Raw genomic sequence first — 56,504 nt, 5'->3', positions numbered from 1 at the left:
CAACGCGCCATTGTCGCGCCGGGGCCCGGCGCTGCCAAAGGAAAACGCCCCGGAGTTTCCCCCGGGGCGCTTCGTTCATCGCCTTTCGGCGAAGGCTTAGTGGTGCGAGCCGCTGTCGATGACCGGCAGCGTCTCGAACTGGTGGAACGGCGGCGGGCTCGACAGCGTCCATTCGAGCGTCGTTGCGCCTTCGCCCCACGGATTGGCCTCCGCGCGGCGCCCGGCCACCAGCGACCAGAGGATGTTGATGAAGAAGATCGCCACGCCGGCGGCCATGATCACATAGCCGAGGCTCGCGATGTGGTTCCAGTGCGCATATTGCTCGGTATAGTCCGGGATGCGGCGCGGCATGCCCTGCAGGCCGAGGAAGTGCATCGGGAAGAACAGCACGTTCACGCCGACGAAGAAGGTCCAGAAGTGCAGCTGGCCGAGCAACTCGCTGTACATCCGGCCCGACATCTTCGGGAACCAGTAATAGAAGCCGGCGAACAGGCCGAACACGGCGCCGAGCGACAGCACATAGTGGAAGTGCGCGACGACGTAATAGGTGTCGTGCATGTAATCGTCGACGCCGCCATTGGCGAGCACGACCCCGGTCACGCCGCCGACGGTGAACATGAAGATGAAGCCGATCGCCCAGACCATCGGGGTCTTGAAGCTGATCGAGCCGCCCCACATCGTAGCGATCCACGAGAAGATCTTCACGCCGGTGGGCACGGCGATCACCATCGTCGCCGCAGTGAAGTACATCTTCACGGTGACCGACAGGCCGGTGGTGAACATGTGGTGCGCCCACACGACGAAGCCGACGAAGCCGATCGCGACCATGGCGTAGGCCATGCCGAGATAGCCGAACACCGGCTTGCGGCTGAAGGTGGCGACGATCTGGCTGACGATGCCGAAGCCCGGCAGGATCATGATGTACACTTCGGGGTGACCGAAGAACCAGAACAGATGCTGGTAGAGCGTCGGATCGCCGCCGCCCGAGGCATCGTAGAACGCCGTGCCGAAGTTGCGATCGGTGAGCAGCATGGTGATCGCCGCGGCGAGCACCGGCAGCGCGAGCAGCAGCAGGAAGGCAGTGATCAGCACCGACCAGACGAACAGCGGCATCTTGTGCAGGGTCATGCCCGGCGCGCGCATGTTGAAGATGGTGGTGATGAAGTTGATCGCGCCGAGGATCGAGCTGGCGCCCGCGAGGTGGAGCGACAGGATCGCCATGTCGACCGAGGGTCCGGGCTCGCCATAGGTCGAGAGCGGAGCGTAGACGGTCCAGCCGGTGCCCGCGCCGACGCCGACGAAGGGCGAGGCGAGCAGCAGCGTGAAGGCCGGGATCAGCAGCCAGAACGAGATGTTGTTCATCCGCGGGAACGCCATGTCGGGCGCCCCGATCATGATCGGCACGAACCAGTTGCCGAAGCCGCCGATCATCGCCGGCATGACCATGAAGAACACCATGATCAGGCCGTGCGCGGTGATCAGCACGTTCCAGAAGTGGAGCGCGTCGTCGAGCTTGACGTCGCCGCCGTGCAGATAGCCCAGCCAGGTCGGCAGATGCTGGATGCCCGGCTCGGCGAGTTCCCAGCGCATCAGACCCGAGATGCCACCGCCGATGATGCCGGCGACGATCGCGAAGATCAGATAGAGGGTGCCGATGTCCTTGTGGTTGGTGGACATGAACCAGCGCTGGAAGAAGCCCGGCTTGTGATCGGCATCGTGATGGTCGTGCGCGTGCGCGTCATGCGTGTCATGCGCGGCGTAGGGAACGGCGGTGTCGGTCATGGTCTCAGTTGCCCGTCTGTCCGAGGCCCGCCGGGTTCTGCGTCGCGGGCTTGTTGGTGACCGCCGGAGCGGCAGTGGCGTTGACGACCGGGCCCGCCTCGGCGGCATTGCCCGGCTCGGCGGAGGCATCGTTCCCCGCGGCCGTGGTCGACTGCGGTGCGGCCGCGGCGCCCGGCATCTTGCCGCCCTTCGAGGCGACCCAGCGCGCGAACACTTCGGGCGACACCACTTCGACGGCGATCGGCATATAGCCGTGGCGCGCGCCGCAGAGCTCCGAGCACTGGCCGAAATAGACGCCGGGCTTCTTGTCGATGATGAAGCTGGTCTCGTTCAGACGGCCGGGAACCGCATCGAGCTTGACCCAGAAAGCGGGCATCGCCCAGCTGTGGATCACGTCCTGCGCGGTGGTGACGAGGCGGATCGGCACACCGTAAGGCAGCACGACGCGCTGATCGACCGCGAGCAGGCGCGGGCCGTCGGCGTCGGTGCGGTAGCGCTGACCGGGAGCGACCTCGCTCTGCTCCTTGAGCATGTTGGCGGTCAGCTTGATGTCGCCGTGATCGGGATATTCATAGGTCCAGAACCACTGGTTGCCGATCGCCTTGAGCGTCACCGCATTGTCGGGCGCGGGCTTGAACTGCGCGGCGAGCAGCTTGATCGACGGGACCGCGATCGCGATCAGAATCAGGACCGGCACCAGCGTCCAGACGATCTCGATCGCGGTGTTGTGGCTGGTCCGCGACGGCGTCGGGTTGGCGGCGCGGCGGTAGCGAACGACCACCCAGGCGAGCAGGATCAGCACGAAGATCGAGATCACGACGATCAGCGGCACGAGGATCACGTTATGGAACCAGTGCGCCTCGCGGCCATTGGGCGTGATCTGCTCCTGCAGGCCGAACAGCCCGTCCTGCGGCTGGCCGATGGTCGGCACCGGCTTGGTCAGCGGATGCCCCGACGCGTCGAGCGTCGGATCCGCGACCGCGGCCGGAGTCGGCGCGGCGGCGGGCGCCGCAGCCGGGGCAGCGGCAGCCGCCGGCGTGGCCGCGGCCTCCGGCGTCGGAGCAGCGGCAGGCGCTGCGCTATTCTGGGCGTGGACCGGCGCCCCCAGCGCCAACCCCGCAGCCAGGACAATCGAAGTCAACCCAAGCATGCGCATCGTTTATTTTCACCCTGTTCGCGTGGCTGCGTAGGCAAGGAAGGAAGGAACCGAACAAGCGGCCTATACGCGGCTATAGGCCATTCTCAACCCTTTTTGCATGGCCGTTGCGGCGGCGGGGTGCCGACCCTAAGAGAGCACGCAAGTGCAGCATGGGAGTGGGTGCGTTGACCCGAGACGAGGTTCTGGAGGAGTTCCGCGCCGCGGACGCGCTGCTCGAGGGACATTTCATTCTCTCTTCGGGACTCAGGAGCCCGCGCTATCTCCAGTGCGCGCGGGTGCTGATGGATCCGAAGCGCGGAAGCCGGCTGGCCGAGGCGCTGGCGGCGCAGATTCCCGCCGAGCTGCGAAGCCAGATCAGCGCGGTGGTCTCGCCGGCGATGGGCGGGGTGATCGCCGGGCACGAGATGGCGCGCGCGCTGGGCGTCGAGGCGATGTTCGTCGAACGCCCGACCGGCAGCTTCGAGCTGCGCCGCGGCTTCCGGCTCGCGCCCGGGCAGAAGGTGCTGATGATGGAAGACGTCGTCACCACCGGCCTCTCCTCGCGCGAGGCGATCAAGGCGATCGAGGCGGCGGGCGGCGAAGTGATCGCGATGGCATCGCTGGTCGATCGCTCGAACGGCACGGCCGCATTCGACATTCCCTTCTTCCCGCTGATCCAGCTCGACGTGCCGAGCTACGCTCCCGACGCGTTGCCGCCAGAGCTAGCGGCGATTCCCGCGATCAAACCGGGGAGCCGCGCGGAAGCATGACCGGCAAGCTGCGCCTGGGAGTCAACATCGATCACGTCGCGACGGTGCGGAACGCGCGCGGATCGGGCTATCCCGATCCGGTGCGCGCGGCGATGCTCGCCGCCGAGGCCGGCGCCGACGGCATCACCGCGCATCTGCGCGAGGACCGGCGCCACATCACCGACGACGACATCGCCCGGCTCTCGGCCGAGCTACCCGTGCCGCTCAATCTCGAAATGGCGGCAACCGAGGAGATGCTGGCGATCGCGCTCAGGCATCGCCCGCACGCAGTGTGCATCGTCCCCGAGAAGCGCGAGGAGCGCACCACCGAGGGCGGGCTCGATGCCGCCGGGCAGCACAATCATCTCGCGCCGATGGTGGCCAAACTCCGCGACGCGGGGTGCCGGGTGTCGCTGTTCATCGAGCCCGACGCGCGCCAGATCGACGCGGCGCTGCGGCTCGGCGCGCCGGTGGTCGAGCTCCATACCGGCCGCTATTGCGAGCTGGACGAAGGCGCGCGGGCCGGCGAGCTCAAGCGAATCGCCGACGCCGCTGCGTTCGCCGCCAAGGCGGGGATCGAGCCGCATGCCGGGCATGGCCTGACCTTCGACAATGTCGTGCCGATCGCCGCGATCCCGCAGGTGATGGAGCTCAATATCGGCCATTTCCTGATCGGCGAGGCGATCTTCGACGGGTTGGCGCCGGTGATCCGCCGCATGCGCGCGCTGATGGACGAGGCGCGTTGAACTCCCGCTCCCTTCGGGAGCGGGAAGGGGCCCGCTCGGCGCAGTCGAGCGGGAAGGGTGAGGGCAGCGCTCCCCGCCCGCCCTCACCCTTCCGCCGCTTCGCGGCTCCCTCCCTCTCCCCATGGGAGAGGGAATCATGATCCTCGGCCTCGGTTCGGACCTGTGTAACATCGAGCGGATCCAGTCCTCGCTCGACCGGTTCGGCGCCCGCTTCGAGGCGCGCGCCTTCACCGAGATCGAGCTGAAAAAGGCGGCGCGGCGCCCACACAATTATGCCGCGACACTCGCCAAGCGCTTCGCCGCCAAGGAGGCCTTTTCCAAGGCGGTCGGAACCGGGTTCAAACAGGGGGTGTTCCTCAAGGACATCGGTGTCGTCAACGCGCCCTCGGGTGCGCCGACGCTGGCGTTGACCGGAGGCGCGAAGGCGAGGCTTGACGCCCTCACTCCCGACGGCCACGTCGCGAAGGTGCATCTCACCCTGACCGACGATCATCCCTGGGCCTTCGCCATGGTGATGATCGAGGCGATCGCGGTCGGGAAGGACGATTGATGGCCATGGCCGCGGATGAGTTGGCGTTGAGCGACGAACAGGGTTTCGAGGAGAGCGCCGCCGAGGGCGGCCGCGGCACCGATTGGTGGGCCGAGCTGCGCGGCATATTGTGGCTGGTGCTGGCCGTGCTCGGCTTCCACAGCTTCGTCGCCAAGCCCTTCTACATCCCTTCCGAATCGATGATGCCGGGGCTGTTGGTCGGCGACCGGCTGGTCGTCACCAAATTTCCCTATGGATACAGTTTCGTCACCCCGACCTTCCATCTGTTGCCGCCGATCCGCGGCCGGCTGTTCGGGCGTCTGCCCGAGCGCGGCGACGTGGTGATCGTCACTCCGCCGGGGACGCGCACCGACTATATCAAACGCGTCATCGGCCTCCCCGGCGACACGATCGCGGTGCGCGAAGGCGTGGTCTGGCTCAACGGCAAGCCCGTCCCCCGCCGCGCGATGGGAACGCGCGACATTCCGGTCGACGCCAATACGCGCTGCGATGCCGATCATTATCCCGGACTGTTGACCACCCTGCCCGGCGGCAAGCAGGTCTGCCGGCTGCCGATCTTTCGCGAGACGCTCCCCAATGGCCGCTCGTACGACACCGTCGACAAGGGCTGGAGCCCGCGCGACAATTACGCCGAGATCCGCGTTCCGCAGGACCGCGTCTTCCTGATGGGCGACAATCGCGACAACAGCGCCGACAGCCGCTTCTCGCTCGCCGAGAACGGGCTCGGCGGACCGGTGCCGTGGGAGAATATCGGCGGGCGCGCCGAATTCATCACCTTCTCGCTCGACGGCAGCGCCAGCGCCAATCCGCTGAGCTGGCCCCAATCCTTCCGGCGGGGCCGCGCCGGCACGTCGCTCCATCCGACGCAGGACCCCCAATGACCGCCGATTCCCCCGAGAGCGAAGGCATCAACGTCGTGCAGGAGCCCGGCCCCAACGAGCTGCGCGATCCGATCGTGCGCGCCGAATTGAAGCGCGCCTCGGTGTGGTTCGGGCTGGCGATCGGCGTCGCGCTGATCGTGCTGCTGATCCAGCCGCTGCTGATCATCTTCGGCGGCCTCGTCGTCGCCTCGATGCTCGACGGCGGCACGCGGCTGCTCGGCCGGGTGCTGCCGATCCCGCGCGGGCTGCGGCTGATGATCGTCGTGCTGCTCGTCCTCGCCTTCATCGTCAGCGTCTTCTACCTGACCGGCGTGCAGATCGCGTTGCAGGCAGAGCAACTGCGTACGACGCTGGAGATCCAGGGCAATCGCGTCGTCGAATGGATCTCGAGCCTCGGACTGATGCCGGGCCGCTCCGACCTGACCGGCATCGCCCAGCAGGCACTCGGCTCGATCGGCCGGCTGACCTCGGCGGTGGGATCGGTGATCGGCGCCGCGGCGAGCCTGTTGATGGTGCTGTCGATTGGACTGTTCGTCGCGATCGAGCCGCGCATCTACGAGCGCGGGCTGCAATGGATGGTGCCGGTCGACGCGCGCGACGATTTCTCCGTGACGATCGGCCGGATGGCGCGGACGCTGCGCGTGCTGCTCGGCGGCCGCCTGCTCGGCATGGTGTTCGAAGGCATTTTGACGTGGATCCTGCTCAGCATCGCCGGCGTGCCGATGGCGATGCTGCTCGGGATCATCACCGGCATCCTCGCCTTCATCCCCAATATCGGTGCGTTCGTCAGCGGCGTGCTGATGATCTCGGTGGGGTTCAGCGCCGGGCAGGACCAGGGCCTGTGGGCGATCGCGGTCTATTTCGGGGTGCAGACCTTCGACGGCTATGTGCTGATTCCGCTGGTCGCCAAGAAGACCGTCGACCTGCCACCGGCGCTGACGCTCTCGGCGCAGATCCTCGCCAGCACCTTGTTCGGCTTCATGGGGCTGGCGCTCGCCGATCCGATCGTCGCGATGATCAAGGTCGCGCTCGAGAGCGAGGCCGAGCGCGCCGCGCGGGCCAGCGCGAAGGAGCCCCGCGGCTTTCACTGGCGCATCCGCCACCGCGACACGGTGGCCGGCGCGGCGACGATCGCGGAACCGCCGGGGCAGCCCCCCGTTACCTGAGCGACCGGGGAGGTTCGCATGCTGCTTCATGACTATTTCCGCTCGTCGGCGGCCTATCGCGTCCGCATCGCGCTCAACCTCAAGGGAATCGCCTACGAACGCCGCGAGGTGATGCTGCTCGAGAACCAGCAGCGCAGCCCCGCGCATCTCGCGCTCAATCCGCAGGGCCTGGTTCCCGCGCTCGAGGTGGAGGGCAAGGTGTTGACCCAGAGCCTCGCGATCATCGACTGGCTCGATGCGCGCCATCCGGAGCCGCGACTGATCCCCGCCGACCCCGACGCGCGCGCCGTCGCGCTCGCGAAAGCGCTGGTGGTCGCCGCCGATATCCACCCGCTCAACAACCTTCGGGTGATGCGCAAGCTCAAGGCCATGGGCATCGCGGACGAAGCGCGCGACGAATGGACGCGCCACTGGATCGCCGAGGGCTTCGCCGCGCTCGAGGCGATGGCCGGCGCCGACGACAATGCGGGGCCGTTCCTCGGTGGCGCGGCGCCCGATATAGCCGACGTGTTCCTCGTCCCCCAGATGTTCAACGCGCGCCGCTTCGCCACGCCGCTCGACGCTTTTCCCAGGCTGGTGCGCGCCGACGCCGCGGCGCAGGCGATCGAGCCGTTCGCCGCCGCGCATCCGGATCGCGTGGCGCCGAATGTCTAGCCGAACGCAAAGCCCCTCCCCCTCGGGGGAGGGGCTGGGGGTGGAGCTCGGCCATCTCGCAAAGACCGATCGCCCGGGGCACGGCCCCGCCCCAATCCCGTCCCTGAAGGGGAGCGGCTTGATGCTTGCGGCAGCGCTCATTGCCCTGCCCGTCCCCGTCCTTGCCCAGACCGCGCCCGACACGATCGTGATCACCGGCCGCGGGCTCGACGCGCCGCCGGGGGATGCGGCCTATGACGTGGTGACGCTCGACCGCGAGCGGCTGACCGCCACCGCCAGCAACCGCATCGAGGATGCGCTGCGCGACGCCGCGGGCGTGGCGCAGTTCCGCCGATCGGATTCGCGCTCGGCGCACCCGACCAGCCAGGGCGTGACCTTGCGCGGGCTCGGCGGCAATGCCTCTAGCCGCGCGCTGATCCTGCTCGACGGCGTGCCGCAGAGCGATCCGTTCGGCGGCTGGGTCGCCTTTCCCGCCTGGGCGCCCGAACGGCTCGCCGCGATCCGGGTCACCCGCGGCGGCGGCAGCGGTTATGCCGGGCCGGGGGCGCTGGCCGGGACGATCGCGCTGACCAGCGGATCGCCGGGCGACTTCGGACCGCTGCAGCTGCGCGCCGCCTGGGGCAACCGCGACAGCGTCGACGCGACCGCGCTCGCCTCGGCGCCGCTCGGCAGCGGCTTCTTCACCCTCGCCGGCCAATATGCCCGCGGCGACGGCTTCGTGCCGGTGGTCGCCGAAGATCGCGGCCCCGCCGATCGCGCCGCGCCATACGAGCAGGCGAGCATCGCGCTGCGCGGAGTCGCCGACATCGGAGGCGGCGCCGAGCTCCAGACCAACCTCACCGCCTTCACCGACCGGCGCGACCGCGGCGTCGCCTTCACCCGCGTCGCCAGCGACGGCGCCGATGCGAGCATCCGGCTGGTCAAGCGCGGCGGTTGGGAATGGTCGGCGCTGGCCTATGTCCAGGCCCGTCAGTTCGCGAGCGGATTTGCCAGCGTCGACGATGCGCGCACCGCCGCGTCGCCGACGCTCGACCAATATAACGTCCCCGCGACCGGGATCGGCGGGCGGATCGAGATCGCCCCGCCGATCGGCCGCGGTGTGACGCTGCGGCTGGGCAGCGACGTCCGCAATGTCTCCGGGCGCACGCAGGAACTGTACAGCTTCGTCGCCGGCGCCCCGACCCGCCGTCGTGTCGCCGGGGGCGAGACCACGACGCTGGGTGGCTTCGTCGACGCGAGCTACGAAGCCGGACCGCTGACGCTGAGCGCCGGCGGTCGGCTCGATCGCTGGACCATCGCCGACGGGTCCCTCGTCGAGCGGCCGCTCGCGGGGGGCGCGGCGCTCACCAACCTCGCTTTCGCGAATCGCCACGGCACCGAGGCAACCGGGCGCATCGGCGCGGCGTGGGCGATCGGCGCGATCACGCTGCGCGCCGCCGGCTATCGCGGCTGGCGACTGCCGACGCTCAACGAGCTCTACCGCCCGTTCCGCGTCGGCGCCGACGCCACCGCCGCCAATGCCGCGCTCGATCCCGAGCGGCTGACCGGCGCCGAGATCGGGCTCGACTGGCATGCGACACCGGGGCTGATCCTGCGCACCACCGGCTATTGGAACCGGCTCGACGACGCGATCGCCAACGTCACCCTCGCCAGCGGCCCGGGCAGCTTCCCGGGCGTCGGCTTTGTCTCGGCTGCGGGGGTCTATCGTCAGCGGCAGAATCTCGATGCGGTCGAAGCCCGCGGCATCGAGCTCGATGCGCGCTATGCGGCCGGCGCGATCAGCGTGGCGGCGTCCTATGCCTTCGCCGATTCGCGCGTGCATGCCGCCGGCGCCGCTGCCGCGCTCGACGGGCTGCGTCCGGCGCAGACCGCACGGCACCAGGCCTCGGCTACACTCGGCTGGCATCGCGACATGCTCGGCGGAGCGCTCACCGCGCGCTATGCTTCGCCGCAATTCGAGGACGACCAGAACAGCCGCGCGCTGGCCGACGCGCTGACCTTCGATGCGACCGCCGCGGTGCCGCTGACCCGCAGTCTGAGCGCCGAAGCACGCGCCGAGAACCTGACCGACACGCGTATAGAGGCCGGGATCAGTGGGCCCGGCGTGATCGAACGCGCAACGCCGCGGACGCTTTGGTTCGGGCTGCGGTATCGGATGCGATAGCTCCGTGCTCCGCGAAGGCTGGAGCGTTGGCGAATTCGATATCCGCCATCCCGCGCGCCGGCTTTCGCCGAAGCACGCGATTCAACGCCGGGCCGCAACCTGCCTGTCGAACAGCGCGAGATAGTCGGCGATCGAATCCCCCTGCGCCGCAACCGGCGCGGGTCGTCGCGCCGCGGGATCGAGCCACCGGTTCAGCGCGGCGACGAGCCCGTCGCCATCCGCGCGCGCAACGACATCACCGAGCTCGGGACCGGTGACGATCTCGCGCACCGCCACGCTCGATTCGGTCGAGATCACCGGCGTGCCGACCGACAGCGCCTCGCGCAGCACGCCGGGGACGCCTTCATAGTCCGAGGTCAGCACCGCCAGCGCGGCGCCCGCCAGCGCAGGGAGCGGATCGCCGGCATGGCCCGGCAGCGACACCCGGCCGGCGAGGCCGAGCCGCGCGACCTGCGCTTCGAGCGCGCCGCGCAGGCTGCCTTCGCCGAGGATCACGAGCCGCACCTGCGGGTCGGCGACTCGCGCCAGCGCATCGATCAGCCGGTCCCAGCGTTTCTGCGGCTCGAGCCGGCCGACGCCGAGAATGTAACGCCCCGCGGGGAGCGCCACGGGGGCGGCGTCCGGCCGCGGCATAGCCGGGGGGTTGGCGATCACACTGACGCGATCGGATGGCATTCGCATCTCCGCCTCTGCCTCGGCCGCCATCGCCGGGGTCATCGCGACGACATGATCGAGGAAGCGCGGATGGAGCCGTAGCCAGCGCCGATATCCCCATGCGGCGACCGCGCCCTGTTCGGGCCGGACCAGCGCGTTCGAGACCTTGGCGACGATCGGCGGACAGGCGCGGCCGAGGTCGAGCCGGGTCAGCGCGGCGACCGCGCTATAGTGGTTGCCCGGGCAGAAGATCAGATCGGGCGCGGCGGCGCGGACATGCGCGCCGAGCCGGAACAGCGCCGAATAGCGCGCGTCGCCGAGCCGGATCAGCTCAATGCCCTCGGGGATCTCCGCCGCCAACGGGCCTTCGTCGCTGCCGAGCACCAACGTGACCCGGCGGCCGCTGCGCAACCAGCCCTCGGCCATGCGCAACAGCGCGCGCTCGACTCCGCCGCCGCGCATCGTCTGGGCGCAGCTGAGGATGTGTTGCGCGGTTTCGGAATAGATGCGGTGCAACATATGCCCTTGCGGTTTGCCATCCTTAGGCCCAAATCGCCCCCGCAATAAACCGCATTCTGCTGTCAATCCGCCACTTCCGCACGGGCGCGCATATCGGGAGGGCGATGCAAGACGCGGAAACAAAGCGAAATTTGTTTAGGCGTGTCTGCAGCGGAAATGATCCAGTGAACGAACCAGCAGTGGAGGCTTCGGTGAACACCAGCGCTGTCGAAGCCCCCTTGGCGGGCGCGCCCGACCTCGCCGGGCTCGAGCCCGTCGAAAAGATCAAGCGCCGCTGGCCGATGCTGCTCGGCGGGGCGCTGACGCTGCTGATGATCGGCGCGCTGGCGCACGAGCTGTTCGATTCGGGCCTTGCCGGCCTGTCGCGGCGGCTGCCAGGCAACCCGCTCTTCTACATCGCGCTGCTGCTCTATTATCTCGGCCCGCCGACCTTCGACTATGTGATCTTCAAGCGGCTGTGGGACATCCCGCTCGCCGGCATGGCCGCGCTCCACAAGAAGCGCATCTCGAACGAAGTGCTCGTCGGCTATTCGGGCGAGGCCTATTTCTACGCCTGGGCGCGCCAGCGCACCCAGATGGTCGCCGCCCCCTTCGGCGCGGTCAAGGACGTCACGATCCTCTCGGCGATCGCGGGCAACGCGGTCACGCTGGCGATGATCCTGCTCGCCGCACCGTTCGGGATGGGACTGCTCACCCATGTCCAGCAGAACTGGGTATGGGGATCGATCGCGATCATCGTCGCGACCTCGCTTCCCTTCATGATCTTCTCGCGGCGGGTGTTCTCGCTGCCGCGGAGCAGCCTGTGGTGGATCTTCGCAGTGCACTGCACGCGCATCCTCACCGGGTCGTTCCTCATCGCCGTCGCATGGCATTTCGCGCTGCCCGAGGTCTCGATCGGCTTCTGGCTGCTGATGGCCGCGGGCCGGCTGCTCGTCTGGCGCCTGCCACTGGTCCCCAACAAGGAGGTCGCCTTCGCGACGATCGCCGGGGTGGTGATCGGCCAGGGCGAGGCGCTGTCCGAGCTGATGGCGCTGATCGCGGCGCTGACCCTGCTCGCGCACGTCGCGCTGATCGCGGGCTTCAGCGCGCACGCGCTGATCACGAGGAACAAGCAATGATTCGCCCCGCACTCTTCTCGCTCGCGCTGGCCGCACTGGCGCTTCCCGGCGCGGCGCGCGCGCAGGATCCGATCGACGGATCGTGCACCCATGGCGCGGGCCCCAAGCTCTACGTCAACGTCACCGGGCTCAAGGATCGCACCGGGCGGCTCAAGCTCGAGCTCTATCCGGCGAACGAGGACGACTTCCTCAAGGACGATCGCACGATCAAGGCCGAGGGCAAGCAGATGCGCCGGATCTGGTCGCCGATGCCGGCTTCGGGCCCGGTGACCTTGTGCATCCGCGCGCCGGGACCCGGGGTGTGGGCGCTGCTCTTCACGCACGATCGCGACGGCAAGAACAAGTTCAACTTCTGGCAGGACGGCGCCGGCTTCCCGAGCAACCAGCGGCTCGGCCGCAGCCGGCCCAAGGTGCGCCAGGCGATGGTCAACATCCCCGCCGCGGGCGGCCAGATCACCGTGCGCGCCCAATATCTGAAGGGCCTTGGCGGCTTCGGCCCGCTCGACTGAGGAACCGGCGCGATGCGCATCGTTGACGTCAACGAATTCTATTCGCCCACCGGCGGCGGTGTGCGCACCTATATCGATCGCAAGATCGGGATCATGGCCGATATGGGCCATGAGCTGACCGTGATCGCCCCCGCGCTCGAGGACGGCGTCGAGGATCGCCCCGGCGGCGGCCGCATCCTCTGGGTCAAGGCGCCGCCGCTGGTGCTCGACCGCAACTATTGCATCTTCGTCAAGGACGAGCCGGTGTGGAAGCTGCTCGACGAGCTCCAGCCCGACATCCTCGAATGCAGCTCGCCCTGGCTTCCGGCATGGACGGTGGCGAACTGGAAGGGGCCGTCGCTCAAGGTGTTCTTCGCGCATGGCGACCAGATCGGCGCCTATCCGCAGCGCTGGCTCGACAGCGTCGCGAGCCCGATCCAGGTCGAGAACGCCTTCGCCTGGTACACGCGCTACATGAACCGCTTCCTCGGCCATTACGACGCGTTCGTCACCAACGGCCCCGCGCTCGCCAAGCGCTTCCGCCGGCGCGGCATGCATGTCGACGCGTCGATGCCGCTGGGGATCGAGCGCAGCTGGTTCTCGCCCGATCTGCGCGACGAGAAGCTCCGCGTCGCGCTGCTCGAGCAATGCGGCCTGCCGCCCGAGGGGCATTTGCTGCTCGGGCTCGGCAGGCACCACAAGGAGAAGCGCTGGCCGCTGGTGATCGACGCGGTCGAGGCGGCGGCGACCGACTTGCCCGTCGGCCTGATCCTGATCGGCGACGGCCCGCAGCGCCGCCAGCTCGAGGACCGCATCGCCGGCAGCCCGCACATCCGCATCTTCCGCCCGGTCTATGACCGCGTCCGCCTGTCACGGATCATGGCGAGCTGCGACGCGCTGATCCACGGTTCCGACGCCGAGCCTTTCGGGCTGGTCGCCTCGGAGGCGCTGGCGTCGGGACTGCCGCTGATCGGACCCGACGAAGGCGGCTTCGCCGAACTCGCCGACCCGCTTTTCGCCGAGACCTATGCAGCGCGCGACGCGCTGTCGGCGGCCGACGCGATCCGCCGGATGTTCGCGCGCGAGCCCGCGATCCTGCGCGCCGCGGCGCGCGTCGCCGCGGGCAAGGTGCGCAGCGACCGCGACCACACGGTCGAGCTGATGGCCTATTATGAGGGACTGCTCGCGGCGCGGCGCGCGGGCACCAGCCCGGCGGCGCTCCCCGGCGCGGCATAGACCTCGACCATTGTGTCGCCGAGCGGGTAGCTGCCGCGTAGTCGGTAACCTCCGTCGCGCAGGCGGGCGAGCGTGAAGTCGCGCGCTTCGAGGCGCTCGCCGCGGTAGACGCGGCGCATCACCACCACCTCGGGCCGCTTCGTGAAGATCCGGCCGATCTCGGCGAGCTGGTCGACTCCCACCGCGCCGTTTTCGCGCTCGCGTGACAAATGGCTCGGATAGATCCAGGGCGTGACCGTGCAGCGCCCGGTCTGCGAATAGAGGCTCGAATTGCTCGAATAGACATAGAGGCAGCCCGGCCCATGGCCGATCGCCTCGACGAGGGTCTCCACCTCGCGCGCATCGCCGCGATGCCATCTGGCGCTCAACACGGTGAGTTCTCCGCCGAGCGCCGCGACGATCAGCAGCGCCGGCGCGACGATCCGGCGCCCGACCGGATTGCGCCCGAGATAGCCGGCGCAGCACAGGCACGCAGGTAGCATCACCGGCAACGCATAGTGGTTGAACCACGTGCCGAACACGATCAGCCCGAACACCGCGGCGATCAGCCAGCCGAACATCAGCGCGCGGATCGGCCGCTCGCTTTCGTCCTGCACTGGCACCCGGCGCGATAGCCCGCTGACGATCAGCAACGGCGCGAGCATCAGCGCGATCTTGAGGAAGGCGCGGATCAGCTCGTCCGCGGGATCGCTCTTACGATCGAGGATCGAGCCGAAATTCGCGTAGAACCACGCATCGCCATGGCCGAGCCACACATACACGCCCCAGGCGAGCAAGGTCGGCAGGATCGCCACCACCACCAGCTCGATGCCGAGGCGCGCGATCCGCACCGGCGACTGGCCGAGCCGATGTTCGCGCCAGAGCAGCCACATGCCGAGAAAGATGCCCTCGAACAGCACCGAATATTTGACCTGCAGCGCGAGGCCGATCAGCGCCATCGCCGCTACTGCCCGGCCGCGGCGGAGGATGCTGCAGGCTGCCGAGGCCGCGCAGGGGACCGCGAGCAACATCGCCGAGGCTGTGATCAGATTGTAGAAGACCGGCGCCTGCCCGCTCTGGCCGTCGCCGAAGCCGAGCATGAACAGATAGAGCAACGCCGCGGCGAGTCCGCCCTCGCGCCAGCCGGTGCGCTCGGCCAGCCGGATGATCATCAGCGCGGTGAGCACGACGCTGGCCAGCGCCATCAGCTGATAGACCCAGATCCCGAGCGGAACGCCGAAGGCCGCGGCGGGCAAATAGATCAGGAACAGCCCGATCGGCTTGCGATCCCAGATGTCGACATAGGGCAGCGCCCCATCGAGCATCCGCTGCGCGGTGACGAAGTAGAGTTCCTCGTCGACATGCACGACCGGATTGCCGAAGGCGATCGCGCGGACCGCAACCGCGGCGACGAGCAGAATCACCCAATGCGGCAGATTCGCGAGCGCGGCGGCAATCGATGGCAGAGCCGATACCCGCGCTTCCGCTACGGCAGTCTCGCTCGCCATCAGCGCGAATTGCCCCGCTTCTCGAATCCCGAAAGCGCGCTCATTCCGAATTCCGTCTTATTTGCGACCAACCTCCACCGTGCCTAGCCGAGCCTCGACGCACTGTCACGAACCGGTCAGGTTTAGGGCTCACCGTTTTGAGACGAAGGGGGAGTTTGACGCCATGAACATCGATCGCCGCCGCCTGCTGCTGACCGGCACCCTCGGCCTCGCCGCGCTCTCGGTTCCGGGCCTCGCGCTGGCCCAGATGGCGAGCGGCTTCACCCATTCGGTGGCGAGCGGCGAGCCGGGCCCCGACACGATGCTGCTATGGACGCGCTACGTGCCGGCCGATGGCGGCGCCGCGAAGCTGCGCGCCGAGATCTCGACCACTGCCGACTTCGCCAGCGTCGTGAGCGGCGGCGAGATGCTCACCGGGCCGTGGCGCGATCACACCGTCAAGATCACCGTCGACGGCCTCGCCCCGGGCACACGCTATTTCTACCGCTTCGTCGCGCCCGATGGCAGCTTCTCGCCCGTGGGCCGGACGCAGACCCTGCCCGACGACAATGTCCGCCGCTTCGGCATCGCGGTCTTCTCCTGCTCGAACCTGCCCTTCGGCTGGTTCAATGCCTATGGCCATGCCGCGGCACGCGACGATATCGACCTCTGGGTCCATCTCGGCGACTATCTGTACGAATATGAGAAGGGCGCCTATGCGCCCGACAGCGGCGCGGTCGACGGGCGCTGGCCCGAGCCGGTGGGGGAGATGATCCACCTCGCCGATTATCGCCTCCGCTATGCCAGCTATCGCAGCGACCCCGATCTGCAGGCGCTCCACGCCGCCAAGCCGATGCTCGTGCAGATGGACGATCACGAGAGCGCCAACAACAGCCGCGAGATGCGCGCACAGAACCATCAGCCGAAATTCGAAGGACTGTGGAGCATCCGCAAGGCGGCGGCGCTGCAGGCGTTCAAGGAGTGGATGCCGGTTTCCGAGACGCCGTGGGGCAGCTACGATATCGGCGGGCTCGCAACGCTGTTCCGCACCGAGAGCCGGCTGATCGCGCGCAGCGACGAGCTCGAATATGGCTCACTGTTCGATACGGCAAATCCCGCCGCCGCGCTCGCCGCGTTCCGCGACGGTCCGCTACAGGATAGGGCGCGGACCATGCTCGGCACCGAGCAGGAGATCTGGCTGGCGCGTACGATGCGGCAATCGGTGCGCAGCGGCCGCAAATGGCAAGTCGTCCAGTTCGGCACGATCATGGGCAAGCAACGCATGCCCGAACAGGCGATGGACTGGCTCAAGCCCGACGCTTCGGAGCGGACGAAGCGCTATGTCCGCAATGCGCTGACGGCGAGCCGGGCCGGCCTGCCCTCGGACCTCGACAATTGGGGCGGCTTCCCCGCCGCGCGGGCGCGCTTCCTCAAGACGGCGCAGGGCAGCGGCGCCAATCTGGTCGTGCTCTGCGGCGACAGCCACAATGCCTGGGCGTTCGATCTCGGCCAGGACGGCAAGCCCGCCGGAGTCGAGTTCGCCGGGCACAGCGTGACCTCACCGGGCTATGAGGGTTCGACCGCGACCGATCCGAAGACCGTCGCCGCGGGGCTGATCGCCGCCAATCCCGAGCTCAAATGGTGCGACACCAGCCGCCGCGGCTACATGGCGCTGACCCTCACCCCCGAACGCGCGTCGAACGACTGGGTGTTCATGGACACGATCCTGAAGCGCAGCACCGCGGCCAGCGTGGGGCACACCGCGGTGGTGCAGCGCGGACGCAATGTGATGGGATGAATCCTTCCCGGAACGAGGAGGATCCAGATCAGTCCAGCGACTTGCTCGCCTGCTCGAACATGTCCTTGCTCAGCCCCGGCGTGGCGACGATGCGCTCGAGCTCGGCACGCATCTTCGCGGCGCGGCCCTCGTCGAAGCGCTTCCACCGCCCGAGCGGCGGGATCAGCTTGGCCGCGGTCTGGGGGTTGAGCTTGTCGAGCGCGATCAACTGGTCCGCGACGAAGCGGTAACCGCGCCCCGAGACGTCGTGGAAGGCGCGCTGGTTGACGCTGAACGCCCCGACCAGCGAGCGCGCGCGATTGGGGTTAGACAAGGTGAAATCGGGATGCGCGACCAGCCGTTCGACCATTTCGGCGGTATCGTCGCGCGTCGACAGCGCCTGGGTCTGGAACCATTTGTCGAGCACCAGCCCATTGCCCTGATAGCGCCGGTAGAAGGTGTCGATCGCCTCGTCGCGGAGCGGCGAGCTGCCGTTGACGAGGGTGGTCAGCGCGCCCTGACGGTCGGTCATGTTGTCGGCATCGGCGAACTGGTCGAAGGCGAGGCGATCGGCGTCGGCCGCACCGCTCGCGGCGATATAGCCGAGCGCGACCGTCCTGAGCCGCCGCGCGCCCTTGGCCGCGGGCGAATATTCGAAGCGATTGGCGCGGCTGCCGTCATAGGCCGCGCGCCATTCGCCGGCGAGCGTCTTGCCGAGTTCGTTGCGCAGCGCCTCACGCGCGCGGAAGATCGCCTCGGGCTCGACCACCGCCATCTGATCGCCGATGAAGCTATCCGACGGCAACAGCACCGCCTCGGCGACAAAGGCGCGATCGAGCCGCGAATCGCCAAGCGTGTTGCGCACCGCCTCGATCACCGCGCCATGATCGGCCCCGCCATTGGCGGCCGACGCGACGAGCGTATCGAGCATCAGCTGCTGCATCGCCTCGTAGCGCGCGAACGGATCGTCGTCGTGCGCCGAGAGGAAGGCGAGATCCTGCGCGGTGCGGTTGGTCTCGACGATGATCGGCGCCGAGAAGCCACGATTGATCGACAGCGCCGGCGGCTCGGACAGATTGTCGAACAGCAGCTCGCGGCTATCGTCCTCGAGCAAAATCAGCTGCTCGTCGCCGAGCGGCGCCCCGCTGTTCGCCCCGAACAGCTTGAGCCTGAGCGGGACGACCATCGGCTCCTTGGACGGTTGCCCGGGCGTCGGCGGGACGAGCTGGCGCAGCTTGAGGCGGGCGCGGCCGCCCTCCTGCGCGAGCGTCGCCGAGACGCGGGGGGTGCCGGCTTGGCTGTACCAGCGGCGGAACCGGGTGAGATCGACGCCGCCCGCCTGCTCCATGCACTGGACAAAGTCCTCGCAGGTCGCGGCGGTGCCGTCGAAGCGGTCGAAATAGAGATCGGTGGCCGCGCGGAATTTGTCAGGGCCGAGGATCGTGGCCATCATCCGGATGACCTCGGCGCCCTTGTTGTAGATCGTCGCGGTGTAGAAATTCGAGATCTCGATATATTCGTCGGGGCGCACCGGATGCGCGAGCGGGCCCGAATCCTCCGGGAACTGGCTCGCGCGCAGCCCGCGGACATCCTCGATCCGCTTTACCGCGGCGCTGCCCTGGTCGGCCGAGAAGCTCTGGTCGCGGAAAACGGTGAAGCCTTCCTTGAGCGAGAGCTGGAACCAGTCGCGGCAGGTGACTCGGTTGCCCGACCAATTGTGGAAATATTCGTGCGCGACCACCGCGGCGATCGCGTCGTAATCGTAATCGGTGGCGGTGTCGGGGTCGGCGAGGATGTAGCGGCTGTTGAAAACGTTCAGCCCCTTGTTCTCCATCGCGCCGAAATTGAAATCGTCGACCGCGACGATGTTGAACACGTCGAGATCATATTCGCGGCCATAGACCTTCTCGTCCCAGGCCATCGACAGTTTGAGCGCGTGGAGCGCATGATCGGTCTTGGCGAGATCGGGTGAACGCACCCAGATGCCGAGCTGGACCTCGCGGCCGGATAAGGTGACAAAGGTTCCGCGATTGGCGACGAGATCGCCCGCGACCAGCGCGAAGAGATAGCTCGGCTTGGGGAACGGATCGTGCCACTCGGCCCAGTGCCGCCCACCCTCGAGATCGCCTTGGGCGATCGGATCGCCATTGGCGAGCAGCACCGGGAAGCGCGTCTTGTCGGCGGTCAGCTTGACCTTGTACCTCGACAGCACGTCGGGGCGATCGGGGAAGAAGGTGATCCGGCGGAAACCCTCGGCCTCGCACTGGGTGCACAGGATCCCGCCCGAGGCGTAGAGCCCCTGAAGCTGGGTGTTGCGCTCGGGCGCGATCTCGACCTCGGTCTCGACGACATGCGCGACGCCGGTGAGCGGCACGACGAGATCCGCGCCGTCCATGCGCCAGCCCTGCGCTTCGGCGCCGTCGACCCGCACCGCGAGCGCGGTCAGCCCGTCGCCGTTGAGGCGGAGCGGGCGATCATGCGTGCCGGCGCGTTCGACCTGCAGCGTCGCGCGCACCCGCGTCGCCGCAGGATCGAGCGCGAAATCGAGCGCGATCTCGGGAACGCGCCAATCGGGCTCGCGATAATCCTCGCGGCGCGTGATCTTCGGCGCCTGGGTTGCGATCTGAGCGTCTGCCATCATCGCCGCGATATAGGATCAACCCGGCGTGCCGCCACAACAAACTGCCGCTTGCCTCTGCGTCGCCCGGTGCTACCGATACGCCATTCCTGAGACACCGAGGTTCCTTCCCCTATGGTTCGATTCACCGCTGCGATCAGCCTGATCGCGCTCGCCGCCACTTCTGCCGCGGCCCAGAACGCGCCGGCTCCGGCACCCGCGCCGGCCCAGAACGCCGCGCAGAACAACGCGCTGATCAACGCCGAGTTGCCCGCCGACCAGGCGGCGCTCAAGAGCCACATCATGTTCCTTGCATCGGACCAGATGCGCGGGCGCGAGGCGGGCAGCGCCGAGTACGATATCGCCGCGCAATATGTGGCGTCGCAATTCTACGAGCAGGGGCTGCGCCCGGCGGGCGACGACGGCTCGTACCTCCAGAAGGTGCCGCTGCTCAGCTACAAGCCGGCCGACAAGGGCAGCATGGCGATCGCGGCGAAGGGCGGCCAGCCGGCGAGCCTGATCTTCGGCGAGGATTATGTGCCCGCCGCCAATCCCGCGAAGCTCGATTACAGCGTCACCGCGCCGGTGGTGTTCGTCGGGCAGGGCATCGTCGGGCTCGGCCGCGACGACTACAAGGGCATCAACGTCAAGGGCAAGATCGTCGCCTTTTTCGGCGGCGCGCCGTCGAGCTTCCCCGCCGAGGAGCGCGCGCATTTCTCGAGCCCGTCGACCAAGGCCGAGATCGCGATGAAGAAGGGCGCGGTCGGCTATGTCACGCTCGAGTCGCCGCTCGCCGGGCGCGGCAATTATCCGTTCAAGCTGGTCGCCGCCAATTACGACCGGGCGCGCGTGACCTGGGCCGAAGCCGATGGCAGCGGCCATATCCCGACGCCCGCGGCACCGGGGCTGGGCATGCTCAGCCTGGCAGGCGCCACCAAACTGTTCGCCGGCGCGAAGACGCCGTGGGCGACGATCGCCGAGGCGGCGAAGCAGGACGGCGCGACGTTCAAACCGATGGCGCTGCCCGCGACGCTGAGCGTCACGCTCAAGACCGCAACCAGCCCGATCACCAGCTACAATGTCGCGGGCATGCTGCCCGGCAGCGATCCGGCGCTGGGCAAGGAAGTCGTGGTGCTTTCGGCGCACCTCGATCACGTCGGCGTCGGCAAGGCGGACGCCAAGGGCGACACGATCTACAACGGCGCGATGGACAATGCCGTCGGCATCGCCTCGCTGATCGAGGAGGCGCGCCGCTTCAAGGCATCGGGCAAGCCGCCGCGGCGTTCGGTGTTGTTCCTCGCGGTGACCGCCGAGGAGAAGGGGCTCGTCGGTTCGGACTATTTCGCGCACAACCCGACCGTGGCGAAGCAGGACATCGTCGCCGACGTCAATCTCGACATGCCGATCATCAACTACAAGTTCGAGGACGTGACGCCGTTCGGCGCGGCGCATTCGACGCTCGGCGAGACGGTGGCGCGCGCCGCGGCGCAGATCGGCGTGGGCGTGGGCGGTGATCCGCGGCCCGACGAGGCGTTCTTCGTGCGCTCGGACCATTATCGCTTCGTCCAGCAGGGCATTCCCTCGGTCTTCCTGTGGCCGGGCGAGAAAGGCCCGGGCAAGGCGGCGACCGACGCGTTTCTGAGCAGCCATTATCACCAGCCCTCGGACGACCTCGTCCAGCAGCCGGCGATCGACTGGGAATCGGGCGCGCGCTTCGTTGATGTCAATTATCGCATCGCTCGTGAGATCGCCGATGCGGACCAGAAACCGATGTGGAAGAAGGGCGACTTCTTCGGCACCGCCTTTGGCGGGCCGATGGAGAAGTGACCCTTATGGCGAGGTGCGGACCCGCCCCTCGCCGTCCACCCCCAAGCCCCTTCCCGCAGGGAAGGGAACGAGGCAAATGATGCGCAAGTCCCTGATCCTTCTTCCGCTGCTCTTCGCAACCCCCGCGCTGGCGCAGGAGCTCACCCCCGCCGAGGCGGCGCTGAAGGCGCATGTCGCGTTCCTCGCCTCGGACGCGATGCGCGGGCGCGATACCGGCTCGAACGAGCTCGCCGTCGCCGAGCAATATGTCGCCGCGCAGATGCTCGCGGCGGGGCTCACGCCCGGCGCGGCGAACGGCGCATGGCTCCAGCCGGTGCCGCTGGTGTCGTTCAAGGGCGCCGATCACGGCAGCCTGGTGCTCCGGCGTGGCGGGGTCGCGACGCCGCTCGAATGGGGCAAGGACTATGTCGCCCGCTCGAACGCGCGCGAGCCCAAGGTCGCGTTGTCGGGCGATGTCGTCTTCGCCGGCTATGGCGTGACCGATCGCGCCACCGGCCATGACGATTACAAGGGCCTCGACGTGAAGGGGAAGATCGTCGCGATCCTGCGCGATGCCCCGCAATCGCTGCCCAGCGAGGTCCGCGCGCATCTCAGCCAGCCCGACGAGCAGGCGAAGAACGCCGCCGCGCACGGTGCGATCGGCGTGATCCTGATCGAGGGCAATACCCGCCACGCGATCTTCCCGTTCGAGGCGAGCGTCGGCTACTGGAACAGCCCCGCCATGACCTGGGCCGATCCCGACGGCCGCGCGCATGCCGATGGGGCGAGCGTGCCTGCCTTCGCCTATGTCGGCATGGTGGGCGCGGAGAAGCTGTTCGCCGGATCGAAGATCAAATGGGCCGACGTCCTCGCCGCCGACAAGGCCGGCAGGAAGCTGCCCACCGGCGCGCTGGGCGTGGCTGCGGAAGGCACCGCCAACACCGAGATCAAGACGCTGTCGGCCAACAATGTCGTCGGAATGCTCGAGGGCAGCGATCCGGCGCTCAAGGGCCAATATGTCGTGATCTCGGCGCATCTCGATCATGTCGGCGTCGGCAAGCCCGATGCGAAGGGCGACACGATCTACAACGGCGCGATGGACAATGCCGTCGGCACCGCCTCGATGCTCGAAGTGGCAAAGGCGTTCACCGCCTCTGGCAAGCGCCCGCGCCGCTCGATCCTGTTCGTCGCGGTCACCGCCGAGGAGAAGGGACTGGTCGGCTCGGACTATTTCGCCGCCAACCCGACCGTGCCCAAGGGCAGCATCGTCGCCAACGTCAATCTCGACATGCCGGTGCTGACCTACAAGTTCGAAGATCTCGTCGCGTACGGCGCGGATCGCACCAGCATCGGTCCCACGGTGGCGGCGGTTGCCAAGGCCGACGGGCTGGCGCTCACGCCCGATCCGGCACCAGAGCAGGCGAGCTTCGTGCGCTCGGATCACTACAGCTTCGTCCGCGCGGGCATCCCCGCGGTGTCGCTCGAGCCGGGGCCAGCGGGCCCGGGCAAGGCCGCGATCGAGGAATTCGGCGAGAAACATTATCATCAGCCCTCGGACGAAGTGACGCTGATCGACTTCGGCCAGGGCGTGCGCTTCGTGAAGCTCAACTATGCGATCGCCCGCGCGCTCGCCGATGCCGATCAACGCCCGTTGTGGAACAAGGGCGATTTCTTCGGAACGCTGTATGGAGGCCCCGGCGCGAAATAGCGCCGGATTTCCCTCGCTGCGGGGGAGAAGCTGAGGATCGTCGATGTTGCGTAGCCTGCTCCTGCTGTCTTTGACCGTGCTGGCGCCGCTGGCGCACGCGCAGCAACTCCCGCCCGAGCAGGCGGCGCTGAAGGCGCATGTCGCGTTCCTCGCTTCCGACGCGCTGCGCGGGCGCGAGGCGGGAACGCGCGACTACGACATCGCCGCCGAATATGTCGCGGCGCAGATGCTCGCGGCGGGGCTGAAGCCCGGCGCCGGCGGAAGCTGGCTCCAGCCGGTCGGGCTCGCCACCTATCGGCCGGCGGCGAAGGCGAAATGGACGCTCACCCGCGGCAGCGCCGCGATCCCGCTCCAGTTCGGCATCGACTTCCTTAATCAGGGCGTGCCGGCCACGCCCGACTTCGCCGTCGAAGGCCAGGTCGTCTTCGCCGGCTACGGCCTCGTCTATCCGGAGGCGCGGCGCGACGACTATCGCGGGCTCGACGTGCGCGGCAAGATCGTCGCGCTCTATGCGGGGACGCCGCCCGGCCTGCCCGACGACGTCTCCGCCCATCTCGGCGACGACGACCAGAAGGCGCGCTTTGCCGAGGCACGCGGCGCCAAGGCAGTGATCATTGTCGAATCGATCGAGCGCCGCGCCGAATTCCCGGTAGAGGCGATGGCGCCCTATTACGATTATGAGCGCACCACGTGGATCGCGCCCGACGGCAAGGCGCACATGATCGCTCCCGGCGCGCCGGTGGTCGGCACGATCGGGCAGGCGGGCGCCGAGAAGCTGTTCGCAGGATCGCGGATCCGCTGGCGCGACGTGCTGGCTGCCGAGCGCCGCGGCACGCGGATGCCGACCGGGCCGCTCACCGGCACGCTCAAGCTGGCCACCGCGACGAGCATCCGGGCCACGCGCAGCAGCAATGTCGTCGGGCTGATCGAAGGCTCGGATCCGGCGCTGCGCGACGAATATCTCGTGCTCTCGGCGCATCTCGACCATGTCGGCATCGGCGAGCCCGAAAAGGGTGACCGCATCTACAATGGCGCGATGGACAATGCGATCGGCATCGCCACGATGCTCGACATCGCCCACCGTTTCGCCGAATCGGGCAAGCGGCCGCGCCGCTCGATCCTGTTCGTCGCGCTCACCGCCGAAGAGAAGGGGCTCGTCGGGTCGAGCTATTTCGCCGCGCATCCCGGGCTCCCCGGCAAGGGCCGCCTCGTCGCCGACCTCAATCTCGACATGCCGATCCTGACCTATGCGATGCAGGATCTGGTCGTGCTCGGCGGCGAGCGCTCGAGCCTCGGCGCGACCTATGCCGCGGCGGCGGCGGCCGAAGGGCTCGCGGTCGTCCCCGATCCCGCGCCCGAGGAAATGTTCTTCGTCCGCTCGGATCACTACAGCTTCGTCCAGGCCGGCATCCCCGCGGTGTCGATCGACAGCGGCCCCGGCGGGCCGGGCGAGGCGGCGCAGATGGAGTTTCTCGCCAGCCATTATCACAAGCCGTCGGACGACATCGCGCTGCCGATCGACTGGACGGCGGCGGCGAAGTTCGCGCGGGTGAACTATGCCGCGGCGCGCGCAGTGGCCGATGGCGATGCGCGGCCGAGCTGGGTCAGGGGTGACTTTTTCGGCGTGGCGTTCGGGGGCCATGGCGCGCGGTAGCCAGATCCTCCCCCTCCAGGGGAGGAATGATCCATGCGCTTGCTGATCTTCGGGCGCGGCTATACCGGCAGCGCGCTGGCGGCGCGCCTCGCCGCGGGGGCGTGGCGAATCGCGGCGGTGACGCGCGACGGGCGCGACGCGAGCATCGCCTTCGCGGATCGCGACCGCGTCGCGTTCGAGATCGCCCGCGCCACGCACATCGTATCGACGGTGGCGCCCGAGACCACCGATCCGATCCTCACCGCTTATGGCGCGGAGATCGCCGCAGCGCGCGCGTGGCGCGGCTATCTCTCCTCGACCGGGGTCTATGGCGATACCGGCGGCGCGTGGGTCGACGAGAGCGCCCCGATCGGCGGCGGCCGCCGCACCGCCCGCGCCGAAGCCGATGCCAGCTGGCTGGCGCTCGGCGCGCGGGTGTTCCGCCTGCCGGGAATCTACGGCCCGGGGCGTTCGCCGCTCGACCGCGTCGCGCGCGGCGCGGCGCTACGCGTCGATGTGCCGGGGCAGGTGTTCAGCCGCGTCCATCGCGACGACATTGTCGCCGGCGTGATCGCGGGGTTCGAGGCGCCCGCGGGCGCATACAACCTCGCCGACGATCTGCCCGCGGCGCAGAGCGAGGTGATCGCCTTTGCCTGCGTGCTGCTCGGGTTGCCGGTGCCGCCGCTCGTCCCGCTCGACGCCGCAGAGCTCAGCCCGCAGGCGCGCGCCTTCTACGCCGAGAACCGGCGTGTCGCGAACGGCAAGGCGAAGCGCCTGCTCGGCTGGCGGCCGCGCTTTCCCGACTATCGATTGGGCCTGCGCGCCTTGAGCGCGAGCACCAGCCCGACCACCACCAGCGCGGCGCCGCCGCCCGCGAGCAGCGACCAGCGATAGCCTTCGAAGAGCGTCGAGAGCAGCATCGCGATCACCGGGATCAGCACGCTGGTATAGGCCGCCTTGGCCGGGCCGATCACCCGGATCAGCTGGAAATAGATGGTGAAGGCCAGCGCCGAGCCGAAAATGCCGAGATAGAGCGTGCCTGCGATATAGCCCCAGCGCGGTTCGATCATCGGCGGACCGACCGTCGTCCACGCCCAGACCGCGTCGATCGCCGCGCCGCCGAGCATCGCCCAGCCGAGCGTCGCGGCCATCGGATAGGCCTTGGCGGTCTGGGTCGCCTGCATGACGTTGGCGACCGAGGCCGACAGCACGCCCAGCAGCGCGATGCCGATCCCGAGCAACGCCTGTTCGGGGCCTGCATCGCTCAGCCGCGCCTCATGGACGAAGAGCAGCGCCACCCCGGCCATCGCCACCGCCGATCCGACGAGCAGCTGGCGCCCCATGCGCTGGCCGAGAAAAGCGCGCGCGAGCAGCGCGTTGGGCACCAGCAGCAGCGCGTAGACGATCGCCACCACCCCCGAGGTGATGTGCTGCTCGGCGCGGTAGACGAAGTTGAAGTTGAGCACGAACTGGGCGAAGCCGAGCGCGATCGCGAAGGCCCAGCCGCGCAGATCGAGCCCCAGCGGCTCGCGACGGAGCAGCGCCCAGCCGAGCATCACGACCCCCGCCACGGTGAAGCGATAGGTCACCGACCAGCTCGGCGGGACCACCGAGAGCTGGTCGCGAATGACGATCCAGGTCGATCCCCAGATCAGCGTGACGACGAGGAAGGGCAGGATGACGTCGAGCCGCGCCGAGCGCGGCGGAACCGGTTCGACGGGCGGCTCGATGATCGGCGCCTTGAAGGAGGTGAAGCGCCTCACAGCGCCGCGATCGCATCCGCCAACGGCCGGATCGCCGCTTCGCGCTGGTCCCACGAGATCACCAGCCGCGCCTCGCCGACGCCCCAATCGTAGAAATCGAAGCCCAGCGCGCGGAGCGACTCGGCTTCCTCGGCGCGGACCTTGAGGAACACTTCATTGGCCTCGACCGGATGGACCAGCCGGTCGCCCGCCGCCAGCGCCAGCAGCCGCGCCCCGGCATTGGCGGCGCGGCCATGGGCGAGCCAGAGATCGCCTTCGAGCATCGCGAGCAGCTGCGCCGCGAGATAGCGCCCCTTGGAGGCGAGCAGCCCGGCGCGCTTGCGGCGATAAAGCGTCGCATCGGCGAGCTCGGGTTGGAAGAAGATCAGCGCCTCGGCGCTCATCCCGCCATTCTTGACGAAGCCAAAGCTCAGCGCGTCGACGCCGGCGCGCCACGTCACGTCGCCGGGGTGGCAGCCGAGATGCGCGACCGCATTTGCAAAGCGTGCGCCGTCCATATGCAGACCCAGCTCGCGCGCCTTGGCGAGGTCGCCGATCGCGGCGACTTCGTCCGGCGTGTAGGCAAGGCCATATTCGGTGGCGTTGGTGATCGAGATCGCGTGCGGCTGGACCTGATGGACGTCGTTGCGGATCGGATCGATCACCGCGCGGATCGCGTCGGGGGTGAGCTTGGCGCCGGGCCCCTCGGCCGTGAGCAGCTTGGCGCCATGGGTGTAGAATTCGGGCGCGCCGCATTCGTCGACATTGATATGCGCGTCGCGGTGGCAGACCACGCCGCCATGCGGCGGGCAAAGCGCGGCGAGCGCGAGGCTGTTCGCGGCGGTGCCGGTCGGCACCCAGAGCGCGCGCACCGCGGTTCCGAACAGATCCGAGAAGGCTCCGTCGAGCTGCTGCGACCAGCGATCGCCGTCATAGGCGGTATCGAGCACATTCACCCGGGCGAGCGCATCGAGCACTTCGCTGCAGACGGGCGCGGCGTTGTCGGAGAAGAAGCGCATGCGCCACGCCATCGCGGCCCCCGCGCTTCAGGTCAATTCTCTATTCCTCGCCGCGGCGCGCGCCATAACCGCGTGGCGGCGGCGGCGCCTCCTCCTCGTCCTCGGGCGGAAGCTCCTCGTCCTGCGGCGACGGGCGATCGCGCGGACCGAGCACATCGGTGTCGATCTGCGAGCCTTCGACGAACTCGCCGACGCTGTTGAGCACATCGTCGAGCGACATCTCGTTGTCGTATTGCTCCTCGACCGGCGGTGGTGGCAGCACCGAGACGCCGAGCGCACGGACCATGAAGTCGCGCCAGACGCGCGCCGGGATGCCGCCGCCCGACAGGCCGGGGATCGGCGAATTATCGTCGTTGCCGATCCACACCGCCGCGACCAGATCGCCGGCATAGCCGATGAACCAGGCGTCACGCGCATCCTGCGTGGTCCCGGTCTTGCCGAAGGCGGGGATCGACAACGCGGCGCCGCGGCCGGTGCCCGCGCTGACGACGGTGGCGAGCAACGAGCGCATGTCGTCGAGCTGCCCGCCGGGGATACGCGTCGCCGAACCGAGTCGCGCGGCAAGCCAGTCGTCGGCGCTCTCGGCATCGTCGAGCCCGCGCGGACGCACCGGATAGCTGCCGTTGGCCACTGCGGCATAGGCGGCGGTCAGCTCGAGCAGCGAGACATTCGAGGTGCCGAGCGCGATCGAGGCTTCGCTCGCGATCGGCGTCGAGATGCCGAGGTCGCGCGCGGCGCGAATCACCCGGCCGACGCCGATCTCGTTGGTCAGCCGCGCCGCGACGACGTTGCTCGACTTGGCGAAAGCCTGGCGCAGCGTGATCTTGCCGGCATAGCGCCCGTCGCTGTTGGTCGGCGACCAGTCGCCGATCGTCACCGGCGAATCATCGACGATGCTGTCCGGTGTCATCCCCGAGCGCAATGCGGCGAGATAGACGAACAGCTTGAAGGTCGAGCCCGGCTGGCGCCGCGCCTGGGTGGCGCGGTTGAACGGGCTCTCGCGATAGCTCTTGCCGCCGACCATCGCGACGACGCGGCCGTCGGGGCGCATCGCGACGAGCGCGATCTGGGTCTTGCGCAGCCCCGCGCCGCGCACCGCGCGCTCGGCCGCCTGTTGAAGATCCATTTCGAGCGTGGTTTTGACCGTCTGCTCGGTCGCCACCCCGCCGGCGCGATCGCGCGCCTCGGGGAGCACCCAATCGGCGAAATAGGTGCCGTTGGGGAGTTCCTTCTCCTTGCTCACCCGCAGCACCGCCGGGCGCACCCGCGCGGCCTCGGCCTCGGTCAGCGCGCCGCTCGCCACCATCGCGCCGATCACCAGCTTCTGCCGCTCGCGCGCGCCCTTGAGATTGCCCGTCGGCGCGAGCCGGCTCGGCGCTTTGACCAGCCCGGCGAGCAGCGAGGCCTGGCTGAGCGTCAGCTTCTCGGGCGTGGTGCTGAAATAATGCTCCGCGGCGGCGCGCAGGCCATAGACATTGTCGCCGAAATAGACGTTCGAAAGATAGCGCGAGAGAATCTCCTCCTTGGTGAGCCATGCCTCGAGCCAGAAGGCGATCATCACCTCGCGCAGCTTGCGCGTCATCGTCCGATCGGAAGTGAGGAACGCGTTCTTGGCGAGCTGCTGGGTGATCGTGCTGCCGCCCTGCGAGCCGCCGCTGCTCGTCGCGTTGTGAAGGAACGCGCGCATGATCCCGCGCGGATCGACGCCGAGATGCGAATAGAAGCGCCGATCCTCGATCGCAGTGAAGGCCTGGGCGACGTGATCGGGCAATTTGGTGACGTCGACCGGACCGGCGATGTCGGCGCCGCGGCGCGCGATCGGCTTGCCCTCGGCCGAGAGCAAGGTGATCGACGGCGGCGCCGGCGGCTGGAGCGACTTCGATAGCGGCGCGGTGAGCGCGAGCCAGGCCACGGCGAGCACGAAGAGCAGGATGAACCCGGCAATTCCCCAGCTCACCCAGCGCCAGCGGAAGCGAAAGCGCCGCTTGCGGATCGCAGGGAGATTGCCCGCCTCGCCTTCGTCGCCGCCTCCCCCGCCGTCGGACGGCGGCGGGGGAGGCGGCGGCGGCGCGCGCCAGAAGGGATCGGGAACGAGGCCCGGCCTGGGTGCCTCGGGCACCGGCACGGCGACGGTCGCTTCGAGCGGCGTGAGACTCGCGCTCTGCGGCCGCCACGCACGGACCTGCGGCGCCGACGAGTCGTCGCCGGATTCAGCCGGTCGCCGTAGCGGAAAGCGGACGTCGCCGGAGCCGGGTTCGCGGGCCATCAGGGCCTCTTATCGGCCTCGCGGCACAGGGAAAAGTGCAACACCACGGTGTGTTGTTATTATAAGACAGTTCGTAAGGCAAGCCGTCAGGCGGCGGTGCCGCCGACGGTAAGGCCTTCGACCAGCAGGGTCGGCTGGCCGACGCCGGCGGGAACCGACTGGCCGCCCTTGCCGCACATCCCCACCCCTTCGTCGAGCGCGAAGTCATTGCCGATGCCGGTGACCTTGTGGAGCACGGTGGGGCCGTCGCCGATCAACGTCGCGCCCTTGATCGGACGGCCGAGCTTGCCGTTCTCGATCCGATAGGCCTCGGTGCACGAGAAGACGAACTTGCCCGAGACGATGTCGACCTGCCCGCCGCCGAACGACTTGGCATAGATGCCGCGCTTCACCCGCGCGAGCAGCTCTGCGGGATCGTCGTTGCCGCCCTTCATGAAGGTGTTGGTCATCCGCGGCATCGGCGCGTGCTGGAACGATTCGCGGCGGCCGTTACCGGTCGGCGCGACGCCCATCAGCCGGGCGTTGAGGCGATCCTGCATATAGCCCTTGAGGATGCCGTCCTCGATCAGGACGGTCTCGCGCGTCGGCGTGCCTTCGTCGTCGATCGACAGCGAGCCGCGCCGATCGGTGATCGATCCGTCATCGACCACGGTGACGCCCGGCGCGGCGACGCGCTCGCCGATCCGGCCCGAAAAGGCGCTGGTGCCCTTGCGATTGAAATCGCCCTCGAGACCGTGGCCGACCGCTTCGTGGAGCAGCACGCCGGGCCAGCCAGGGCCGCACAGCACGGTCATGTCGCCGGCGGGGGCGTCCTCGGCATCGAGATTGACCAGCGCCTGCGCCAGCGCCTCGTCGATCGCGCGGTTCCACGTCGCGGGCTCGAACAGCCGGTCGTAGAGCGTGCGCCCGCCGGTGCCGAAGCTGCCGGTCTCGCGCCGGCCATTGGTTTCGACGACGACCGAGACGTTGAGCCGGACCAGCGGACGGACATCGGTGGCGATGAAGCCGTCGGGGCGGACGATCTCGACCACGCCCCATGAGCCGGTCAGCCCGACCGAGACCTGGACGACGCGCGGATCGCGGGCGCGGGCGGCGGCATCGATCGTCTGGCAGAGATTCACCTTGTCGGCGAAGGGCACCAGATCGAGCGGATCGCTGTCGGTGTAGAGGTGGCGGTTGCTGCCCTGCGGCGGCGGCGCCTTCCCGTTCCTGCTCGGCTCGATCAGCGTCATCGTCTCGGCGGCGCGGCGAATCGCGGCGGGGCTGATCTCGTTGGCATGGGCAAACGCCGTGGTCTCGCCCGATACCGCGCGCAGACCGAACCCCGACTGGGTGTCGAACGACGCGGTCTTGAGCCGGCCGTCGTCGAAACCGAACGCCTCGGTCTTGCGATATTGGAGATAGAGCTCACCATCCTCGGCGCTGGCCAGCGCGTCGGCGGTCAGCCGGGTGGCGGTTTCGGGGTCAAGCTCGCGATAGAGGAACGCGCGGGGATCCGAGGGAATCGACATTCCGACGATATAGGATGGCAAGTGACTTTGTCGAAGGCCGTCTCGATCACCCGTAGACGCAGGGCGAGAGGCGGGGCCGCAATTTGCCCGGGAAGTGGTTCCTACCGCGGGCAATCCGAGCGCCTGCTGGTAAGGTGCCGACCCCGGCGGCGGCTTCAGTGCCCCCGGCAGGCCAGCGCTTCGAGGATCTCCTCGATCCGCGCGGGATCGCCCGCGGCGACGACTTCGCCGTTGCTACCGGCATGGAGCGGATCGCCCTGCCAATCGCACATCCGCCCGCCGGCGCCTTCGACGATCGGGACGAGCGCGGCGAAATCGTGGAGCTTGAGGCCTGCCTCGACGACGATATCGAGCCAGCCGCTCGCGACGCAGCCATAATTATAGCAGTCGCCGCCGAGCACCGTGCTCATCACCGCGGCATCGAGATGCTCGAAGGCGTGGAGCTGGTGATCGTCGAACAGCGCCGGCGAGGTGGTGCCGAGAATCGCGCCCTTGAGATCGCGGCAGGCGCGGGTCTCGGTCGGCTTGCCGTTGAAGAGCGTCGGGCGTCCCGCGACGCCGAGCCAGCGCTCGCCGATGATCGGCTGGTCGATCACCCCGAGCAACGGCCAGCCATCCTCGATCAAGGCGATCAGCGTCCCGAAGATCGGGCGGCCGGCGATGAAGGCGCGGGTGCCGTCGATCGGATCGAGCACCCATTGCCGCCCGCTGCTGCCTTCGCGGATACCGAACTCCTCGCCGATGATGCCGTCCATCGGCCGCTCGGCGATGAGCAGCCGACGCATCGCCTCCTCGGCCTCGCGATCGGCACGCGTCACCGGCGACTGATCCTCCTTGGCCTCGAGCCCGAAGGACCCGCGGAAATAGGGACGGATCGCCGCGCCCGCGGCATCGGCGAGGCGCGCGGCAAGCGCGATATCGGTCTCGGAAACGGCCATGTCCGCCGCCCTACCCGCCCGTTTTTGACTCGCCAAGGTCACAAAGCGCTGTCAGTCGTTTCGGCAATGCGTCTGATCCTCGTGCTCCTCGGTCTCGCTGCCTCGTCCCCCGCGCTCGCCCAGGTGCGGGCGGTGCCTGCCCAGCCGGCGTCCGAGGCCGAGGCGCTGCGCGGAGTCGAGGTGTTTCTCGTCAACGAGACGGCCGCGCCGATCGCCGACGCCGGCCCGCGCCAGATCGAGGTCACCGCGGTGGACGGCACGCGGCTGGTGCTCGAGCGCGCGCCCGGCCCGACCCCGACGATCGCCCCCGGCGGCTTCGCCAAGGCACGCTATGTGCCGGTCGGCATCGCCGGCACCGCGATTCCGCCAGGCGCGCAGCACGCCGCGGCGAAGATCCCTGCCGAGGAGAGCGTGGTGCAGAGCTCGACCGGCTCCTCCGCCGCCTTCCTCGGCCGATTCGAGCCGCACGAGCCGGTCTATGGCGTGTTCGGCACCGGCGATGCCGGCGGCAAGCTGCAGGTAAGCTTCGCTTTCCGCCCGTTCGCCGAAGACGCGCCGCTCAAGCTCGGCAACCTCCGCTTCGCCTATACCCAGACGATGTTCTGGGCGCTGCGCGAGCCCTCGGGCCCGTTCCGTTCGACCAACTACACCCCCGAAGTCTATGCCGACGTGCCCGTCGACGAGACGACCAAGGTGGCGCTGGGCTGGCGGCACGATTCGAACGGCCGCGGCGCGCTCGATTCGGTCGATCTCAACCGCCTCTTCGGCCGGGTCGAGAAGAGCTTCGATCTCGGCGGCGACTGGCATCTCGACGTCGCGCCCCAGGCCTGGTTCTATGTCGGCAAGCTTGGCGTCGCTCCCGATGTGAAGGACTATTTCGGCTATACCGCGCTGACCGCCGCGATCCGCCAGAAGGACGGGCTCAAGATCGCGATCACCGGGCGCGGCAATTTCGAGACCCGCCGCGGCGGCGCCGAGCTGTTCGCCTCGTATCCGCTCGCGCCGATCGGCGGCGGCGTCGGTTTCTATCTCTTCGGCCAGGCTTTTACCGGCTATGGTGAAGCGCTCGACGACTATCGTCGCAACGATACCCATGCGCGGATCGGGATCGCGCTGACCCGATAGACCGCCACCCAAGGAGTGATGCCATGCGGACCAAGCTTCTCCTCGCTGCCCTGCTCCTGCCGCTGTCGCTGCCGGTCGAGGCGGCGCTCGCCCCCGGCGCGGTCGCCCCGAATTTCGTCGCGTCGGGCGCGATGGCGGGCAAGCCGCTCAACGTCGACCTCAAGGCCGCGCTCCGGAAGGGCCCGGTCGTGCTCTATTTCTTCCCCGCCGCATTCACCGGCGGCTGCAATGTCGAAGCGGCCGCCTTTGCCGCGGCGCTTCCCGATTTCACCGCGGCAGGCGCGACCGTGATCGGGATGACGGCGGGCAATGTCGACAAGCTCGTCGCCTTTTCGAGCGCGCATTGCGCGGGCAAGTTCGCGGTGGCCGCGGCGTCGCCCCAGGTGATCAAGGGCTATGACGTGCTGCTCAAAAAGCCCGACGGCACGCCGACGACGGTCACCAGCCGGACCAGCTATGTGATCGCCCCCGACGGCAAGATCCTGTTCGCGCATACCGACATGAATCCCGGCGATCACATCAAGATGACGCTCGACGTCGTCCGCAAATACAAGGCCGGCAAGCGCGGCTGAGCGCCGGCTCTTCATTTCTGGGAAAGCATTTGCTCACCGGATATTAGCAGTTCGCCGTTAGACCCCTGTCCGATAGCAATGCGGGCGGGAACGCCGTCCGCGTCTTAAAGATGCAGGGGTTTAGGGCCTATGGTCGGCGCACGGGCCGTCCGGGCGGCAAGTCAAAGCGATTCGTCGCGCCGCCTTTACGACCGAATCGGCGAATTCCTTGTCGATCAGCGGCTCGACCCTGATCCCGGCAACTATGCTTTCGCTTATCATTTGCTCGCCGATCCCGAGGGCCCGCTCGCGCGTGCCGTCTATGCGCTCACCGATGGTGGCGTGCGGCTGACCCAGCGCGACATCGAGAAGCTCGGCTGCGACGTCCAGCCGACGCCCAACGCCAAGGATGCCAAGCAAAAGGCCGACGGGCTTGTCGCCGCGACCCAGATGCAGGTCGAGGGCTTCCAGGACATGGTCACTGCGATACGCGCCGAGACCCAGGGCTTCGGGCGCGACCTCGCGGCGAGCGCCGAGGCGATCTCGCGCTCGGGCGAGGCGGACAATGCCGGGGTGATCGGCGAAGTCGCGCGGATCACCGCGGGGATGATCGAGCGCGTCCACAGCGCCGAGGCCCGGCTCGAGAGCGCGACACGCGAAGCCAGCGAGCTGCGCCAGAAGCTCGAGGAAGCGCGCGACAATGCCCGGCGCGATCCGCTGACCGATCTGCCCAATCGCCGCGCGCTGGAAGAGGCCTATGCGGCGCAGGCGGCGACGGGCGCCGCGATCTGCCTCGCGGTGTGCGACGTCGATCATTTCAAGTCGGTCAATGACCGCTTCGGCCATGCGGTGGGCGACCGGGTGCTCAAGGCGATTGCCGAGGCGCTTGGCCAGACCTGCGCCGGCCATCTCGTCGCGCGCTATGGCGGCGAGGAATTCGCGGTGCTGTTCACCGGGGTGAGCATCGAAAGCGCGCGCGCCACGCTCGATGCCGCGCGCGCGACCGTCGCGACCAAGCGCTACCGGCTGCGCGAGAGCGACGCACCGCTCGGCGAGATCACCTTCTCGGCCGGGCTCGCCGCGGCGGAGGCGGGCGACGGGCTGTCGACGGTGTTCCACCGCGCCGACCGGCTGCTCTACGCGGCCAAGACCGCCGGGCGGAACTGTCTGCTGGTCGGCTGACCGATTCCGGACACTCACTGTCCGCTTGTGATTGGTGATTTACGCCAAATGAACGCGAAAATTTTCCCAACTCTCGCGGCCGCAAAAGTTTGAAATCATAGTTTTCAACTACTTATCGGAATTGGCACGCTCCCTGCTATAAAGTTGGCATCGGCAACCGGATGGTCCGGGAGCCGATCCAGCCAGGGAGTAAGTTCAAATGGCCGTCCGTCTCGTCTCGTTCCAGCACGCCGTTGCCGTCGTCAGCGCCGTCCTGCTCACCGCCGCTTTCGTCGTCTTCTCGACCCCGGTCGTCCCGATCGCCTGAGCCGGTTCGCATTCAAGGAGTTAGTCATCATGGTACGTAGCGTTCTGCTTGGCCTCGCATCGTTCGGCATCACCGCCACGATGGTCCTCGCCACCGCGACGCAGGGTTCGGCGCTGTTCGCCTGAACCCTGCCCCGCCGCCCGCAAGCGGCGATAAAGACACGGAACTTCCGGCGTTCCGCACCGGTTCTCTCGGCAAACCCTCCCTCTGGAGCCCGGCCGATGAGTGATACCGAGACGATCGACATGATCCACGAGGACGCGCTGCCCGGACATGAAAGCGCACTCGAACCCAAGCCAGACTGGGAGCCGCGCTACAGCGGCTCCGGCCGACTGAAGGACAAGGTCGCGGTGATCACCGGTGCCGATAGCGGCATCGGCCGCGCCGTCGCCGCGCTCTATGCGCGCGAAGGCGCCGATGTCGCGATCCTCTATCTGTGCGAGCATGACGATGCCGCGATGACCGCGAACATCGTCCGCTCGGAAGGTCGCGAGGCGCTGACCATCGCCGGCGATGTGGGCGACAAGGATTTCTGCGACCGCGCAGTCGCCCAGGTAATCGAGAAGTTCGGCCGGATCGACGTGCTGGTCAACAATGCCGGCGAGCAGCATCCGGACAAGGACATCACCGACATCACCGAGGAACAGCTCAAACGCACCTTCCAGACCAACATCTTCGGGATGTTCTTCCTCACCCAGGCGGCGCGCCCGCATCTGAAACAGGGCGCGGCGATCGTGAACTGCACCTCGGTGACGATGTACCAGGGCTCGAAGGAGCTGCTCGACTATTCGAGCACCAAGGGTGCGATCACTGCCTTCACCCGCAGCCTATCAGAGAATCTAGTGGGCGAGGGCATCCGCGTGAACGCCGTGGCGCCCGGGCCGATCTGGACCCCGCTCAACCCGATGGGGGGCGCCAGCCCCGAAAAGCTCGAGACTTTCGGCGAGAACACCCCGATGGGCCGGCCGGGCCAGCCCAACGAAGTCGCGCCCGCCTTCCTGTTCCTCGCCTGCGAGGATGCGAGCTATATGTCGGGGCAGGTGCTCCACCCCAATGGCGGGACGATCGTAAACGGCTAGGCGTCGACGGCTAAGCCGGCGCGGCGCTTCCGGCCGGCCCCACCGGCGCCTCTTCGCCGCGCGAATAGGTGCCGGTGAGCAGCCCCGCCGCGAGCACGCGCCCCGCCATCGCCTTGACGATCGCGCCGCGCCCTGGCGTATCGCCGACATCGGGGCCGGGGCCGAGCGCGAAGAGCTGGAAGGCATAATGATGCGGGCCGTGGCCGGTGGGCGGATCGGGCGGCAGCCAGCCTTCGCCGAGATACGAGTTGCGTCCGACATCCCGGCCGTCGTCGTCACCGCTGCCGTCGGCGCGGATCGCGCCCTCCTTGAGCTCGCCTTCGTGCGGCGGCAGGTCCCAGACCACCGCATGGACCAAAGGCTGCGGCGCCGGCGCGTCGGGATCCTCGACGATCAGCGCGAGCCGCTCGGTGCCTTCGGGAACCCCGGTCCAGAACAAGGGCGGCGAGACCCCCGCGCCGTCGGCGGTGAAGCGCTCGGGCAGGCGCGCGCCATTGGCGAAGGCGGGGCTGGCGAGATGCAATGCGGCGAAGGAGCCTAGCCCGGGCTGGGCGATGACGAGCTTGTCCGACCCCGCGCGCAATCCCTTGAGCGCGCTGCCCAGCCAATGGGGAACATGTTCGAGCATCCCGGCCTCCCTTCGATCCCGTGCCAACGTTCGACTCGCCGATCGCTATCCGGCCGGCCAGCATCGCGCGCGATGCTGGCGCGACGGAACCCTATGCGCTAGCGCAGGCGGCATGAGCGCACCCCATATCGTCGCCCTGGGCGGCACGCTGCGACCCGAATCGGTGACCGGACGGCTGCTCGCGGCCGCGCTGGACATCGCCGCGGCGCGCGGGGCGCGGGTCACGCTGCTCACCGGCGACGCGATCGCCTTCCCGCATTACGAACCGGGCAATGCCGAGCGCGATCCGGTGATCGGGCGCTATCTCGAGGCGCTGCGCACCGCCGATGCGGTGATCGTGGGGTCGCCCGGCTATCACGGGACGCTTTCGGGCCTGGTCAAGACCGCGCTCGATTATGTCGAGCAGCTCCGCGCCGACGAGCGCGTCTATTTCGACGGGCTGCCGGTGGGGCTGATCGCCACCGCGGGGGGCTGGCAGGCGGCGGTATCGACGCTGCAGGCGTTGCGCACGATCACCCATTCGCTGCGCGGCTGGCCCACGCCGATGGGCTTGGCGATCAACGTCGCCGAACCCGGCGACGCGATCGCCCAGTGCCAGCCGCAGATGGCGATCATGGTCGACCAGATCTTCGCCTTTCTGCGCCGCTGAGGCGGACGCCCTTAACGGTTTAATGAGGGCTTGGCGGCTAGCATCCGCGTTTGGACCGGGGGGTTTGAAACGCGAATGGAACAGGCTTCGAGCCGGGCAATAGCGGGCGCGCGCCGCAAGGCGATGCGCACCGTCCTGGCTACCGGCACTTGTCGCACCAGCCTGAACGAGATCGCACAGCGGCTGGGCAATCTCGGCTATCTCGTCGTGCTCGCCAACTCGGCCTGCCAGGCGCTCGAGCTCGTCTCGGCGCGCGGCTTCGACCTCGTTCTGATCGACGCGCTCGCCCCGACCAGCGCCGCGACGCATCTGCTCGCCGAGATCCGCGGATCGCGTGACACCGCGGACCTTCCGGTGATCATGCTCGGCGAGGGGCCGGACGAAGAGGCCGCCGTCGCCGCTTTCGGCGCCGGGGTCGATGATTGGCTGGCGAAGCCGATCGGGTTCGCGCTGCTCGGCGCGCGGATCGAGCGGACGCTGGCGCGCGCGACCCGGATCGAAGAACTCAAGCGGCTCAATCTCGCGCTCGACGCCCGCGTCGCCGCGCGTGCGATCGAGCTCGGCGAAGCACAAGCCGAACTGGCCGCGACCCGCGCCGACCGCATCCGGCTGATGGGATCGATCCGCCATCTCCATGACGAGCTAGCGGTGCGGCGCGACGCAGCATAGCGCTCCTAGCGCTCGAACCAGTGCCGCCGGACGAAATAGGCCGCGATCACCACTGCGATCACCACACAGAACCAGAATACGCCCCAGAACGCCCAAGGCTCGTGCGCGAAGGGGATGCCCGCCACGTTCATGCCGAGCAGCCCGGTGATGAAGGTCAGCGGCAGGAACACCATCGCGACGACCGCGATGATCAGCGAGCGCTGGTCGATCTGCTCCGAGCGGAGATCGGTGAGCGTCTCATGCGTGAGCGCGGCGCGCTCGCGAATACTCTCCAGCTCCTCGGCCATGCGCGCGGCGCGATCGGCGGCGGCGGAGAGATGGAGGCGATCGTCTTCGGCCAGCCAATCGCTCGGCATCGCGGCGAGCTTTTCGAGCGCGGCGCGCTGGGGATTGAGGAAGCGGCGAAAGCCGATCGCCTGGCTGCGCACGCGATTGACCATCCGGCGCAGCTCGAAGGCGTGGCGCGCGGCGATCTGCTCCTCGCAATCATCGAGCGAATCGCCGAGATCGGCGACCACGGGATCGAGTTCCTCGGTGATCGCGAGGGCGAGCGCGGCGATCAGATCGCCGGGATCGAGGATCTTGCCGGCCTCGACCCGCGCGCGGACCGGCTGAAGCGCATTGAGCGCCTTGCGCGTCACCGAGAAGACGCAGCCGTCATGCGCGTAGATACGGATCGAGGCGAGCAAATCGGACGCCGCGAGCTCGTCGGAGGACAGGCCGCGCAGGTTGATCACCGCGCCTTCGCCGAACGGATCGCAGCGCGGGCGCGTCTCGGCCGCGGTCAGCGCCTCGATGACATAAGGGGAAAGCCCCGCCTCGCCGCCAAGCCATGCCTTGGCGCGCGCGTCATTGGTGGTGAGGTGGATCCAGACGAGGCCGGCGCGGAACCCGAGCGCCTGCTTGAGCGGTGGCGATTCGACCTTCCCGTCGTGAACGACATAGGCAAAGCCGCTCATCGCGCCATCTCCAGATAGACCGACAGGCCCGTCCCGGACGCGGCGGGGGCGGCTTCGCAGGCGATGCGCGCCGCATCGGCGCGGGCGCGATCGAGAATGGCGTTCGGCACTTCGGGACGATGATAGACGCGCTCGGCCTGCGCAAGCGCGCGCGCCTGGCGCAGGCTGAGATCGTCCGGATCGCCCGAGGCGAGAGCGAAGCGGAGCAGCGCCGGGGCGGGTTCGGCCGCGTCCGCCAGCCATGTAGCGACCGCATCCTCCTCATGCTCCCAAAGCGGATCGAGCGGGCCCGCCAGCGCGGCGCCCAGCGCCCGCCGGCGCGCGCCCGACTCGGGCCAGCGCCGCCGGATCGCCGGCTTCGCTGCCGCCAATGCCCGCGCCAGCCCGCCAAGCCCCACCGGCAGCACGACCTCGAGCCGTTGGCGGAGCGCCGCGGCCAGTCCCGCCGAGACGCCGCCGGTGCCGACCGCGACCAGCACGGGGTCGCGATCGACGATCGCGGGCAGGGTGAAGTCGCAGAGATCGGGCCGGTCGACCGTGTTGACCAGCACGCCGCGCGCGCGCAGCCGCACGACGATCGGCTCGGGCGCCTCGACTGCGACGATCGCGAGCGCGGCCGCCGCCGCTTCGTCGACGACGCGCGCGCCGGCGCGCTCGAGCAGCCGCCGCTTGGCGTCCGCGATCTCGCCCGTGCCGATCAGGATCACCGGCCGCCCCGCCAGCTTCACGAAGATCGGCAGGGCGGCGAGGCTCATTTCAGCCAGTCCGGAACATGTTCCTCGGCCATGATCGCCTCGGCCGAGATCCGGCCGGCGACGACCTCGAAGCGATCGCCGGAGACGAGCACTTCGGGGACGAGCGGGCGGCTATTGTAGGTGCTCGCCATCGTCGCGCCATAGGCGCCGGCACTGCGCAGGATCGCGAGGTCGCCGGTCTGGACGCGGTCGATCTCGCGGCCCTTGGCGAAGACGTCGCTGCTCTCGCAGACCGGGCCGGCGACATTGGCGACGAACTTCTCGCCGCTGGGGCGGACCGCCTCGAAATCGTGATGCGCGTCGTACATCGCGACTCGCGCGAGATCGTTCATCGCCGCATCGACGATGACCCAGGGATTGACCGCGCCCGGCTTCACCCACAGCACCTCGGTGAGCAGCACCCCGGCATTGGCCGAGATCACCCGGCCGGGCTCGAACATCAGCTCGACGTCCCAGCCGCGCGTGACGCGCTCGACCATCGCGCCGAACGCGGCCGGCGAAGGCGGATTGTCGCTGTCGCGGTAGCGCACGCCGAGCCCGCCGCCGAGATCGACATGGGTGATGCTGTGGCCGGCAGCGCGCAGATCGGCGACGAGCTTGCCCACACGCTCGAACGCGCGCTCGAGCGGCGCGAGGCTCTGGAGCTGGCTGCCGATATGGACCGCGATGCCGCGCAGATCGAGCCCGGGCAGCGGCGCGAGACGATCGAAGATCGCGGGCGCCTCGTCGATCGGCAGGCCGAATTTGTTCTCGGCGCGGCCGGTGGAGATCTTCTCGTGCGTGCCGGCATCGACGTCGGGGTTCACGCGCAAGGTCGCCGGCGCGCGCAGGCCGCGCGCTGCGGCGATCTCGGCAAGGACGACGCCTTCTTCCTCGAGCTCGAGGTTGAACTGGCCGATGCCGACGTCGAGCCCCTGCTCAAGCTCGGCGCGGGTCTTGCCGACGCCCGAGAAGACGATGTCCTTCGCCGCCATCCCCGCCGCCAGCGCGCGGGCGAGCTCGCCGCCCGACACGACATCGGCGCCGAAGCCTTCATTGGCGAGCAACCGCAGCACGGCGAGATTGGGATTGGCCTTGACCGCGAAAGCGAGGTGCTTGCGCGCGATCCCGGCCAGACCGTCGCGGAACACGCGGGCATGGCGCTGGAAGGTCGCGGCCGAATAGACATAGACGGGAGTGCCGACAGCTTCGGCAATCCGCGCGAGCGGGACGTTCTCGACGTGCAGTTCGCCGTCGATCAAATTGAAATGGTCCATTGTTGTCCGTCAGTTGGGTGGCGGCAGATCGAACTTGTCGCTGCGCCTTTTGTCGGTGCTTTCGATCAGATCATCGCTGCGCGCGGGGCGGGTCTGCACCGGCGGCTTGAGCAGATCGTCGGGGGTCGGCGTCGCGGTGGCACCGAAGGGTGCCGGCGGCAGCGCCTGGCCCGGCGCGGGTTTAAGACCTTCGCGCGCGCCGCAGCCGGCCAGCGCCAAAAGTCCTCCCACCAGCAGCAGCCGCTTCATTGGCCTTCCTCCTCGCGCGCCTTGCGGGCCGCGGCGATCGCCGCACGCACCCGCACCGGCGCGGTACCGCCGAAACTCGTGCGGCTGTTCACCGACGCGTCGACGCTGAGAACGCCATATACGCGATCGTCGATCCGCGCGTCGATTTCCTTGAGGGCATCGAGCGATAACTGATCGAGCCGGACGCCTTGCGCCTCGGCCGCCGCGACGGCGCGCCCGGTGATGTGGTGCGCCTCGCGGAACGGCACGCCGGCCTCGCGGACCAGCCAGTCGGCAAGATCGGTCGCGGTGGCGAAGCCGCTCTCGGCAAGCGCGCGCATGCGATCGGTGCGGAAGGTCGCGCTCTCGACCATCCCGGTCATCGCCGCGATGCACAGGCCGAGCAGGTCGTGCGCCTCGAACACCGGCGGCTTGTCGTCCTGCATGTCCTTCGAATAGGCGAGCGGCAGGCCCTTCATCGTCATCATCAGCGACACCAGCGCCCCGGTAATCCGTCCCGAATGGCCGCGGACCAGCTCGGCGGCGTCGGGATTGCGCTTCTGCGGCATGATCGAGCTGCCGGTCGACCATTGATCCGACAGGCTGACGAAGCCGAAGGGCTGGCTCGCCCAGATCACGAATTCCTCGGCGAGACGGCTGAGGTGCAGGCTGCACTGCGCCGCCGCGGTGAGATATTCGAGCGCGAAGTCGCGGTCCGACACCGAATCGAGCGAGTTGCGCGTCGGACCGTCGAAGCCGAGCGCAGCGGCGGTCGCCTCGCGATCGAGCGGGAAGCCGGTGCCGGCGAGCGCCGCCGAGCCCAGCGGGCAGAGGTTCATCCGCGCGCGCGCGTCGACCAGTCGCGCGCGATCGCGCGCGATCATCTCGAAATAGGCCATCAGATGATGGCCGAGCGTCACTGGCTGGGCGCTCTGGAGATGGGTGAAGCCGGGCATCACGCTCTCGGCATGCTCCTCGGCACGCGCGAGCAAAGCGTCCTGCAGCCCGCCCAGCGCCGCTTCGGCCTGGTCGATCGCATCGCGCACCCAGAGGCGGAAATCGGTCGCGACCTGGTCGTTGCGCGAGCGCGCGGTGTGGAGCCGGCCCGCCGACGGCCCGATCCGGTCGGCGAGCCGCGCTTCGGCGAGCATATGGATGTCCTCGAGCGCGAGATCGTCGGGCACGCCCTCGGCCTCGAACTCGGCGGCGACGGCGTCGAGCCCTTCGGCGATCCGGGCGGCATCCTCCGCCGAGACGATGCCCTGCTTGCCCAGCATCGCGGCATGCGCCTGGCTGCCGCGCAGATCCTGCCGCCACATCCGCTTGTCGAAGGGAATCGACGCGTTTATCTCACGCATGACGGCGGACGGGCCTTCGGCGAAGCGCCCGCCCCACATGGCATTGGAGCTATGCTTGCGCTCGACTATCGCGCTTCTCCTCGTCGCTGCAGGCCTGATCGGCGGCTGCGATAGGCAATCCGGGCCCGAGCGGCAAGCCGAGGCCGCGAATGCCGCCGCGACGGGCGTCGCACCGGCGCCCGGCGCGTCGGCAACGCCAGCCACGACTGCGGCTTCCGGCTCCCCCGCGGCTGCCCCGATGGCCGACAAGCTCGACCGCAGCCACAAGGGCGAGGCCGCGCCGACGCTGCCCTTCACCGACGCCGCCGGCAAGAAGCGCACGCTCGCCGATTTCCGCGGCAAGCCGGTGCTGCTCAATCTCTGGGCGACGTGGTGCGCGCCCTGCGTCAAGGAAATGCCGACGCTCGACGCATTGGCGGCGCGCGAAGGCGAGCGGCTCCAGGTGGTGACGGTGAGCCAGGATTTCGAACCGGCCAAGGTTGCGCCGTTCTTCGAGAAGGCGCAGCTCCACAAGCTTCCGCCCTTTGTCGACAGCGACCTCGCCTTCGGCACGCAACTCGGAGTCAATCTGCCGGCGACGATTCTCTACGATTCGCGTGGCCGCGAGGTCTGGCGGATGCTCGGGGAGAATGACTGGGCGAGCGAGGCAGCGGCGAAGCTGATCGCCGAGGCGCGCTGAGCGGCCGATAAGGTAGCTGGATGCCCCGTGAGGATTCGAACCTCAATTGACGGAGTCAGAGTCCGTAGTCTTACCTTTAGACGACGGGGCAATAGCGCGCTCCCCTAAGTGGCGGAAATCGGCCGGTCAAGGGTCTTGGCATCGCGCCACGCGACAAAAGCCGCCGACTCGGGCCCGTTGCCCCCGCCTTGCCCCCCCGATCCGGCTGCGCTAGCGTCGCGTCCAAGCACCGGACGGTCGCATGTGGCCGAGACGGAAGAGAAAATAAGCGAGTGAACCCGATGGGGGATGGCCCAGCCAGAATGCCCCGTGGCCGGAGCAGCGGTTCCGCCCGGCCAATCGTCAAGACGCCGCCCGAGCGGCCCGGCCGCGCACGCTGGCCCGAATCGCGCCATTTCGCGGCGCTCGACCTCGGCACCAATAATTGCCGGCTGCTGATCGCCCGGCCGCAAGGCGCCGGCTTCACCGTGATCGACGCCTTTTCGCGAATCGTGCGACTCGGCGAGGGGCTGGCCACCACCGGCATGCTTTCCGACGCGGCGATCGAGCGGACGATCGCGGCGCTGCGAATCTGCGCGGAGAAGCTCAAGCGCCGCAACGTCGCGCTGGCACGCTCGGTAGCGACCGAGGCGTGCCGTCAGGCCTCGAACGGATCGGCGTTCATCGAGCGCGTCTATCACGAGACCGGCATCGCGCTCGACATCATCACCGCCGAGGAAGAGGCGCGGCTGGCGGTGCTCGGCTGCCATGCGCTGCTCGAGCCCGGCGACGGTCCCGCGCTGGTGTTCGACATCGGCGGCGGCTCGACCGAGCTGGTGCTGGTCGATTCGCGCGCCGAGGTGCCGCGCATCCTCGACTGGCACAGCGCGCCATGGGGTGTCGTCTCGCTGACCGAGGCCGCGGGGCTCGCCGACGGTGCCGAGCGCGGCGCCGCGGTCTATGCCGATATGCGCGCGCGCGTCGCCGAGAGCTTCGCGCCCTTCGTGGCACGGCTGCGGACTCCCAAGGGCACCCCGCGGCTGCTTGGCACCTCGGGGACGGTAACTACCCTCGCGAGCGTCCATCTGGGATTGCCGGCCTATGATCGTTCGGTGGTCGACGGGCTGATCGTCCCCGCGCAATCGATGCGCGCGGTAAGCCAGCGAATCGCCGAGATGAGCATGGCCGAGCGATCGCAAGTGCCGTGCATCGGGTCCGAACGCGCCGATCTCGTCGTCGCCGGCTGCGCGATCCTCGAGACGATCCTCGACCTCTGGCCGGCCGAGCGGATCGGGATCGCCGATCGCGGCATCCGCGAGGGCATTTTGCGACGACTGATGAATGGAGACCGGCTGTGAGCCGTGGCGGAGGGCGCGGCCATACGCGCGTGAAGACGGCGCGCAGCCGCTCGGCGCAATCGACGCGGTGGCTCGAGCGCCAGCTCAACGACCCCTATGTGAAGCGCGCCAAGGCCGAGGGCTATCGCAGCCGCGCGGCGTACAAGCTGACCGAGCTCGACGAGAAATTCGGCTTCCTGCGCGGCGCGAAGCGGATCGTCGATCTGGGCATCGCGCCGGGCGGATGGACGCAAGTGGTGCGCAGGCGGCTGCCCAAGGCGGCGGTGGTGGGCATCGACCTGCTGCCGGTCGACCCGATCGACGGCGCGACGATCTTCCAGATGGACTTCATGGACGATGCCGCTCCCGATCGGCTGATCGAGGCGCTGGGCGGCGCGCCGGACCTGATCCTCTCCGACATGGCGGCCAATACCGTGGGGCATCCGCAGACCGACGCGCTGCGCACCATGGGCCTTGTCGAGGCCGCGCTCGACTTCGCGATCCACACGCTCGAGCCGGGCGGGGCCTTCGTCGGCAAGGTGTTCGCCGGCGGCGCCGATTCGGCGCTGGTCGCCGAGATGAAGCGCAATTTCACCACGGTGAAGCATGCCAAGCCCCCCGCCAGCCGCAAGGGTTCGGTCGAGTGGTTCGTGGTGGCGCAGGGCTTCAAAGGCCGCGCCGCGGACAAGCCCGAATAGAAACGGCCCGAATAGAAAACGGCCCCGGATCGCTCCGGGGCCGCTTCGAATTGAGCGATGCGCGAAGGCTCAGCCTTCGTAGTCGCTGCCGAGATTCTGGTTGCGCGGCGGAGCGGCGGCGGTGAGGCGGAGCGCCTCGGCCGACTGCGCCAGCGAGCCGACCTCGTCCGGGGCTTCCTCGTCGTCGATCTGGACGCGCTGCAGGCTCGACACCACCGATTCCTCGAGATGCGTGGGGTGCACGGTCTCTTCAGCGATCTCGCGCAGCGCGACGACCGGGTTTTTATCGCGATCGCGATCGATGGTCAGCTCGGCGCCGCCCGAGATCTGCCGGGCGCGCTGCGCCGCGAACAATACCAGATCGAACCGGTTCGAGACCTTGTCGACGCAATCCTCGACTGTGACGCGCGCCATCTACGCTTCCTTGAATTGGGAATTCGGGAGAGGGGCGGCACTTAGGCACGACCCCGTGGAAAGTCAAGAAAAACGCCCGGAGCAACGCGGCGCGAAACCCGCGCGCGTCCCGTGGGTTCAATGGTTTCACCTGCGTCACAAGGATCGACCTATGCGAGCGCCCGAGACCGCGCCCCTTGCCGCCGGCGGCGGCGCGGCCCATGAATCACGGATGGATCCATGGTCCGAGCCCTTCACGGTCGATGGCAATCGGCTGACCATGCTTCCCACCGGCCCCGAACGGATGGAAGCGCTGCTCGGGCTGATCCGCTCGGCCAGGCGCACGCTGCGGGTGCTCTACTACATCTATGTCGACGACGCCGCCGGCGTGGCGGTGCGCGACGCGTTGATCGAGGCGGCGGAGCGCGGCGTGCAGGTCCACCTCATCGTCGACGGGCTCGGCAGCGAGCATGCCGCCGCGCGCCATTTCTTCGATCCGCTGCAGGCGGCAGGCGTCGACATGTGCCGCTTCGTGCCGCGCTGGGGGCGACGTTATCTGTTGCGCAACCATCAGAAGCTCGCGCTTGCCGACGAGGCACGCGTGATCATCGGCGGGTTCAACATCGAGGACAGCTATTTCGGCACGCCCGAGCAGGATGCGTGGCGCGACCTCGGGCTGCTCGTCGAGGGCCCGGCCGCGGCGCGGCTGGTCGGCTATTTCGACGCGCTGTCGCGCTGGGCGAAGCAGCCGCGCGCCTCGATGCGCGCGCTGGCGCGGATGCTCAACTCGTGGAGCGAACCCGAAGGCGCGACGCGCTGGCTGCTCGGCGGCCCGATGCGGCGGCTCTCGCCCTGGGCGCGAGTGGTCAAGCGCGACATGCAGCGCGCCCGCGCGATCGATCTGGTGACCTCTTATTTCGCGCCCAACCCGGCGATGCTGCGCCGGCTCGACAAGGCGGGCAAGCGCGGCCGGGTGCGGCTGGTGCTGCCGTCCAAGGTCGATCACACCGCGTCGCTCTGGGCGGCGCATTTCACTTATGCCGGGCTGCTCCGCAAGAAGGTGCAGATCTACGAATATCAGCCGTGCAAGCTGCACATGAAGCTCTTCGTGATCGACGACATCGTCCATATCGGCTCGGCCAATTTCGACATCCGCAGCATGTTCCTCAATCTTGAGCTGATGCTGCGGATCGAAGACCGCGCCTTTGCCGCGCATGTCCGCCGCTTCGTCGAGGGCGAGATCGCGCAGTCGGAACTGATCACGCCAGAGATCCACAAGGCGCGCACCGGCGCATGGACTCGGGTCAAGCAGTTCGCGGCCTATTTCGTCATGGCGGTGCTCGACTATAACGTCACGCGCCGGCTCAATTTCGGCGCGCAGCCGCGGCGGCGCGGCTAGGCCTGACGCGCGATGTCGAAGGCGCGCGCGAAGAGATCGGCGACGTAGCGCGCCTCGGCCTCGACCTTGTCAGGGCTCGCCTCGTCCTTGCCCCACACCACCCGGTGATGCAGCCCGCCGAGGCACAGGCTGGCAAGAGCACGCGCCGCGGCGAGCGGATCGTCCCTGCGCATATGCCCCGCCGCCATCTCGGCGGTGAAGAAACCGGAGAGCATCTCCTGCGTCGGCAGCGGCGCGCGGCGATAGAAGATCTCGCCGACCTCGGGGAAGCGCCCCGATTCGGACGCGACGAGACGATGCAGCTTGATTCCCTCGGGCGAGGTGATCTTGGCGATGAAGCTGCGGCAAAAGGCGAACAGCGTCGCATGGAGATCCTCGGAGGGCTTGAGCAGGTCGCTGAGCAGCTGCCGATAAGCGATCGTCGCGTGATCGAGCACTGCCGCGAACAGCTCATCCTTGGAGGGGAAATAATTCCACAAGGTGCCCTTCGAGCCGCCGAGCTCGGCCGAGATCGCCGACATCGACGTCGCCGAATAGCCGCTCTCGAGGAACGAACGCTGGGCGATCTCGAGAATCGCCAGCCGCCGCTCCTCCTTGCGCGCCTCGCGCTTGCCGGGCGCCTTTTCCGTTAGGGTTTCCATAACCGTACTATAGGGTACGATTTTCTATTGACAAGATGCGCGCCCGCCGCCATTTGCGCAGCCGTACCCTCCAGTACGGTATATATATCATGTCTTCGCTTTCTTTCCGCCCGGCGCTTCTCGCCACGCTTGCCACGCCGCTTCTATTTGCCGCCTGCGCACCGGTGCCGCAGCTTGGCGCGCGCCCCGAGGTCCGCGCCGGCGACAGCTATGCCGCCAGCCAGACGCTCGCCCCGGACGCGGTCGCTTCGGCCTGGCCGGCGAGCAATTGGTGGGCCGATTATGGCGACACCCAGCTCAGCGCGCTGATCGAGGAAGGGCTGACCGACTCGCCCGATCTCGCCGCCGCCGCGGCGCGGCTGCGCGCGGCCCAGGGCTATGCTCAGCAGGCCGGCGCGGCGCGGCTCCCCTCCGTGGGGCTCGAGGCGAGCGCGACCGAGGCCAAGCAGAGCTATAACAACGGCATCCCCGCCGCCTTCGTGCCGCAGGGCTGGAACGACAGCGGCCGCATCGCCGCGAGCCTGAGCTTCGACCTCGATCTCTGGGGCAAGAACCGCGCCGCGCTCGCCGCCGCGACCTCGGACGCCGAAGCCGCGCGGATCGAGCTCGAGCAATCGCGGCTGGTGCTCTCGACCAACATCGCCGGCGCCTATGCCGACCTCGCCCGCCTCGCCGCCGAGCGCCGGGTGCAGGAGAACGCGCTCCGCCTGCGCAGCCAGACGCAGAGGCTGGTGAGCGATCGCGTTGCCGCCGGGCTCGATACCCGCGCCGAATCGAAGCAGGCCGATTCGGCCGTACCGCTCGCCCGCGCGACGCTCGCCGCGACCGACGAGGCGATCGGGCTGACCCGCAACCGCATCGCGGCGTTGCTCGGCAAGGGCCCCGACCGCGGGCTGGGCATCGCGCTTCCCGCCGCGCCCGCCGAGGCGCGGTCGCTCCCCGCCGGCGTCACCACCGACCTGATCGGCCGCCGCCCCGACATCGCCGCCGCCCGCGCGCGGGTCGAGGCCGCCGCCAGCCGGATCAAGGTGGCGCGCGCCGACTTCTATCCTTCGGTCAACCTCACCGCACTGATCGGGCTCCAGTCGCTCGGCCTGTCGAACCTGTTCGACACCGGCGCGACCTTCGGCCAGGCCGGCCCGGCGATCAGCCTGCCGATCTTCCGCGGCGGCGCGCTCGCTGGCCAGTATAAGGGCGCGCGCGCCGGCTATGACGAGGCGGTCGCCACCTATGACGGCACCGTCGCCACGGCCTTCCGCGAAGTCGCCGACGCCGTGACCAGCCAGCGCGCGCTGGGCGCACGGCTGTCCGAGAGCCGCCAGGCGCTGGCCGATTCGGAGGCCGCCTATGGGATCGCCAGGCAACGCTATGAAGGCGGCCTCTCGACGTTCCTCGATGTTCTGACCGCCGAGGAGAGGGTGCTGCAGAACCGCCAGATCGTCGTCGACCTCGAGGCGCGGGCTTTCACGCTCGACGTCCAGCTGGTCCGCGCGCTCGGCGGAGGCTTTTCCAACCCACAGGCGGCCGCGGCCGCACGCAAGGACCCGACCCATGGCTGATGCCGATCCCGCAGGCCGCACCCTCCGTATCGAGGAGGCCGAGAAAAAGCCCAACACGCTGCGCAAGCGGCTGCTCGGCGGCATCGCCGGTGCGGTGCTGCTCGCCGGCGCCGGCTATGGCGGCTGGTACGCGCTGGTCGGCAGCCACCATATCGGCACCGACAATGCCTATGTCGGCGCCGACACCGCCAGCGTCACGCCGATGATCGCCGCGCAGGTGCTGCGCGTCGCGGTTGCCGACACCCAGGCGGTGAAGAAGGGCGACGTGCTCGTCCAATTGGACGACAGCGACGCGCGGATCGCGCTCGCCCAGGCCGAGGCAGACCTCGCCAAGGCCCGCCGCCAATATGGCCAGACTTCGGCGACCAGCGCGGCGCTCGCCGCGCAGGTCGATGCCCGAAGCGCGGATATCGCGCGTGCCCGTGCCCAACTCGTCTCCGCGCAGGCGGACTACGAGAAGGCACGCGTCGATCTCGCCCGACGCCAGCGCCTGGCCCCCAATGGCGCGGTGTCGGGCGAGGAACTCTCCTCGGCGAACACGGCCCTTGCCTCGGCACGGGCGGCGCTCGAACTCGCGCGCGCAGGGGTGGCGCAGGCGAGCTCGACCAAGGGCGCGGCGAGCGGCGAGCTGGCGGCGAACAACGCGCTGATCAGCGGCACCACTGCCAATACCGCGCCCGAAGTGCTCGCGGCGCAGGCCAAGGTGGCGCAGGCGCGGCTCGATCTCGAGCGCACCGTGATCCGCGCGCCGATCGACGGCGTGATCACCCGGCGCAACGTCCAGGTCGGCCAGCGCGTCGCCCCCGGCACCGCGCTGATGCTGATCGTTCCAATCGACGCGCTCTATGTCGACGCCAATTTCAAGGAGGGCCAGCTCGACCGGGTCAAGGTCGGCCAGCCGGTGACGCTCACCTCCGACCTCTATGGCGGCAACGTGACCTATCACGGCAAGGTCGTCGGGCTCTCGGGCGGCACCGGCGGCGCCTTCGCGCTGATCCCGGCGCAGAACGCCACGGGCAACTGGATCAAGGTGGTCCAGCGCCTCCCCGTCCGCGTCGCGCTCGATCCGAAGGAATTGCAGGCGCATCCGCTGCGGGTGGGTCTCTCGATGGACGCCGAGATCGACGTCTCTGCGAACTGAGGACAGTCCGATGAACGGCAAGGCCGAGGACATGGCACCCCTGACGGGGTTCCGGCTGATCCTCGCGGGCGCGGTGCTCGCGCTCACCAACTTCATGGTGGTGCTCGACACCACCATCGCCAATGTCTCGGTGCCGCACATCGCCGGCAGCCTGGGCATCTCGGCAAGCCAGGGGACGTGGATCATCACGTCCTACGCGGTCGCGGAGGCGGTGTGCGTGCCGCTGACCGGCTGGCTCGCCGGGCGGTTCGGGACGGTGCGCACCTTCACCTTCGGGATGATCGGGTTCGGGCTGTTCTCGCTGCTCTGCGGCATGTCGACGTCGCTCGGCATGCTCGTCGCCTGCCGGATCGGGCAGGGGCTGTGTGGCGGCCCGCTGATGCCGCTCAGCCAGACGCTGCTGATGCGCATCTTCAAGCCCGAGCAGCGCGCGCAGGCGATGGGGGTATGGGCGATGACCACGGTCACCGCGCCGATCCTCGGGCCGATCCTCGGCGGGACGATCAGCGATTCGTGGTCGTGGCACTGGATCTTCTTCATCAATATCCCGGTCGCCGCGCTCTGCGCGTTCGGCGCGACCCGGCTGCTGCGTTCGGCCGAGACCGCGACCGAGAAGATGCGGATCGACGGCGTCGGCCTCGCGCTGATGCTGCTGTGGATCGGCGCGCTGCAGATCATGCTCGATCTCGGCCGCGAGCATGACTGGTTCAGCGATCCGACGATCATCGCGCTGGCGATCATCGCCGCGGTGGGCCTGCTGGTGTTCCTCGCCTGGGAGCTGACCGAGGACCAGCCGATCGTCGATCTGAAGGTGTTCCGGCACCGCGGGTTCACCGTGGCGGTGGCGAGCCTGTCGTTCGCCTTCGCGACCTTCTTCGCCTCGGCGGTGATCATCCCGCAATGGCTGCAGACCAGCATGGGCTACACCGCGACCTATGCCGGCTATGCCACTGCCTTCACCGGGGTGGCGGCGGTGATCATGTCGCCGATCGTCGCCAAGCTCTCGTCCAAATTCGATCCGCGGGCACTGGTGTGCTTCGGGATATTGTGGCTGGGGATGACCTCGCTGCTGCGGGTACACTGGAACAGCGGCGCCGATTTCTGGACGCTCGCCTTCCCGCAATTGCTCCAGGGCTTCGGCATGCCGTTCTTCTTCATCCCGCTGACCACGCTGGCGCTCGGCGCAGTCGAGCCCGAGGAGACCGCCTCGGCGGCAGGCGTGATGAGCTTCCTGCGCACCATGGCGGGCGCGATCGGCACGTCGATCTCGGCGACGATGTGGGACGACAGCGGCCGCGCGGCGCGCAGCCAGATCGTCTCGAGCATGAACAGCCAGGCGACCAGCGACGCACTCGCCGCGCAGGGCTTCTCGGTCGATCAGATCCGGACGGTGATTGCACAACTGGTCGACAAGGAAGCGATGGCGGTAGCGACCACGCATATCTTCCTGATCTCGGCGGTGGTGTTCGCCTGCGCCGCGATGATCATCTGGCTGACGCCCCGGCCCACCCGGGCCGTGGCGATGGGGGCGGCACACTAGCCGCCCCGTCATCCCGGCGGAGGCCGGGATCCAGAGTCAGCCGGACAGCATTCGTGGGCTCTGGGTCCCGGCCTTCGCCGGGATGAAGCTATCGGCGACTAGAGGCAGCGCGGATCGCGCACCGGCACGCCGGCGGCACCGCGGGTGAGCCAGCGGCCATCGGGCGTCTGATATTTCTCGCCCGCCTCGGTGCGCAGGATCAGATTGCAGCCGGTGACGAACGCCATCTGCTGGACGGTCGATCCGGCCGCGGCCTGCGCGGTATATTGCTTCTTGCGCTGGATGTTGATGTTGTTGACCAGCGCCTGGAGCTCGGGGGTCGCCGCGCCGACGATGCCGAGATAGCCATCGGGCTGCTCGCCGACCTGCCCCGCGGCGCGCGCCGCCGCATAGGCCGGATCGCGCTGGGCGAGCGCCGGGCCGGCGGTGAGGGCGACCGCCGCAGCGGCGGCGAAAAGAGTCATGGAGCGCATCAGAATATTCCCGGATTTTCCTGGATCAGCGTCTTCGCCTTGTTGTCGAGACGATACACCACTTCCTGCGTGATCGATATGTTGAGGTTGATGACGATCGGCTTGTCGGGCGCGGTGACGTTGACGCAGCCGCCGGTCATCGCCGTCATCCCCAGGGCCAGCGCCTCCGCTGTTCGTTTCAACCACATCACGGCTCCTCTCATCGCAGATTCTCGCTTTCGCGCGGCTGAACCGGCGCGGGCGCGCCGGCTTTGCCGCCAGATTGCTCCTGCTCTTGCAGCAGGGTCGGCAGATTGCGCTCGATCAGCCGGTTCGGATCATACCAGGACTGCACCGAATCGAGCAGCTGGTGGAAGGGCGCGCTCACCCGCACGTTGAACACGAAGGGCAGTTTGGCCAGCCGGCGAAGCAGGAAGTTCGATTTGGTCCCCTTGCCCTGGCTCACCCCGGCGAAGCGGATCTCGGTGACCATGTCGCCGGCGAGCGGGCCGTTCATGCCGATCGTCAGGCTGCGATAGTCGAGCGCCTTGAGCGCCTGAAACGCCATATTGCCCCAGAAGCCGAGATCGCGCTGCGAGATCTCGCCGACATAGGCGAGCGAGCCGCCGGCGCGGGCGCGCAGCGCGCCGCCTTCGATCCGCCCGCCCTGCGCATCGAAGATCATCGGCAGCGTGCCGTCGAAGGTACCGGTGGCGTCGAGATTCTCGAACTCCATTTCCTTGAGGAACAGCGCTGCGTCGGCGCCGACCACCCGGAAGGTCATCCGTCGCTCGCGGCGCTCGCTGAAGTCGAGTAGGGTCGGCTCGAGCACCAGCTCGCCGCCGGCAAAGGGCCAGCGCCCGCCCTCGACCTCGACGCGCTGAGGGTCGAGCAGCCGGAAGCGGAGCGTGCCGTCGCGCACGGGAACGCCCGGGTTGATCTCGACGGTGGTCGCGATCTGGCCCGGTGCGGTGTGCATCCCGAGCAGATCGTCGAAATGAAGCTCGGTGGCGAGCCCGCGCACCGGGCCGAACGCGGCGGCGAGGTCGATCGCGCGCGCGCCGAAACGGCCGCTGCTCGTCACCCCGGCCGGGGTCCAGTCGATGCGCCCCTCGCCCTCGATCGTGCCGCTGACATCGGCGATCACACCGAAGGTCAGCGGGGTGAGGTCGCTCGGCTGGAGCCCGCCCTCGGCGAAACGCAGCCCGGGCACCGCGATCGTCGCGGTGCCGCGCCCTTCGGCGAGATCATGGACGATCTCGACCCGGCCGATCTCGGCGGTCGGCGCGCGGAGCCCGGCGGTGGCGGTGATGCGGTTCCCCGACAGCCGCAACGCCGCATCGTTGCTCGCGAGCGGATGGAAGCGCGCCGGCGCGACGGCATCCGAAAGCTGCAGCCGACCGGCCAGCGCGAGGCCATCGGCGTCGGCGCGCCACGTTCCCGCAGCGCCGGAGACCAGCAACGGCACGGCGCCGATCTGGCCGCCAAGTCCGGCGAAATCGCCGGCGATGCCGTTCGCGAAGCGCCCCGACAGCATCGCGATGTCGAGCCGGCTCGGGCTCTCGGCGCCGAGCCGCACCGCGGCACCGTTGATCGCGAATTGCCGGCTGCCGAAATCGATCCGCGCATCGCTTGCCGCGACCCGCAATGGGCTCGATCCGACCCGCCCGGCCAGTACCGGTGCAACGAAGCGGACCCCGCCGCGCATGCCGCCTGGCGTGGCAGCCACCATCGCGCCGCCGACCGGACAGGCCGCGAGCCGTCCGGGCGCGAGGATCGTCCCGGCAATCGCTACGCTTGCGAAGCGGATGTTCGTGCACGCCGGATTGACGCGGAATTGGCCGTCGCGCCAGCGCAAGTCGAGCGGGAGCGACAGACGCTCGACGCGTCCGCTGCCCAAGGGGCCCGAGACCAGCGCCTCGGCCCTGGCTTCGCCGCCCTGCGCATCGAGCGCGAAAACCAGCTGCGACAAGGATAACGAGGCGCGGCCCGCGGCATAGGTCCGGACATCGCCGACGCCGTGGAAGCGGGCATCACCGGGCTTGCGGGTCAGGCGGATGCGCGCTTCGGGCATTCCGTCGCCGCCGAGCGCGATCACGCCATCGAGATCGTTAAGTCCGCCGTTGGTGCCATGGGCGCCGCCCCCCTCGTCGAAGCGGAGCCGTGCCCCGCTCGTCGATACCGCCGCGAGCCGCGATACGTCATAAGAGAGGCCGCGCCGTCCGAGGCCGGCGGCGAGATCGGCCGTGGCGTCGAACGATGCGCCCGCCGCCGCCGCCGAACGGGCGAGCCGCGCCACCAGCGGCGCGAGCGGAGTGCCCGCCGCCGAACCGGCATAGCCGGCGAGCTGCCGCCGCAGCGATGCCGGCAGCGCCGTTCTCCTCGCCACCAGCGTCCCGCGATAGTCGAGCCGCTCGCCCCGCTGAGCATAGCTGCCGGCGATCTCCAGCCCGGCGCCGCGCGCCTCGGGCGCGGCGAAACCGCCCGCGCGCAGCGCAATGTCGCCCCTGGTCGCAGCACTGCCGCCAGCGAAGCTCAGCCGCCCGCGCAGATCGGAGACGCGGCGATCGGCATGTTCGACCGCGGACGCCGCCAGCTCGGCCGATCCCGACCAGCGATCGAGCGCTGGCCCGAGCGTCACATCGAGCGCGAGCCGCGGCGCCGTCGCGCGCGCGCCGCTGCACGCCAGGCCGGCGCCCGAGAGCGGGCCTGAGAGATGCGGGCTCGCCCGCCGCATCCGCACCGCGAGCGTTCCGCCGATGCCGGACAGCGTGCAGCCGCCGAGTTCGAGCCGCGGTGCGCTGATCCGCGCGTCGCCGGCGAAGCCATTGTCGAGCATCCCGCGCCCGACCAATCCGATCACGACCACGCCATGGCCGGTGTCGAGCCGCAACCCGGCATCGGCGACGTCGATCGCGACATGCGGCAGCCCGAAGGGTTTGCCCGAAGACGGCGGCATCAGTCGGTCGAGCGCGCCGAGTGAGACCCTGCCGTCGACGAGCCGCGCGTTCAGGCGAACGCGGCCGGCGCGAAGCGCGAGTACCTTGGCGCCCCATGGCGACAGCGTCGTGCCGAGCTCGACCCAATCGGCGGTGAGGTCGGGGTTGCGCGGATCGCCGATCACCACGTCGGTGAGCCGCTGGTGCCACGGCGAGAGCTGCTCGATCCGATAGCTCGCGCGGACGCCGCGGCGGCTCAGTTCCTGATCGACGAATTCATGCGCGATTGTCCGCCGCTGGAACCAGCCAGCGACGAGTGCGGCGAGGACGAGCAAGGCGAGTGTGAGGAACAGGCGGCGCCACGGCCGGCGCGGGCGGAGGGGGGCGGCTTGCGCAGTCGCCGCTTCGGGCGTTTCATCGAGGCTCGTCGTCACGCCGCAGCAACTCCCGCAACACCACTATGGCTGCGTCGGGCGGCGAACCGCAAGAGGGCGCGCCATGTCGTTGACCGCGCGGTCGAAATCCGTTCATGCGGGGGACGGTGGGCTAAATCGCAAAAAGCCCGCTGCCATTTGTGGTGGCGAGCGGGCTTTTGGGTTGTGGCGATTTCTGGTTGCGGGAGCAGGATTTGAACCTGCGACCTTCAGGTTATGAGCCTGACGAGCTACCGGGC

General features: G+C 68.8%; 49 protein-coding genes and 1 tRNA gene. 28 read left to right on the top strand and 22 right to left on the bottom strand.

The features are described 5' to 3' along the window. Positions 1 to 96: 96 nt before the first annotated feature. Both ctaD and coxB read right to left on the bottom strand, forming a co-directional pair. Entirely contained in the window at positions 97 to 1,782 is a 1,686-nt protein-coding gene (gene ctaD / locus E5A74_RS10195; RefSeq protein ID WP_135984486.1) for a cytochrome c oxidase subunit I, read from the bottom strand. A 4-nt stretch (positions 1,783 to 1,786) separates the two neighbouring features. Continuing rightward, a complete protein-coding gene (gene coxB, locus E5A74_RS10190) occupies positions 1,787 to 2,932 on the bottom strand; it encodes a cytochrome c oxidase subunit II (protein WP_420822495.1) in 1,146 nt (381 codons plus the stop codon). A 173-nt stretch (positions 2,933 to 3,105) separates the two neighbouring features. Between coxB and pyrE the strand changes: the two genes are divergently transcribed. From pyrE to E5A74_RS10155, 7 genes are all read left to right on the top strand, one after another. Further along, positions 3,106 to 3,690 (top strand): orotate phosphoribosyltransferase, encoded by a 585-nt coding sequence (gene pyrE, locus E5A74_RS10185; RefSeq protein WP_135984483.1) that lies wholly within the window; start codon positions 3,106 to 3,108, stop codon positions 3,688 to 3,690. Continuing rightward, a complete protein-coding gene (locus E5A74_RS10180) occupies positions 3,687 to 4,415 on the top strand; it encodes a pyridoxine 5'-phosphate synthase (RefSeq protein ID WP_135984481.1) in 729 nt (242 codons plus the stop codon). The genes pyrE and E5A74_RS10180 overlap by 4 nt, the downstream gene beginning before the upstream one ends. Before the next feature lie 136 nt (positions 4,416 to 4,551). After that, positions 4,552 to 4,965 (top strand): holo-ACP synthase, encoded by a 414-nt coding sequence (gene acpS, locus E5A74_RS10175; protein WP_135984479.1) that lies wholly within the window; start codon positions 4,552 to 4,554, stop codon positions 4,963 to 4,965. A 5-nt stretch (positions 4,966 to 4,970) separates the two neighbouring features. Next, positions 4,971 to 5,846, top strand: a complete 876-nt coding sequence (gene lepB, locus E5A74_RS10170) for a signal peptidase I (RefSeq protein ID WP_135985156.1) — start codon at positions 4,971 to 4,973, stop codon at positions 5,844 to 5,846. Further along, positions 5,843 to 7,012 carry an AI-2E family transporter gene (locus E5A74_RS10165; RefSeq protein WP_135984477.1) on the top strand — a complete coding sequence of 390 codons (1,170 nt, stop codon included), beginning with the start codon at positions 5,843 to 5,845 and terminating at the stop codon, positions 7,010 to 7,012. The genes lepB and E5A74_RS10165 overlap by 4 nt, the downstream gene beginning before the upstream one ends. Positions 7,013 to 7,030: 18 nt before the next feature. Then, positions 7,031 to 7,666, top strand: coding sequence for a maleylacetoacetate isomerase (gene maiA / locus E5A74_RS10160; RefSeq protein WP_135984475.1), 636 nt, complete (start codon positions 7,031 to 7,033; stop codon positions 7,664 to 7,666). 121 nt (positions 7,667 to 7,787) lie between these two features. After that, positions 7,788 to 9,830 carry a TonB-dependent receptor gene (locus tag E5A74_RS10155; RefSeq protein ID WP_135985154.1) on the top strand — a complete coding sequence of 681 codons (2,043 nt, stop codon included), beginning with the start codon at positions 7,788 to 7,790 and terminating at the stop codon, positions 9,828 to 9,830. Positions 9,831 to 9,911: 81 nt separating this feature from the next. Here the strand turns inward: E5A74_RS10155 and E5A74_RS10150 are convergent, their stop codons facing one another. Then, on the bottom strand, positions 9,912 to 11,003 hold the full coding sequence (locus E5A74_RS10150; RefSeq protein WP_135984473.1) for a glycosyltransferase: 1,092 nt from the start codon (positions 11,001 to 11,003) through the stop codon (positions 9,912 to 9,914). Positions 11,004 to 11,194: 191 nt separating this feature from the next. Between E5A74_RS10150 and E5A74_RS10145 the strand changes: the two genes are divergently transcribed. The 3 genes from E5A74_RS10145 to E5A74_RS10135 are packed head-to-tail and all read left to right on the top strand — an operon-like array spanning position 11,195 to position 13,845. Continuing rightward, complete coding sequence (locus E5A74_RS10145) at positions 11,195 to 12,121, top strand: hypothetical protein (protein WP_135984471.1); 927 nt, start codon at positions 11,195 to 11,197, stop codon at positions 12,119 to 12,121. After that, positions 12,118 to 12,630, top strand: coding sequence for a DUF2141 domain-containing protein (locus E5A74_RS10140; protein WP_135984468.1), 513 nt, complete (start codon positions 12,118 to 12,120; stop codon positions 12,628 to 12,630). The genes E5A74_RS10145 and E5A74_RS10140 overlap by 4 nt, the downstream gene beginning before the upstream one ends. Before the next feature lie 12 nt (positions 12,631 to 12,642). Next, a complete protein-coding gene (locus E5A74_RS10135; RefSeq protein WP_135984466.1) occupies positions 12,643 to 13,845 on the top strand; it encodes a glycosyltransferase in 1,203 nt (400 codons plus the stop codon). Here the strand turns inward: E5A74_RS10135 and E5A74_RS10130 are convergent. Then, positions 13,779 to 15,332 (bottom strand): ArnT family glycosyltransferase, encoded by a 1,554-nt coding sequence (locus tag E5A74_RS10130; RefSeq protein ID WP_135984464.1) that lies wholly within the window; start codon positions 15,330 to 15,332, stop codon positions 13,779 to 13,781. The genes E5A74_RS10135 and E5A74_RS10130 overlap by 67 nt on opposite strands. 163 nt (positions 15,333 to 15,495) lie before the next feature. Here E5A74_RS10130 and E5A74_RS10125 point away from each other — a divergent pair, with 163 nt between their 5' ends. Further along, a complete protein-coding gene (locus E5A74_RS10125; protein WP_135984462.1) occupies positions 15,496 to 17,109 on the top strand; it encodes an alkaline phosphatase D family protein in 1,614 nt (537 codons plus the stop codon). A 28-nt stretch (positions 17,110 to 17,137) separates the two neighbouring features. On the opposite strand, the gene pepN is transcribed toward E5A74_RS10125, so the two are convergent. Then, a complete protein-coding gene (pepN, locus tag E5A74_RS10120) occupies positions 17,138 to 19,726 on the bottom strand; it encodes an aminopeptidase N (RefSeq protein WP_135985152.1) in 2,589 nt (862 codons plus the stop codon). 114 nt (positions 19,727 to 19,840) lie between these two features. Between pepN and E5A74_RS10115 the strand changes: the two genes are divergently transcribed. From E5A74_RS10115 to E5A74_RS10100, 4 genes are all read left to right on the top strand, one after another. Further along, a complete protein-coding gene (locus E5A74_RS10115; protein ID WP_135984459.1) occupies positions 19,841 to 21,532 on the top strand; it encodes a M28 family metallopeptidase in 1,692 nt (563 codons plus the stop codon). 76 nt (positions 21,533 to 21,608) lie between these two features. Beyond that, positions 21,609 to 23,219 carry a M28 family metallopeptidase gene (locus tag E5A74_RS10110; protein WP_135984457.1) on the top strand — a complete coding sequence of 537 codons (1,611 nt, stop codon included), beginning with the start codon at positions 21,609 to 21,611 and terminating at the stop codon, positions 23,217 to 23,219. A 43-nt stretch (positions 23,220 to 23,262) separates the two neighbouring features. Further along, positions 23,263 to 24,873 carry a M20/M25/M40 family metallo-hydrolase gene (locus E5A74_RS10105; RefSeq protein ID WP_135984455.1) on the top strand — a complete coding sequence of 537 codons (1,611 nt, stop codon included), beginning with the start codon at positions 23,263 to 23,265 and terminating at the stop codon, positions 24,871 to 24,873. A 33-nt stretch (positions 24,874 to 24,906) separates the two neighbouring features. After that, positions 24,907 to 25,746, top strand: a complete 840-nt coding sequence (locus tag E5A74_RS10100) for a Rossmann-fold NAD(P)-binding domain-containing protein (RefSeq protein WP_135984453.1) — start codon at positions 24,907 to 24,909, stop codon at positions 25,744 to 25,746. Here the strand turns inward: E5A74_RS10100 and E5A74_RS10095 are convergent. The 5 genes from E5A74_RS10095 to hisN all read right to left on the bottom strand — a co-directional run bounded on the left by E5A74_RS10095 (position 25,656) and on the right by hisN (position 32,328). Continuing rightward, the gene (locus E5A74_RS10095) at positions 25,656 to 26,615 is read right to left on the bottom strand and encodes a DMT family transporter (RefSeq protein WP_240699756.1); all 960 of its coding nucleotides are present in this window, start codon (positions 26,613 to 26,615) and stop codon (positions 25,656 to 25,658) included. The two genes, E5A74_RS10100 and E5A74_RS10095, sit on opposite strands and share 91 nt — an antisense overlap. Further along, positions 26,612 to 27,613 carry a threonine aldolase family protein gene (locus tag E5A74_RS10090; protein WP_135985148.1) on the bottom strand — a complete coding sequence of 334 codons (1,002 nt, stop codon included), beginning with the start codon at positions 27,611 to 27,613 and terminating at the stop codon, positions 26,612 to 26,614. The genes E5A74_RS10095 and E5A74_RS10090 overlap by 4 nt, the downstream gene beginning before the upstream one ends. Before the next feature lie 40 nt (positions 27,614 to 27,653). Then, positions 27,654 to 29,879: a transglycosylase domain-containing protein gene (locus E5A74_RS10085; protein ID WP_135984451.1), complete on the bottom strand. Its 2,226-nt coding sequence runs from the start codon at positions 29,877 to 29,879 to the stop codon at positions 27,654 to 27,656. Between the two features lie 86 nt (positions 29,880 to 29,965). Continuing rightward, positions 29,966 to 31,390, bottom strand: coding sequence for a metalloprotease TldD (gene tldD, locus E5A74_RS10080; RefSeq protein ID WP_135984449.1), 1,425 nt, complete (start codon positions 31,388 to 31,390; stop codon positions 29,966 to 29,968). A gap of 155 nt (positions 31,391 to 31,545) precedes the next feature. Next, positions 31,546 to 32,328 carry a histidinol-phosphatase gene (gene hisN, locus E5A74_RS10075; RefSeq protein WP_135984446.1) on the bottom strand — a complete coding sequence of 261 codons (783 nt, stop codon included), beginning with the start codon at positions 32,326 to 32,328 and terminating at the stop codon, positions 31,546 to 31,548. 66 nt (positions 32,329 to 32,394) lie between these two features. Here hisN and E5A74_RS10070 point away from each other — a divergent pair, with 66 nt between their 5' ends. The 4 genes from E5A74_RS10070 to E5A74_RS10055 all read left to right on the top strand — a co-directional run bounded on the left by E5A74_RS10070 (position 32,395) and on the right by E5A74_RS10055 (position 36,572). Next, on the top strand, positions 32,395 to 33,453 hold the full coding sequence (locus E5A74_RS10070; protein ID WP_135984444.1) for a phospholipase A: 1,059 nt from the start codon (positions 32,395 to 32,397) through the stop codon (positions 33,451 to 33,453). Between the two features lie 23 nt (positions 33,454 to 33,476). After that, complete coding sequence (locus E5A74_RS10065) at positions 33,477 to 34,025, top strand: peroxiredoxin (RefSeq protein WP_135984442.1); 549 nt, start codon at positions 33,477 to 33,479, stop codon at positions 34,023 to 34,025. A 129-nt stretch (positions 34,026 to 34,154) separates the two neighbouring features. Beyond that, entirely contained in the window at positions 34,155 to 35,186 is a 1,032-nt protein-coding gene (locus E5A74_RS10060; protein ID WP_135984440.1) for a GGDEF domain-containing protein, read from the top strand. A 528-nt stretch (positions 35,187 to 35,714) separates the two neighbouring features. After that, positions 35,715 to 36,572: an SDR family oxidoreductase gene (locus E5A74_RS10055; RefSeq protein WP_135984438.1), complete on the top strand. Its 858-nt coding sequence runs from the start codon at positions 35,715 to 35,717 to the stop codon at positions 36,570 to 36,572. A 10-nt stretch (positions 36,573 to 36,582) separates the two neighbouring features. Here E5A74_RS10055 and E5A74_RS10050 read toward each other — a convergent pair whose 3' ends face one another. After that, positions 36,583 to 37,200 (bottom strand): YbhB/YbcL family Raf kinase inhibitor-like protein, encoded by a 618-nt coding sequence (locus E5A74_RS10050; protein WP_135984436.1) that lies wholly within the window; start codon positions 37,198 to 37,200, stop codon positions 36,583 to 36,585. A 112-nt stretch (positions 37,201 to 37,312) separates the two neighbouring features. On the opposite strand from E5A74_RS10050, the gene E5A74_RS10045 reads away from it, so the two are divergent. Continuing rightward, positions 37,313 to 37,849, top strand: a complete 537-nt coding sequence (locus tag E5A74_RS10045; RefSeq protein ID WP_135984434.1) for an NADPH-dependent FMN reductase — start codon at positions 37,313 to 37,315, stop codon at positions 37,847 to 37,849. 123 nt (positions 37,850 to 37,972) lie between these two features. Then, positions 37,973 to 38,518 (top strand): response regulator, encoded by a 546-nt coding sequence (locus E5A74_RS10040; protein WP_135984432.1) that lies wholly within the window; start codon positions 37,973 to 37,975, stop codon positions 38,516 to 38,518. Positions 38,519 to 38,523: 5 nt separating this feature from the next. Here the strand turns inward: E5A74_RS10040 and E5A74_RS10035 are convergent, their stop codons facing one another. From E5A74_RS10035 to argH, 5 genes are read right to left on the bottom strand one after another with little or no spacing between them, the layout of a single operon-like run. Then, positions 38,524 to 39,477 (bottom strand): zinc transporter ZntB, encoded by a 954-nt coding sequence (locus E5A74_RS10035; RefSeq protein ID WP_135984430.1) that lies wholly within the window; start codon positions 39,475 to 39,477, stop codon positions 38,524 to 38,526. Then, on the bottom strand, positions 39,474 to 40,232 hold the full coding sequence (locus E5A74_RS10030; protein ID WP_135984428.1) for a precorrin-2 dehydrogenase/sirohydrochlorin ferrochelatase family protein: 759 nt from the start codon (positions 40,230 to 40,232) through the stop codon (positions 39,474 to 39,476). The genes E5A74_RS10035 and E5A74_RS10030 overlap by 4 nt, the downstream gene beginning before the upstream one ends. Continuing rightward, positions 40,229 to 41,488, bottom strand: coding sequence for a diaminopimelate decarboxylase (gene lysA / locus E5A74_RS10025; RefSeq protein ID WP_135984426.1), 1,260 nt, complete (start codon positions 41,486 to 41,488; stop codon positions 40,229 to 40,231). The genes E5A74_RS10030 and lysA overlap by 4 nt, the downstream gene beginning before the upstream one ends. 9 nt (positions 41,489 to 41,497) lie before the next feature. Then, complete coding sequence (locus E5A74_RS10020; protein ID WP_135984424.1) at positions 41,498 to 41,737, bottom strand: hypothetical protein; 240 nt, start codon at positions 41,735 to 41,737, stop codon at positions 41,498 to 41,500. After that, positions 41,734 to 43,113: an argininosuccinate lyase gene (gene argH, locus E5A74_RS10015; RefSeq protein ID WP_135984422.1), complete on the bottom strand. Its 1,380-nt coding sequence runs from the start codon at positions 43,111 to 43,113 to the stop codon at positions 41,734 to 41,736. Before argH ends, E5A74_RS10020 begins: the two co-directional genes overlap by 4 nt. Positions 43,114 to 43,312: 199 nt before the next feature. Between argH and E5A74_RS10010 the strand changes: the two genes are divergently transcribed. Then, positions 43,313 to 43,753 (top strand): TlpA family protein disulfide reductase, encoded by a 441-nt coding sequence (locus E5A74_RS10010; protein WP_338111836.1) that lies wholly within the window; start codon positions 43,313 to 43,315, stop codon positions 43,751 to 43,753. Positions 43,754 to 43,770: 17 nt separating this feature from the next. Here the strand turns inward: E5A74_RS10010 and E5A74_RS10005 are convergent. Further along, a tRNA-Gln gene (locus E5A74_RS10005) sits at positions 43,771 to 43,844 on the bottom strand. Positions 43,845 to 44,055: 211 nt separating this feature from the next. Between E5A74_RS10005 and E5A74_RS10000 the strand changes: the two genes are divergently transcribed. Further along, a complete protein-coding gene (locus tag E5A74_RS10000) occupies positions 44,056 to 45,090 on the top strand; it encodes a Ppx/GppA phosphatase family protein (RefSeq protein ID WP_240699755.1) in 1,035 nt (344 codons plus the stop codon). Continuing rightward, positions 45,087 to 45,767: an RlmE family RNA methyltransferase gene (locus E5A74_RS09995; protein WP_135984416.1), complete on the top strand. Its 681-nt coding sequence runs from the start codon at positions 45,087 to 45,089 to the stop codon at positions 45,765 to 45,767. The genes E5A74_RS10000 and E5A74_RS09995 overlap by 4 nt, the downstream gene beginning before the upstream one ends. Positions 45,768 to 45,836: 69 nt before the next feature. On the opposite strand, the gene rpoZ is transcribed toward E5A74_RS09995, so the two are convergent. Continuing rightward, a complete protein-coding gene (gene rpoZ, locus E5A74_RS09990) occupies positions 45,837 to 46,181 on the bottom strand; it encodes a DNA-directed RNA polymerase subunit omega (protein ID WP_135984414.1) in 345 nt (114 codons plus the stop codon). Between the two features lie 211 nt (positions 46,182 to 46,392). Here rpoZ and E5A74_RS09985 point away from each other — a divergent pair, with 211 nt between their 5' ends. Next, a complete protein-coding gene (locus E5A74_RS09985; RefSeq protein WP_135985146.1) occupies positions 46,393 to 47,559 on the top strand; it encodes a phospholipase D-like domain-containing protein in 1,167 nt (388 codons plus the stop codon). Here the strand turns inward: E5A74_RS09985 and E5A74_RS09980 are convergent. After that, a complete protein-coding gene (locus E5A74_RS09980; protein ID WP_135984412.1) occupies positions 47,556 to 48,200 on the bottom strand; it encodes a TetR/AcrR family transcriptional regulator in 645 nt (214 codons plus the stop codon). The two genes, E5A74_RS09985 and E5A74_RS09980, sit on opposite strands and share 4 nt — an antisense overlap. An 89-nt stretch (positions 48,201 to 48,289) precedes the next feature. On the opposite strand from E5A74_RS09980, the gene E5A74_RS09975 reads away from it, so the two are divergent. Genes E5A74_RS09975 through E5A74_RS09965 form a run of 3 tightly spaced genes read left to right on the top strand, consistent with a single transcriptional unit; the run spans position 48,290 to position 52,440 of the window. Beyond that, entirely contained in the window at positions 48,290 to 49,759 is a 1,470-nt protein-coding gene (locus tag E5A74_RS09975) for an efflux transporter outer membrane subunit (protein ID WP_135984410.1), read from the top strand. Continuing rightward, positions 49,752 to 50,900: an HlyD family secretion protein gene (locus E5A74_RS09970; protein WP_135984408.1), complete on the top strand. Its 1,149-nt coding sequence runs from the start codon at positions 49,752 to 49,754 to the stop codon at positions 50,898 to 50,900. The genes E5A74_RS09975 and E5A74_RS09970 overlap by 8 nt, the downstream gene beginning before the upstream one ends. A gap of 10 nt (positions 50,901 to 50,910) precedes the next feature. Next, complete coding sequence (locus tag E5A74_RS09965; protein WP_206365830.1) at positions 50,911 to 52,440, top strand: DHA2 family efflux MFS transporter permease subunit; 1,530 nt, start codon at positions 50,911 to 50,913, stop codon at positions 52,438 to 52,440. A gap of 98 nt (positions 52,441 to 52,538) precedes the next feature. Here the strand turns inward: E5A74_RS09965 and E5A74_RS09960 are convergent, their stop codons facing one another. The 3 genes from E5A74_RS09960 to E5A74_RS09950 are packed head-to-tail and all read right to left on the bottom strand — an operon-like array spanning position 52,539 to position 56,265. Next, positions 52,539 to 52,913: a YdbL family probable chaperone protein gene (locus E5A74_RS09960; RefSeq protein WP_135984406.1), complete on the bottom strand. Its 375-nt coding sequence runs from the start codon at positions 52,911 to 52,913 to the stop codon at positions 52,539 to 52,541. Beyond that, positions 52,913 to 53,101, bottom strand: a complete 189-nt coding sequence (locus E5A74_RS09955) for a YnbE family lipoprotein (protein ID WP_206365829.1) — start codon at positions 53,099 to 53,101, stop codon at positions 52,913 to 52,915. Before E5A74_RS09955 ends, E5A74_RS09960 begins: the two co-directional genes overlap by 1 nt. A gap of 11 nt (positions 53,102 to 53,112) precedes the next feature. After that, positions 53,113 to 56,265: an intermembrane phospholipid transport YdbH family protein gene (locus E5A74_RS09950; protein WP_135984403.1), complete on the bottom strand. Its 3,153-nt coding sequence runs from the start codon at positions 56,263 to 56,265 to the stop codon at positions 53,113 to 53,115. Between the last annotated feature and the right edge of the window lie 239 nt (positions 56,266 to 56,504).

Origin of the sequence: Sphingomonas naasensis (genome assembly GCF_004792695.1) — a bacterium.
Taxonomy (GTDB): Bacteria; Pseudomonadota; Alphaproteobacteria; order Sphingomonadales; family Sphingomonadaceae; genus Sphingomonas; species Sphingomonas naasensis.
Note: the sequence above shows the minus strand (reverse complement) of the source record. Positions and strands in the feature narration are given on the sequence as shown.

Bases quoted from the DNA above. Each gene is read 5' to 3' on its own strand.
- E5A74_RS10125 (WP_135984462.1), top strand. From the start codon at position 15,496: ATGAACATCGATCGCCGCCGCCTGCTGCTGACCGGCACCCTCGGCCTC.
- E5A74_RS09970 (WP_135984408.1), top strand. From the start codon at position 49,752: ATGGCTGATGCCGATCCCGCAGGCCGCACCCTCCGTATCGAGGAGGCC.
- E5A74_RS10140 (WP_135984468.1), top strand. From the start codon at position 12,118: ATGATTCGCCCCGCACTCTTCTCGCTCGCGCTGGCCGCACTGGCGCTT.
- E5A74_RS09980 (WP_135984412.1), bottom strand. From the start codon at position 48,200: ATGGAAACCCTAACGGAAAAGGCGCCCGGCAAGCGCGAGGCGCGCAAG.
- argH (WP_135984422.1), bottom strand. From the start codon at position 43,113: ATGTGGGGCGGGCGCTTCGCCGAAGGCCCGTCCGCCGTCATGCGTGAG.
- E5A74_RS09975 (WP_135984410.1), top strand. From the start codon at position 48,290: ATGTCTTCGCTTTCTTTCCGCCCGGCGCTTCTCGCCACGCTTGCCACG.
- E5A74_RS10045 (WP_135984434.1), top strand. From the start codon at position 37,313: ATGAGCGCACCCCATATCGTCGCCCTGGGCGGCACGCTGCGACCCGAA.
- maiA (WP_135984475.1), top strand. From the start codon at position 7,031: ATGCTGCTTCATGACTATTTCCGCTCGTCGGCGGCCTATCGCGTCCGC.
- E5A74_RS10090 (WP_135985148.1), bottom strand. From the start codon at position 27,613: ATGCGCTTCTTCTCCGACAACGCCGCGCCCGTCTGCAGCGAAGTGCTC.
- ctaD (WP_135984486.1), bottom strand. From the start codon at position 1,782: ATGACCGACACCGCCGTTCCCTACGCCGCGCATGACACGCATGACGCG.
- E5A74_RS10060 (WP_135984440.1), top strand. From the start codon at position 34,155: ATGGTCGGCGCACGGGCCGTCCGGGCGGCAAGTCAAAGCGATTCGTCG.
- E5A74_RS10115 (WP_135984459.1), top strand. From the start codon at position 19,841: ATGGTTCGATTCACCGCTGCGATCAGCCTGATCGCGCTCGCCGCCACT.
- E5A74_RS10135 (WP_135984466.1), top strand. From the start codon at position 12,643: ATGCGCATCGTTGACGTCAACGAATTCTATTCGCCCACCGGCGGCGGT.
- E5A74_RS10000 (WP_240699755.1), top strand. From the start codon at position 44,056: ATGCCCCGTGGCCGGAGCAGCGGTTCCGCCCGGCCAATCGTCAAGACG.
- E5A74_RS10105 (WP_135984455.1), top strand. From the start codon at position 23,263: ATGTTGCGTAGCCTGCTCCTGCTGTCTTTGACCGTGCTGGCGCCGCTG.
- E5A74_RS10010 (WP_338111836.1), top strand. From the start codon at position 43,313: ATGGCCGACAAGCTCGACCGCAGCCACAAGGGCGAGGCCGCGCCGACG.
- E5A74_RS09955 (WP_206365829.1), bottom strand. From the start codon at position 53,101: ATGTGGTTGAAACGAACAGCGGAGGCGCTGGCCCTGGGGATGACGGCG.
- E5A74_RS10020 (WP_135984424.1), bottom strand. From the start codon at position 41,737: ATGAAGCGGCTGCTGCTGGTGGGAGGACTTTTGGCGCTGGCCGGCTGC.
- E5A74_RS10055 (WP_135984438.1), top strand. From the start codon at position 35,715: ATGAGTGATACCGAGACGATCGACATGATCCACGAGGACGCGCTGCCC.
- E5A74_RS10100 (WP_135984453.1), top strand. From the start codon at position 24,907: ATGCGCTTGCTGATCTTCGGGCGCGGCTATACCGGCAGCGCGCTGGCG.
- E5A74_RS09960 (WP_135984406.1), bottom strand. From the start codon at position 52,913: ATGCGCTCCATGACTCTTTTCGCCGCCGCTGCGGCGGTCGCCCTCACC.
- E5A74_RS10150 (WP_135984473.1), bottom strand. From the start codon at position 11,003: ATGTTGCACCGCATCTATTCCGAAACCGCGCAACACATCCTCAGCTGC.
- acpS (WP_135984479.1), top strand. From the start codon at position 4,552: ATGATCCTCGGCCTCGGTTCGGACCTGTGTAACATCGAGCGGATCCAG.
- rpoZ (WP_135984414.1), bottom strand. From the start codon at position 46,181: ATGGCGCGCGTCACAGTCGAGGATTGCGTCGACAAGGTCTCGAACCGG.
- E5A74_RS10065 (WP_135984442.1), top strand. From the start codon at position 33,477: ATGCGGACCAAGCTTCTCCTCGCTGCCCTGCTCCTGCCGCTGTCGCTG.
- E5A74_RS10050 (WP_135984436.1), bottom strand. From the start codon at position 37,200: ATGCTCGAACATGTTCCCCATTGGCTGGGCAGCGCGCTCAAGGGATTG.
- E5A74_RS10130 (WP_135984464.1), bottom strand. From the start codon at position 15,332: ATGGCGAGCGAGACTGCCGTAGCGGAAGCGCGGGTATCGGCTCTGCCA.
- pepN (WP_135985152.1), bottom strand. From the start codon at position 19,726: ATGGCAGACGCTCAGATCGCAACCCAGGCGCCGAAGATCACGCGCCGC.
- E5A74_RS10085 (WP_135984451.1), bottom strand. From the start codon at position 29,879: ATGGCCCGCGAACCCGGCTCCGGCGACGTCCGCTTTCCGCTACGGCGA.
- hisN (WP_135984446.1), bottom strand. From the start codon at position 32,328: ATGGCCGTTTCCGAGACCGATATCGCGCTTGCCGCGCGCCTCGCCGAT.
- lysA (WP_135984426.1), bottom strand. From the start codon at position 41,488: ATGGACCATTTCAATTTGATCGACGGCGAACTGCACGTCGAGAACGTC.
- E5A74_RS10040 (WP_135984432.1), top strand. From the start codon at position 37,973: ATGCGCACCGTCCTGGCTACCGGCACTTGTCGCACCAGCCTGAACGAG.
- E5A74_RS10030 (WP_135984428.1), bottom strand. From the start codon at position 40,232: ATGAGCCTCGCCGCCCTGCCGATCTTCGTGAAGCTGGCGGGGCGGCCG.
- E5A74_RS09985 (WP_135985146.1), top strand. From the start codon at position 46,393: ATGGATCCATGGTCCGAGCCCTTCACGGTCGATGGCAATCGGCTGACC.
- E5A74_RS10165 (WP_135984477.1), top strand. From the start codon at position 5,843: ATGACCGCCGATTCCCCCGAGAGCGAAGGCATCAACGTCGTGCAGGAG.
- E5A74_RS10155 (WP_135985154.1), top strand. From the start codon at position 7,788: ATGCTTGCGGCAGCGCTCATTGCCCTGCCCGTCCCCGTCCTTGCCCAG.
- lepB (WP_135985156.1), top strand. From the start codon at position 4,971: ATGGCCGCGGATGAGTTGGCGTTGAGCGACGAACAGGGTTTCGAGGAG.
- E5A74_RS10035 (WP_135984430.1), bottom strand. From the start codon at position 39,477: ATGAGCGGCTTTGCCTATGTCGTTCACGACGGGAAGGTCGAATCGCCA.
- coxB (WP_420822495.1), bottom strand. From the start codon at position 2,932: ATGCTTGGGTTGACTTCGATTGTCCTGGCTGCGGGGTTGGCGCTGGGG.
- E5A74_RS10070 (WP_135984444.1), top strand. From the start codon at position 32,395: ATGCGTCTGATCCTCGTGCTCCTCGGTCTCGCTGCCTCGTCCCCCGCG.
- E5A74_RS10180 (WP_135984481.1), top strand. From the start codon at position 3,687: ATGACCGGCAAGCTGCGCCTGGGAGTCAACATCGATCACGTCGCGACG.
- E5A74_RS09965 (WP_206365830.1), top strand. From the start codon at position 50,911: ATGAACGGCAAGGCCGAGGACATGGCACCCCTGACGGGGTTCCGGCTG.
- E5A74_RS10110 (WP_135984457.1), top strand. From the start codon at position 21,609: ATGATGCGCAAGTCCCTGATCCTTCTTCCGCTGCTCTTCGCAACCCCC.
- tldD (WP_135984449.1), bottom strand. From the start codon at position 31,390: ATGTCGATTCCCTCGGATCCCCGCGCGTTCCTCTATCGCGAGCTTGAC.